Here is a 56,263-nt window from a genome sequence, read left to right on the forward strand (position 1 = left end):
AGGTTCCGGTTCATCCACTCGATCTGGTCGGCGTAGACGTTCGGCGTGGCCATCTCGACGGTGGCGGGCAGGTTGACGATGACCTTGCGTTCCGGGGTCGGCTGCCAGACCTCGTTGACCGCGTCGCAGACCTCGACGGCGTACTCCAGCTCGGTGCCGGTGAAGGACTCCGGGGAGTACTGGAAGTAGACGTCCACGTCGGAGGCCTCGGCCAGCTTCTTGCAGAGCTTGGCGCCCTCGACGGCGATGGCGGTGATGCCCTCGCGGTCCTGGCCGAAGACGACCCGCCGCTGGAGGGTGGAGGTCGAGTTGTACAGGTGGACGATGGCGCTCTTCGCGCCCTGGATCGCCTCGAAGGTCCGCTCGATCAGCTCGGGCCGGGCCTGGGTCAGGACCTGGATCACCACGTCCTCGGGAACGCGGCCCTCTTCAATGATCTTGCGGACGAAGTCGAAGTCGGTCTGCGAGGCGGCGGGGAAGCCGACCTCGATCTCCTTGTAGCCCATCCGTACCAGCAGCTCGAACATCTTGAGCTTGCGGTGGGAGTCCATCGGGTCGATCAAGGCCTGGTTGCCGTCACGCAGGTCCACCGCGCACCACCGGGGCGCCTTCTCGATGACCTTGTCCGGCCAGGTCCGGTCGGTCAGCTTGACCGGGGCGAAGGGCTCATAACGATGGAAGGGCATGGGACTGGGCTGCTGCGGATGCATGTGCACGTGCTCCTCGACGGGGAATCGGCTGGAAAACCATCACGGCCGACGCGCATGACTCGCTCCGCGACGAGGGAGCCGGCCTGTTACAGGCCCTCGCCGCGGCAGCTAAGAAGAAGCAGCCCGCGCAGCACGCATAGCACGTTATCAGACGGTTCTTAATATCCGAGTCAGGGTCTCATATCGCGGAACACAAAGTCTCTTGACGGGTCGTCCGCCCCGGCGATTACCTCGATGTATCAGCGGTGGGCGGCTACGCCGGAGGTGCCCCCGGATGAGATCGTGGCAGCGCGTCCTGTCCCAACTGCCCGGCCGCACCACCGATCCCCGCGGTCGGCTGGCGGAGATCAGGCGCAGGCAGCAGGTTCACCGTACGGCCCTGGCCGAGCTCGACCGGCTGGAACGGGAGTCACTCGCCCGCCTCGGCGACCCCGAGCCGGGGGCGGGACCGGGGCGGGCGGCGGGGCTCATCGGCGCGCGCCCGGACCTCGTCCTGGCCGTCCACCTGCTCGGCCCGCTGACCGTCACCGTGGCGGACCGGCCGGTGGAGTCGTGGCCGAACGGCCGGTGCCGCTCGTTGCTGGCCTACCTGCTCACCCACCGCAGACCGTGGCCGCAGCGGGAGAAGCTCATGGAGGTGTTCTGGCCGGGTTCCCCGCCCGAGGCCGCCAGGAACAGCCTCCAGGTCGCGGTGCACAACCTGCGCAGGGCGCTGCGGTCCGTCTCCGAGACTCCGCTGATCGTCCTGGCCGGCGGTTCCTACCGGCTCCGTGACGACGTCTCGATCTGGCTGGACACCGAGGAGCTCATCAGGCTGGTCTCGCAGGCCCGGCAGCTGGAGACCCGGGGTGAGCCGTACGCGGCGACGGTGCTCTACGAGGACGTGGCCGCGCTCTACCGCGGGGACTTCCTGGCCGACTTCCCCTACGACGACTGGCCCGCCCTCGCCCGGGAGCATCTGCGGCTGGCCTACCTCGACGCGCTCGACCGGCTGAGCGCGCTGTACTTCGCCTCCGCCCGGTACGCGGCCTGCGTGGCGGTGTGCCAGCAGATCATCGAGCTCGACCCCTGCCGGGAGGACGCGCACCGCCGCCTCATGCGGTGCCACTGCCGCCAGGGCCGTCCGCACCTGGCGCTGCTGCAGTTCCGGGTCTGCGCCCGGCTGCTGGAGACGGAGTTCGACATCGCCCCGAGCCGCGTCACCGTCGAGCTCCGCGACAGAATCCACCGTCGGGAGCCGGTTTGACCGGCGCTTATCCGCGCGCGCCCGGTTCGTTAAGCCCGGGAGGGGCGCGGCGTTAAGCGGCGGGGGTCATATCTGGTTCCGTCGCCTTCTCCACGAAGAGGAGAGCTCCATGCCCGGCCAGCCGATGTTGAACACGCCCAACACCCTGCTCGGTATCGACGCCACCGCGGTCGTCATCCAGGAGAACGGCATGCCGCCGGCCTCCGTCATCGAACGGAACCGGCCCTTCACGGTCGGCATGGAGTTCAGGATCGAGGGGTTCATCGCCGACTGGCTCACCCGGCTCACCCCGAGCCCGGCGTTCCAGGTCGTCTACCGGTTCGAGGGTCAGGGCCCCGCCGCCGACGGCGACCTGACCCGCACGGGCACTCTGACGGCGGGACAGAAGGTCTACGGCCTCGCCGGCACCGGCCTCCCGCTCCCCGGCGGCCTGCCGGTCCCCGGCCTCTACAGGGTCTCCGCGTATGTCACCTTCGGGCCCCCCACCAGTCCGCCGATGGCCGCCTTCGTCGAGGGCGCGCTGCTGCACGTCATCTGAGCGCGACCGGGAGGTGGGTCGGCGTGGACGACCTGACGAAGATCAGCGGGATCGGCCGGGCCATCGCGGCCCGCCTGACCGGAGCCGGAGTCTCCTCCTACGCGGACCTGGCCGCGCTCGGCTCCGGCGAGATCGTCGAACTGCTCGGCGACGTGGCGGGGATCACCGCGGCCCGCGTGGAAGGATGGCGGGCCCAGGCCGCCCAGCTGGCGGGGACGGACGAGCCGGAGCCCAGCCGGTACGAGAGCTTCATCGTGCGGGTGCTGCTGGAGGAGGGCGCTCCCCGGACGGCGACGGTCCAGCACGTGCAGACCGGCGGGTACGGGCGCTGGGGAAGCTGGGACCCCCGGCTTGTGCTGGACTTCATCACCGCGTGCCTGCCCGGCGGCCACCGGTTCTTCGACAGGGAGGACAGACAGGACGGGGCCGTTCCCCCTCCCCCGGCTCCGCCCGCCGCGGGTGATGCCCTGCGCAGAAGCGTCTCGGCCGCGACCGACGTCATGGGGGAACTGCTGGTGACTCCTCCGATCCCCGAAGAGAGCGGCTTCTCTCTCGCCCTGGCCGAACCCGCCGGGACGGGCGAGACCCGCGCCCCGACCGACGCCGTCCCGGAGCACGAGGGAGCGTCATCGGTCACGCGATTGCCCCGCCGGGCGAACCCGGCACTTCCCTCACCGGGTTCGATGGAGACCAGGCTTGTCGCGGCGCACCGGCCGTTCACGCTCCTGCTGCGCCTGGCGTTGACGGATCCTCCGGATCGGCTGGCGTACACGGCGATCGTGACGCTGCGCCCCGTTCCCCGTACCGGGGAGTCCACGGTGCTGCGCGGCGACGGATCGCTGGGCGGAGCCGATCCCGTCGTCTCCTTCGGCTCCCCGGGGCTGCCGCCGGGCATCTACCGGATCGACGCGGTGATCACCCTGCGCGGGGCCGGGGAGCCCGCGCAGGGCGCGGCGTCCGCCGTCATCGACGGCGGGCTGCTCCAGGTCGTGTGAGACCGGCACGGCGGGCTGCTCCAGGTCCTGTGAGACCGGGGCGACGGCTCGCTCCGGGTCGCGCGGGACCGGGGCGGCCCGGACTCATGCCGGCCAGGCGATGCCGTTGGCGTTGAGCCATTCGCGGTCGTCCTCGCCCGGCTCCTGGGCGACGTCGACACCCAGCATGGTGATCGGCCCCTTGGCGCCGAAATGCTGGACGCTCTCGTCCCCCTCCACCAGCACCAGCCGCTCGAAACTCGGTGGCCAGCGCAGCAGGATCCGCCGGGGGCAGATGCCGCATGCCCACTCCTCGGCGCCGTTGGCCCGGGTGGTGACGTGCACCAGTTCGTGAGGACCGCCCATGGTTGACCACTCTTCGTCATCGAACGAACACTTTCCGCTAACATCTATCTCTGCCCTGAAAAGAGGTACTTATTCGTAAAGACCCTCCTTACCTCCGCCGAGACCCGCCCCTCGGCCCTTCCGGCTCATCCCGGAACGGCGGCCGACGGCTCATCAGATAAAGTCCGAAATGAGGGAGATTAGGGGGACTTAATATGAAGGACCGCGACATCCTCGCCCATATCAACCGGCTCATCACCGAGGAACGTGATCTCCGCTCCTCCCTGGCCGCCGGCTCGATCTCCTCCCACGAGGAGAACCACCGGATCAGATACATCGAGGAGGCTCTCGACCAGGCGTGGGACCTGCTCAGGCAGCGCCGGGCACGCCGGGAGTTCGGTGAGGATCCCGGCGCGACCGCGCCCCGCCCGGTGGAGGAGGTCGAGGAGTACAGCCAGTAGGGCCGCGGAGGCCCTCCTGCGAACCGGTCACCCCCGTACGGCCCGCGGGTTCGCCGGACGCCCCGGGCAGCGGGGGTCGCTCGGCTTCGCCAGCGGGTCGGGGGCGAACCAGGCGAGCACACTGTGCTCGACGTACCAGCGGCGCAGCGCGACGCGGCTGCGCGGGATCTGCCCGAGATCGGGGCAGAGGAACTGCGAGGCCACCGCGCCGTTGGCGATGAACCGCACGGTGCCGTCCTGCTCCAGGAAGGTGGAGACCCGGTCGTCGGTCGCGATGACGTGACCGATCAGAACCTTTCCTGCGATCTCCTCGTCCGCGCCCTCACGGGAGATCTCCAGCCCGACGAGGGGCAGGATCGGCGCCTCCACCACGACGGCCGCGGTGAACACCGGTGCCAGCACGAGCACCGCGACCGCCACGGTGGACGTCAGCGCCGCGGCGGCCCGCTCCGGGACGGGGCCGGTCAGCAGGCAGGCCAGACCCGGCGGGAGGGTCAGCAGCACCGCGGTGACCACGTCCCCCTCGGCGAACGCCTGGCCGATGGCCGGGGCCAGCCAGAGGTAGAGCCCGGCCCCCGCGACCAGGGGGAGCCAGAGTGTGAACACGACGATCAGCTCCGGCCGTACGGCCCTGCGGTCACAGACGGTCAGCCCCAGCGTGGCCAGCGAGAGCGCGACCAGGGTGGGCAGGAACCGCAGTTGCCAGCTCACCGCCCCCACCAGGACGGAGAGCACCACGATCCAGTCGGAGATGCGGTCGCTCACCGCCGACAACCAGGACGAGCGGCCGGTGCTGACCCGGTAGAGCGCGCCCAGGACGCGACCGGCCAGCACCAGGGCGGGCAGCACCCACAGGGTGGTCAGCAGCACCGCGGTGAGCAGGCCGAGGGCGCTGACGTGCTGGACCAGCAGGAGCAGGGTCTGGGTGTCCTGGCGGCTGGCGTACCACAGCCGCACGACGAGCAGCGCCAGCGGGAAGGCCGGCAGCATCGCGAACATCCACTGCTGGTGGCCGCCCCGCCAGGCCCCGGCGGGTGAGGCCGCGTCCGTGTCGCCCATCCGGTCTTCCGCCCGTTCCTCCCGTCCTCCGATCACTCATCCGGCCTTGCGATGAGGAATCCCCCGCTCCCAGGGCCAGCGCCGCACGTCCGGCTCCGGGACGGGCGGCTGCACCCGGCTGGCGATCTGCTCCGCCGGGTTGTACTGCTGCATGGGAGCGACGAACTTGTCGTAGGCGTCCTCCCAGCGCCGGTCCTGCGGGTCGGTGACCGAGCGGTGGAGCGAGAGGTCGACGAGGGTGCGCAGCGCCTCGTTGGTCCCGACGTTGACGGCCCACTGCTCCGAGGCCTCCAGCCCGATGTCGTGGTGCTCGAGGTCGTCCGGCTCGTTCTGGACGAACCCCGCCATGAGCGCGGTGTCGGTCGTGACCGCCTCGTACTCCTTCCCCTTGAGCCCGGTGACGCACTCGCTGATCCGGTTCCTCAGGGTGACGTCGGCCCCGGCCTGCTTCGCCGGGTGCTCGGAGGTCGAGGCGCCGAGAGTGCAGACCTTCTTGCCCTTCAGCTGCGCCAGCGAGGTGACGGCGGGGTGCCCCTTACGCGTGATGACGGACTGCTGCGTCTCCAGGTAGGGCGCCGAGAACCCGATCGCGGCGTCCCTCAGCCGCTCCGGTGTCACGCTGAAGGTGGCCACCACCAGGTCGACCTTGACGTGCTGCCCGGCGGCGTTCCTGGCCACCATCCGGGCCCGGTCCTCGGTCTCGATGGACAGGAACTCCACCTCGCTCTCGCGGAATCCGAGGTCCGCGGCGATCATGAGGGCGATCTCGATGTCGAATCCCTCGTAGGTGCCGTCCGTCTTGCGGATCGCGATGCCGGGGGTGTCGTCCTTCACGCCGACCAGGAGCCTGTCCCGGCCGCTCAGGCCCGCCTGTTCCAGCAGTTCCGCCTCCGTGGGCGGTCCCGTCTCCACGACGCTCCAGATCGCGACGACCGCCGCCGCCAGGACGGCGGCGAGCCAGCCGGCGAGCCGGACGAGAGAGCTCCTGCCACCCGCGCCCGACCGGCTTGCGGGATCCGGCTGCTCCCCGGGACCCGCCTGACTCCCGGGACCCGTCTGACTCCCGGGACCCGTCTGACTCCCGACGCCCGGCCCGCTCCCGGAGACCGGCTCCCTCGGGGACTCCTCCGTCGCGTCCGGGGACTCCACCACCGTCAGGGGCGGCGCCGCGGACGTCTCATGACCCGGTCCGGAATCCGACTTCGCCTTCGGCTTCCTGATTCGCACGACGTCCTCCGGGTCCGAATTCCCTCGCCTCCGCGGAATTCTTGGGGCAGGGTACGCCAGAGGCCGGAAGCGGCGCGATCGTCAACGGCGACAGTCATCAAGAAGTGATCAAATCGCGCGGCCGGGCGGGTCCGCGGGGAGCGTCCGATCCGGAAACCGGCGCGACATCAGCGCGCAACGCGGGGGAAACGGCCGGTTCCTATGGTCCGGGAATGCGGCTCACACCCCACGAGCAGGAACGCCTGCTCATCCATGTCGCCGCCGGTGTCGCCCGCGACCGCAGGGCGCGCGGCCTCCGGCTCAACCATCCCGAGGCCACCGCGATCATCGCCTCCTTCCTGATGGAGGGAGCCAGGGACGGACGCACCGTGGCCGAGCTGATGGACGCGGGGCGCAAGGTGCTCTCGCGCGAGGACGTGATGGACGGCGTGCCCGAGATGCTGGAATCGGTGCAGATCGAGGCCACGTTCCCGGACGGCACCAAGCTCGTCACCGTCCACCGGCCGATCCCATGAGCGGCGAGGCGCCGATCCCCGGCGAGCCCCTGCACGAAGAGGAGCCGATCCCGGGCAAGCCCTTGCACGGCGAGGCGCCGATCCCCGGCGAGATCCTGTACGGCGAGGCCCCGATCCCGCTCAACCCCGGCCGGGAGCGCCGCACCCTCAGGGTCGTCAACACCGCCGACCGGCCGATCCAGGTCGGCTCGCACTACCACTTCGCCGCCGCCAACCCCGGCCTGGACTTCGACCGCGAGACCGCCTGGGGCATGCGGCTCGACGTCCCGGCCGGCACGGCGGTGCGCTTCGAGCCCGGCATCGAGCGGGACGTGACGCTCGTGCCGATCTCCGGGCGCCGCATCGTCCCCGGCCTCCGCCCCGAGTGGGCCGGACCTCTCGACGGGAGCCCCGATGTTCATTGAGCGGGCGCGTTACGCCGCGCTGTACGGCCCCACCACCGGCGACCGGATCCGGCTGGCCGACACCGACCTCCTGCTCACCGTGACCGAGGACCTGGCGATGGGCCCGGCCGGCGCGGGCGACGAGGCGGTGTTCGGCGGCGGCAAGGTCATCCGCGAGTCCATGGGCCAGGCCAGGACCACCCGGGCCGAGGGCGCCCCCGACCTGGTGATCACCGGTGCGGTGATCCTGGACCACTGGGGCGTGGTCAAGGCCGACGTCGGGATCAGGAACGGCAGGATCACCGCGATCGGCAAGGCGGGCAACCCCGACACCATGGACGGCGTCCACCCCGACCTGGTGATCGGCCCGTCCACCGAGATCGTCGCGGGCAACGGGAAGATCCTGACCGCGGGCGCGATCGACTCCCACGTGCACCTGATCTGCCCGCAGATCCTCGACGAGGCGCTGGCCGCCGGGGTGACGACGATCGTCGGCGGCGGCACCGGCCCGGCCGAGGGCACCAAGGCCACCACGGTCACCGGGACCTGGTACCTCGCCCGCATGCTGGAGTCCCTCGACTCCTACCCGGTCAACGTCGCACTGCTCGGCAAGGGCAACACGGTCAGCGCCGAGGGCCTGCTGGAGCAGTTGCGGGCCGGGGCCTCGGGCTTCAAACTGCACGAGGACTGGGGCACCACCCCGGCCGCCATCGACGCCTGCCTCTCGGTCGCCGACGCCACCGGGACCCAGGTGACCATCCACACCGACACCCTCAACGAGGCCGGGTTCGTGGAGTCGACGCTGCGGGCGATCGGCGACCGGATGATCCACGCCTACCACACCGAGGGCGCGGGCGGCGGCCACGCCCCGGACATCATCAAGGTGGCCGCCTACGGCAACGTCCTGCCCTCCTCGACCAACCCGACCCGCCCGCACACCGTCAACACGCTCGACGAGCACCTCGACATGCTGATGGTCTGCCACCATCTCAACCCGTCGATCCCCGAGGACCTGGCGTTCGCCGAGTCCCGGATCCGGCCCTCCACCATGGCCGCCGAGGACGTGCTGCACGACATGGGCGCGATCTCCATGATCGGCTCCGACTCGCAGGCGATGGGCCGGGTCGGCGAGACGATCATCCGTACCTGGCAGACCGCCCACGTGATGAAGCGCCGCAGGGGCGCGCTTCCCGGCGACGGCGGAAGCGACAACCTCCGGGCCCGGCGCTACGTCGCCAAGTACACGATCTGCCCGGCGGTGGCCCACGGCCTGGACGGCGAGATCGGCTCGGTCGAGCCCGGCAAGCTGGCCGACCTCGTCCTGTGGTCGCCGGCCTTCTTCGGGATCAAGCCCGACCTGGTGATCAAGGGAGGGGTGATCGCCTACGCCCAGATGGGGGACGCCAACGCCTCCATCCCCACCCCGCAGCCGGTCATGCCCCGCCCGATGTTCGGGGCCGCCCCGGTCACCGCCGCCGCCACCTCGGTGCACTTCGTCGCCCCGCTGGCCCTGGAGGACGGGCTGGCCGACCGCCTGGCCGTACGGCGCCGCCTGCTGCCGGTGGCCGACGTCCGCCGCCGGGGCAAGGAGAGCATGCCGCTCAACGACGCCCTGCCCCGGATCGACGTGGACCCCGACACCTTCGCCGTCCGCGTCGACGGCGAGCTGATCGAGCCCGCGCCCGCCGAGTCCCTGCCCATGGCCCAGCGCTACTTCCTGTTCTAGGACGTCCGCCGATGAGCGCCCCTTCCCTGAACGCCGCCCTGCTGCTGCTCGCCGACTCCCGGCTCCCGGCCGGAGGCCACGGCCACTCGGGAGGCGCCGAGGCGGCCATCGCCGCGGGGACCGTACGCGACCTCCCCACCCTGGCCGCGTTCCTGCGGGGCCGCCTGGCCACCTCCGGCCTGGTCTCCGCCTGCCTCGCCGCGGCCGCCTGCGCGCTGAGCGCGCCGGCCGCCGGATCCGGCACGGCGAGCGCCCCGGCCGGGGACGACGCCGGTGAGCGGGGGATGCCGAGTCCCGCGGCCCGGGGCCGGGCCGCGGCCGGCGTTGCCGGAGGACTCCTCGGCGGCTGGACGGAGCTGGACGCCGAGGCCGACGCGCGGACCGCCTCGCCCGCCCAGCGGGAGGCGAGCCGCGTCCAGGGACGGCTGCTGCTGCGGACCGCCCGGCGGATCTGGCCCTCGCCGGTCCTCGACGGGCTGGCGGAGGCCGTGCCGGAAGGCGCTCATCATCCGATTGCGCTCGGCGCGGCGGCGGGCGCGGCCGGGTGCGCTCCGGAGGAGGCGGCGCTGGCCGCCGCCTACACGTCGGTCACCGGCCCGGCGACGGCCGCCGTCCGCCTGCTCGGCCTCGATCCCGTCGCGGTCCACCGGCTCCTCGCCGACCTCGCCCCCGACCTGGAACGGACCGCCTCCACCGCCACCGCCGCCGTCACCCCCGGTCTGGAGCAAACCGTGTCCACCGTCATCGCCCCCGGCCTGGAACGGGCCGCCACCGCGCCGTCGGCCCACACCGCCGACTCCCCTCCCCCGTCCCCGGCCCCCACCGCCTCCGCGTGGGCGGAGCTTCCCGCCCACTCGGCGCCCGCGCTGGACCTGCTCGCCGAGCGGCACCTGCGCGCCGGACTCCGGCTGTTCGTCTCCTGACCCTCCCCTCCGGCCGCCACGCCTCGACTCCCGAAAGGACGGTGCCTCATGGGCGCCAGCCACGAGGACCACCACCACACCCCGGACCCGCACGGCCGCGCGCTGCGGCTGGGCATCGGCGGGCCCGTCGGCAGCGGCAAGACCGCGCTGACCGCCGCGCTCTGCCGCGCCCTCGGTCAGAGCCTGCGCCTGGCGGTGGTCACCAACGACATCTACACCACCGAGGACGCCGACTTCCTGCGGAGGGCGGGCGTGCTCGACCCGGAGCGGATCGCCGCCGTGCAGACCGGCTGCTGCCCGCACACCGCCATCCGCGACGACATCGCGGCCAACCTGGACGCGGTGGAGACCCTGGAGGAACGGTTCGGCCCGCTCGACCTGGTGATCGTGGAGAGCGGCGGCGACAACCTCACCGCCACCTTCAGCCGGGGCCTGGCCGACCGGCAGATCTTCGTTCTGGACGTGTCCGGCGGCGACAAGGTCCCCCGCAAGGGCGGTCCCGGCGTCACCACGGCCGACCTGCTCGTGATCAACAAGACCGACCTGGCCCCGATGGTCGGCGCCGATCTGACGGTCATGTCCCGCGACGCGGCGGCCGTACGGGAAGGCAGGCCCGTGCTGTTCACCTCGGTCCGGCAGGAGCCGGAGGCGCACGCGGTGGCCGAGTGGGTCACCGGAGTCGTCGAGGCATGGGCCCACGAGCACAGGCACGCCCACCCCCATGCCCACGCCCACGCCCACGCCCACGCCCACGCCCACGACGCCGACTCCCCCGAGTCCTCCGCGCACGACACCGGGTCCCCCGAACCCGGGCACGGTCGCGACCGCACCCCCGTCTGACGCCGTGACCCGCACCGCACCCGCCCGGCAGCCCGGCCCGGCCTCCGCACCACCGCCGGGTCCGGCGCCCGCCCCGCAAACCGCCCCGATCCTTCCGGGCCCCGTCCCGCAGGCCGGTCCTGCCGCTCCGGCGGCACGGCGGCGGTCGATGACCGCGCGGGCCGTGCTCGCCACCGCGCCCGGTCCCGGCGGGCGGACCGTGCTGGCCACGATGAGCTCCGCTCCGCCGATCACGCTGCGCCGTACCGGGCCGGGACAGGTGTACCTGGTCTCCACCGCCGCGGGACCGCTCGGCGGCGACGACCTGGCCCTCGACATCGACGTGGCGCCGGGCACCGTCCTCGACGTCCGCTCGGTCGCCAGCACCCTGGTCCTCCCCGGTCCGGGTCCCGGTTCCGCCCCGGAGGAGTCGTCCATGACCGTCACCGCGCGGGTCGGCGCGGGGGCGTCGCTGCGGTTCGCACCGGAGCCGACCGTGCTCGCGGCGGGCTGCCTGCACCGCATGACGGTACGGCTGGAGCTGGCCCCGGACGCCCGCGTGTTCTGGCGCGAGGAGATCGTCTTCGGCAGGTACGGCGAGGCGTCCGGCCGCTGCCGTTCCCGCTTCGACGCCGTGGCCGGCGGCCTCCCGCTGCTCCGCCAGGAGTTCACCGTGGGCGACCCGGCGATCGACGCCAGCCCCGCCGTGTACGGCGACGCCCGCTGCGTGGGCAGTACCTTGATCGCCGGTCCTCCCGGCGCAGCCGCCGGGCATCCGCAGACCCCCCGCACGGGCGGCGGCCGGACCTCGGACTCTCTGAGCGCCGGGGGTCGCCGAACCCGAGAGGCGATCCTCGGGGATGGCTGGGCCGCACTGCCGCTGGCCGGGCCGGGGATCCTGGTCTCCGCCCTCGCCCTGGACGCGGCCGAGCTCCGCCGCCGTCTGGAGCGGGGTGAGACGGAGGCGCTCTCGCTCTGACCGACCCCCCCGGCCCGAACTGACCGACCAGCCGGCCCGCTCGCGCAAACCGACCCCCCGGCCCGAACTGACCGACCAGCCGGCCCGCCCGCACTGGCCAACCGCCCCGGCCCCTTCCAGCGCCGATCAGCCGCCTGCCCTCCACTCCCGGCGATCATGTTGCCGGGGTGAGGAACGATCGGGGTGGATTGTGCGTGTGGCGCCTGTCCGCGGCCGGGCCGGGAAACTAGCCTGGGCCGATGGCCGATCCCACCCCCGCCCCCGCGCCCGCCTCCGCACCCGGCCGGGCCCTGCCGATCGCGCTGGTCGCCGCGGGCGCCCTGCTCGTGGTGGCCGCCTTCCTGCCCTGGGCCGGGTTCAAGGCCGACATCGTCTTCGTCGGCTCGGTGAGCGAGCGCATCCGAGGCGTGGACGACTGGTCGGGCGTGCTCGCGTTGATCTCCGGAGTGGTCGCGACGGCGCTCGGCGCCATGGCGGCCACGGGGGTCGCGGGCGCCGCCAACGGCCGGCGGCTCACCGCTCTCGCGACGCTGCCGGGCGCGATCACCGCGCTGATCCTGATGATCTTCCTGAGCGATCCCCAGGGCAGGGCCGAGAACGCCTCGATCGACATCGGGGGCCTGGTGAAGGTCCAGCCGACGGTCGAGTACGGCTGGTTCGTCGCGCTCGCGGCGGCGCTGGCGGTGGCCGCGCTGGGGATCACCGCCCTGGTCCGCCGCTGACCGCGTCCGTCACGCCCGCACAGTCACCCCCGCACGGTCCCGCGCAGTCGCGGCCGGGAGCGGCCGGAGCGCGGGCCCCGGCCCGGTCTCAGTCGTAGAAGCCGAGGCGGCGCAGCTGCTTGGGGTCGCGCTGCCAGTCCTTGGCGACGCTGATCCGCAGGTCGAGGTAGACGCGGGTGCCGAGCAGCGCCTCGATCTGCTGCCGGGCGCGGCTGCCGACCTCCTTCAGCCGCGTGCCCTTGTGGCCGATCACGATGGCCTTCTGCGAGGGACGCTCGACGAACATGTGCGCGTAGATGTCGAGCAGGTCGTCGCGGCCCTCCCGGGGCATCATCTCGTCGACGACGACCGCGATCGAGTGCGGCAGCTCGTCGCGGACGCCCTCCAGAGCGGCCTCGCGGATGAGCTCACCGACCAAGACCTGCTCGGGCTCGTCGGTGAGCCGCCCGCCCTCGTAGAGGGGAGGGCTCTCCGGGAGCCGCTCGATCAGCTGGTCGGCCAGCACGTCGAGCTGCTCCCCGGACTGCGCGGAGACCGGGACGATCTCCGCGAAGTCGGCCAGCCGGGAGACCGCGAGCAGCTGTTCGGCGATCTGCTCGCGGGTGGCCAGGTCGCACTTGGTCACCACGGCGACGACCGGGGTCTTCTTGACCGCCGCCAGCTTGTCCGCGATGAACCTGTCGCCCTTGCCGATGGGATCGTTGGCCGGGATGCAGAAGCCGATCACGTCGACCTCGGTGAGCGTGGACAGCACCAGGCTGTCCAGCCGCTCGCCGAGCAACGTGCGCGGGCGGTGCAGCCCGGGGGTATCCACGATGATGAGCTGGGCGTCCGTGCGGTGCACGATGCCTCGGATGACACGCCGCGTGGTCTGCGGCTTGGACGAGGTGATCGCCACCTTGGTGCCGACCAACGCGTTCATCAGCGTGGATTTGCCGACGTTGGGCCGGCCGACGAAGCAGGCGAAACCCGCACGGAAATCAGCAGCTGAGGAACTCACGTCCTCCATTGTCCCCGATGTCGCGCTCAACTCTGACGCAGCGTGCCGTCCGGGTCGGCCACCAGCAGGATCGAGCCGCCCAGGTCGCGCACGGCGAGGGTGTCCGCCTCACTCGGCCCGTCGCCCGCCGTGACCAGCGCCGCGGCCTCCAGGGACCTGGCGCCGCTGGACACCGCCATCGCCACCGCGACCTGCAGCGCCGACAGCGTCAGCGAGGGCAGTGCCACGTTGGTCGAGGAGTAGGTCCGGCCGGTCTCGTCGCGTACGGCGGCGCCTTCGGCGGCGCCGTTGCGGGCCCGGGCCGAGCGCGCCAGGATAATGATCTTGTTGTCCTCGGGGTCGAGGGTCGTCTCACTCACGGCACAAGGGTATTCAGGCTCTCCTCGTCCCCGTTCACCCGCCCGGCGAGGAGCCGCGCCGGCGGCCCGGCGCGTCCGGCGTCGAGGTCCGCCGCCCCGGCGCGCATCGGCGGGACGGGGATCCGCCGCACAGCCGGCTTTCCTCCCACCGGTGGAACGGCCGCTCCCGGAAAACCCAAAGGGCGCCCCCGCCCGCGTGACGCGGGCGAGGACACCCTTGGTCGGGCGGCCTGCGGTCCGGCTAGGAGACCGCCTCCGTCCTTCCCCCCGAGAGTGGTCCTTGCGCCGCGAACCCCTCCCGGCGCTCAGACCGCTCCCCGGCTCCGCGTAACCGGGGCCGCGGGAGAAGAGTCGCGCGGACCGCTTGCGGTCCGCTTGAGAACTACTTGATCGGGTTCCTCCGCACCGCCCGGCGCGCGGTTCAGTCGTGCTCGGCGGAGGCCGGGACCGCGTCCCGCTCGGCCGCGCCGGTCCGCCGGACGAGCACCGTGCCGATCCGGTTGCGCCGTCCCTCGAGGCTCTCGGCGGTCAGGCTGAGCCCCTCCACCACCGCCTCGGAGCCGGCGATCGGCACCCGGCCCAGCGCGTGCGCCAGCAGGCCGCCGACCGTCTCCACGTCGTCCACGTCCAGCTCGACGCCGAACATGTCCGCCAGGTCGCCCACCGGAAGCCGTGCCGTCACCCGGACCGCGCCGTCCTCCAGCTGCTCCACCGGGGGAGCCTCCTGGTCGTACTCGTCGGTGATCTCGCCGACGATCTCCTCGAGGATGTCCTCGATGGTGACCAGGCCGGCCGTCCCGCCGTACTCGTCGATGACGATGGCCAGGTGGATCTGGCGGGCCTGCATCTCCCGGAGCAGCTGGTCGATCGGCTTGCTCTCCGGCACGTAGGTGGCCGGGCGCATGATCGATTCGACCGGCTCGGCGCGGACGCCCTCCCCGGTGTCCTGCACCCTGCGGATCACGTCCTTGAGGTAGACGATCCCGATGACGTCGTCCTCGTTCTCGCCGACCACGGGGATGCGGGAGAAACCGCTGCGCAGGGCGAGCGAGAGCGCCTGGTTCAGCGTCTTGCCGCGCTCGATGAACACCATGTCCGTGCGGGGCACCATGACCTCGCGGGCGATGGTGTCGCCGAGCTCGAACACGGAGTGGATCATCTCCCGCTCGTCGGGCTCGATGACCCTGCGCTCCTCCGCCAGGTCGACCAGGTCGCGCAGCTCCGCCTCGGAGGTGAAGGGCCCCTCCCGGAACCCCCTGCCCGGCGTCACCGCGTTGCCGATCAGGATGAGCAGCTTGGGGAGCGGGCCGAAGATGCGGGTCAGGCCGTACACGACGGGAGCGCTCGCGAGCGCGATGGGCTCGGCGTGCTGGCGGCCGAGCGTCCGCGGGGAGACCCCGACGATCACGTAGCTGACCACGACCATGACCGCCGCCGCGGCGGTGTAGGCCCAGCCCTGGTCGCCGAACCAGTCGATGAACAGCAGTGTGGCGATCACCGTGGCGACCAGTTCGCAGGTCAGCCTGAGCAGCAGCAGGAGATTGAGGTAGCGCGGCGGGTCGGCGACGATCGCCTGCAGGCGCGCCGCCCCCCGGCGGTCCTCACGGGCGAACTCCTCCGCGCGCACCCGCGAGATGCGGGTCAGCGCGGTCTCCGCACTGGCGATCAGGCCGCCGACCACGACGAGGACGACGGCCGAGAACAACCACCCGTTGGCGAGACTCACCGCTGGGGGCGCACCTCCCGCCACGATTCGAGCAGCTCACCCTGGAGGCCGAACATCTCCTTGTGCTCCTCCGGCTCGGCGTGGTCGTATCCGAGCAGGTGCAGGATGCCGTGCGTGCACAGCAGCTCCAGCTCCGCCTCGGTTCCGTGCCCGGCCTCGGCCCCCTGCCTGGCGGCCACCTGCGGGCAGAGCACCACGTCCCCGAGGAGGGCCGGGTCGGCGGGGGCGTCGCCCTCCTGCCGGGCCCCGGCGCCGCCGCCCGGACGGAGCTCGTCCATCGGGAAGGCCAGGACGTCCGTCGGCCCCGGCTCGCCCATCCACCGCTCGTGCAGGTCGGCCATGGCGTCCTCGTCGACCACGAGGATCGACAGCTCGGCGAGCGGGTTGATGCCCATCCGCTCCAGCACGTGCCCGGCGAGCGTGACCAGGACGCCCTCGTCGACCTCGACGCCCGACTCGTTGTTGACTTCAACGCTCATGTGATCTCCTTGCCTGGCGGCGCGGAGCTCGCATGGACTCGCTCGCGGTGCCCACTGGCTCGTTCGCTTCGTTCTCTCACTTGTTCACGATCTTCCCCGGGGACGCTTGACCGCGCCCTTGATCGCCTGCGGCGCGCTCTGCCGGAGGGTCTCGTCATAGCGCCCGTAGGCGTCCACGATGTCGCTGACCAGCTTGTGGCGCACCACGTCGGCGCTGCTCAGCCGGGAGAAGTGGATGTCGGGGATGCCGTCGAGGATGCCCTGGACGACCCGCAGACCGCTCTGCGTTCCGCCGGGCAGGTCGACCTGGGTGACGTCGCCGGTTACGACGATCTTCGAGTTGAAGCCCAGCCGGGTCAGGAACATCTTCATCTGCTCGGGCGAGGTGTTCTGCGCCTCGTCCAGGATGATGAAGGCGTCGTTGAGCGTACGGCCGCGCATGTAGGCCAGGGGGGCCACCTCGATCGTCCCCGCGGCCATCAGCCGGGGGATCGAGTCGGGGTCGACCATGTCGTGCAGCGCGTCGTACAGCGGGCGCAGGTAGGGGTCGATCTTCTCGTAGAGCGTGCCGGGCAGGAAGCCCAGCCGCTCGCCCGCCTCGACCGCGGGGCGGGTGAGGATGATCCGGTTGACCTTCTTCTCCTGCAGCGCCCGCACGGCCTTGGCCATCGCCAGATAGGTCTTGCCGGTGCCGGCGGGGCCGATGCCGAAGACGATGGTGTGCCTGTCGATCGCGTCGACGTAGCGCTTCTGGTTCACCGTCTTGGGCCGGATGGTCCGGCCGCGCGAGGAGATGATGTCGAGGGAGAGCACCTCGGCGGGACGGTCGGACGTCATGCGCAGCATGGCGATGCTGCGCTCCACCGCGTCCGCCGTGAGCTCGGCGCCCCCGCGCACGAGCTCGGACATCTCCTCGAAGAGCCGCACCACGGTGCTGCTCTCCTCGGGGCTGCCGGTAATGGTGATCTCATTGCCCCGGACGTGGATGTCGGCGCGGAAGGCGCGCTCGATCACCCGCAACAGCTCGTCGCCCGAGCCGAGCAGGCTGAGCATCGAGTGGTCGTCCGGGATCACCACCTTCGCCTGGGTCCGGCTCGGTCCCTTGACCCGTGGCGGTGACGTTCTGCTGGAATCGGTTGGCTCGGACATGGGCGGGCCTTCGGCGGCCTGTTCGCCTCCAGACATCGACGACGGACTCGACGAGCGCCCCGCGGGGCGCTTCACCAGTCATCGTATCCGCGATGAAGATGATCGCGCTTTCGGGTTTTTCAGCCGGGCGGCCAGGTCAGGCCGCGTCCGCCGAGCACGTGCCCGTGCACGTGGAAGACCGTCTGGCCGGCCTGCGCCCCGGTGTTGAAGACCAGCCGGTAGCCGGAGTCGGCGACGCCCTCCTGCTCGGCGACCGCGTGCGCCGTCTTGATCACTTCGTCGGCCAGCCCGTCGTCGGCGGCCGCCAGCGCCGCCGCGTCCCGGTAGTGGCCCTTGGGGATGACCAGGACGTGGGTCGGCGCCTTGGGATCGATGTCACGGAAAGCCAGGGTGCGCTCGGTCTCGTGGACGACCTCCGCCGGGATCTCCTTGGCCACGATCCTGCAGAACAGACAGTCGGCTTCACTTACCATGGGGGCACCCTATCCCGGTGAGCGTCATAGATCGGTAACCAATCACCGACGGCGAAGGGAGATCCACGGCGATAGGGTATGTGTGCGAAACTTGCGACGGCAGGCAATTGCGAGTTTGCCCAATAGTCCGCCTGGCGAGGACACGACTGGGTCATGCCCCCTAATGAACCTGAACCGCACGAGCGTAAACCCCCCGCGGATGCCGAGCGTCCCATTGATGTGACCACCGAGACCCTCGTGGCCGACAGGTCGCTCGGGGCGGTGCCCGTCGGGTGGGATGCCGACATGGCCGTTACCGCGCTCTACAGCGCGCACTACCGGTCGCTCGTGCGCCTCGCCGTGCTGCTCGTCCGCGATGTCGCAACCGCGGAGGAAGTCGTGCAGGACGCGTTCGTCGCCCTCCATGGCGCCTGGCGCAGGCTGCGCGACCCCGACAAGGCACTCGCCTACCTGCGCCAATCGGTCGTCAACCGATCGCGTTCCGTGCTCCGGCACCGCGCGGTCGTCGAGAAGTACGCGCCCAAGGGCCTGCCCGACGCGCCGAGCGCCGAGAACGGCGCGATCGGCGAACTGGAGCGGTCCGCCGTCATCGAGGCGCTCCGCGGCCTTCCGGCGCGCCAGCGGGAGGCCTTGGTTCTGCGGTACTACGGGGACCTGTCCGAAGCGCAGATCGCCCACGCCATGGGCATCAGCAAAGGCGCGGTCAAGAGCCACACCGCACGTGGCATGGCCGCCCTCCGAACCATACTGGAGCAACTGTCATGACCGACGCCCCCGACGAGTACGGCGAGCTGCTCCGCCGTGTCCTCAGCGCGGAGGCGGACTCGGTCGTTCCCTCCCCCGACGGACTGGAGATCATCCGCGCTCGCGTAGAACGACGCGGGCTCCGCGGGCTGCTGTGGTGGCGCGCCGGAGCCTCCGTCGTGGGGGCGATCCTCGTCGCCGCCGCCATCGTGATGGTGGTCCCCGGACTCCGCGAGCAGGTGCAGGAGTTCGCCCAGCCCGCCGGGCAGGTCGGCCCCGTCGAGACGACGGCGCCCCCCGAGGCGGGCAGCACCTCCCGGCCGGCCCCGAGCGACAACGTGGTCGTCCCCCCCTCCACCGAGCCCAGCGCGCCACCGTCCGCCGACTCCACGGCGGTCGAGACGGCGCCGCCGAGTGCGAACCCGCAGCCGACCTCGACGGCCCCCGTCCCGACGCCCACTCCCTGCCTGACGGTGACCGCCGAGCCCACGAGGGTCGAGCCGAGCGATCCGCTCGACGAGTGCGAGGAGAGCGAGGCTCCGGCCCCGACCCCCTCGGAGTCGGTCGTGCCCTCGGGGACCCCCTGCCCGGTCGAGGAGTGCCCGCCCACGGACGAGCCGCTGCCGACCCCGACGGAGATCCCCACCCCGATCCCGACGAACAGCTGACCCGTCCTCCGGCGGCCGGGGCTCACCGGCGGCCGGAGGCTCACCGGCGGCTCACCTGTGACCGGGGCTCACCAGCGGCCGGTGCGGGCCTGAAGCACCGCCGCCGCGGCGATCCCGGCCGTGGAGGTCCGCAGGACCGTCGGCCCGAGCAGCGCCGGCACGGCCGCCGCCTCCCGGAAGGCGGCGAGCTCCTCCGCGGAGATCCCGCCCTCGGGGCCGACGACCACGACGATGTCACCCGCGCCGGGCGGCTCCAGCCCGGACAGCGGCGCGTCGGCCTCCTCGTGCAGCACGACGCCCAGCGCGGCGGCCGACAGCAGCGCGGCGACCCCGGCCGTGGTCGCGAGCTCGGCCACCTCGGGCAGGTGGAAGCGGCGTGCCTGCTTGCCCGCCTCCCGCGCGGTGGATCGCCAGCGGGCCAGGGACTTGGCGGCGCGCTCGCCCTTCCACTGGGTGACGCACCGGGAGGCGGCCCAGGGCACGATGACGTCGACCCCGGTCTCGGTCATCATCTCCACGGCCAGCTCGCCCCGGTCGCCCTTGGGCAGTCCCTGCACCACGACCAGCCGCGGCGCGGGCGCGGGCACCTCGTGGCGGCGCAGCACCCGCACCCGGAGGGAGTCCTTGCCGGCGTCCAGGACCTCGCACTCGGCCACGGCGCCGGCGCCGTCGGTCAGGTCGAGCCGCTCACCCGCGCGCAGCCGCCGTACGGCCGCCGCGTGGCGCCCCTCGGGACCGCCGAGCGTGAACTCCTCCCGCGCCAGGTCGGTCCGGTCGGCCAGGAAGACGGGGGCCGTCATCGGCCGTTGAAGGCGTCCCGCAGCCGCGAGAAGAAGCCCTGCTGTCCGGGGGCGAACTTGCCGGGCGGGCGCTCCTCGCCGCGCAGCTTGGCCAGCTCGCGCATGAGCTCCTCCTGGACCGGGTCGAGCTTGAGCGGCGTCTCGACGTTGACGTGGATGAGCAGGTCGCCGCGGCCGGTCTCGTTGAGGCGCTGGACGCCGCGGCCGTACAGCGGGATGGTCTGCCCCGACTGGGTGCCGGGCCGGATGTCGATCTCCTCGCCGCCGTCGAGCGTCTCCACGGTCAGGGAGGTGCCCAGCGCGGCCGCGGTCATCGGGATCTGCACCGTGCAGTGCAGGTCGTCGCCACGGCGCTCGAAGATCTCGTGCGGGCGCTCGACGATCTCCAGGAAGAGGTCTCCGGGCGGGCCGCCGCCGGGGCCGATCTCGCCCTCGCCGGCGAGCTGGATGTGGGTGCCGTCCTCCACGCCCGCCGGGATGCGGACCTTGATGGTGCGCCGGGTGCGGACCCGTCCGTCGCCCGAGCACTCCTGGCAGGGGTGGCGGATGATCGAGCCGAACCCGCCGCACTGGGGGCAGGGCCGGGAGGTCATGACCTGGCCCAGGAAGGAGCGGGTGACCTGGGAGACCTCGCCGCGGCCGTGACACACGTCGCAGGTGTCGGGGTGGGTGCCGGCGGCGGCCCCCGAACCGGTGCAGACGTCGCACACCACGGCGGTGTCGACCACCAGCTCGCGGGTGGTGCCGAACGCCGCCTCGCTCAGGTCCAGCTCGACCCGGATGGTGGCGTTGCGGCCCCGGCGGGCGCGGGTGCGGGGACCGCGCGCGGCCCCGGTGGCCGTGCCGAAGAAGGCGTCCATGATGTCGCTGAAGGGGAACCCGGCCCCGAAGCCCCCGGCGCCCGGTCCGCCCGCGGCGGCGAACGGGTCGGCGCCCATGTCGTACATCTGCCGCTTGCCGGGGTCGGAGAGGACCTCGTAGGCCTGGGTGATCTCCTTGAACCGCTCCTGTGTCTCAGGATCGGGGTTCACATCGGGGTGCAGCTCTCGCGCCAGCCGGCGATACGCCTTCTTGATCTCTTCCGCACTGGCGTCACGGCGCACCCCGAGGGTGCCGTAGTAGTCACTCTTAGCCACTTAGTTGACCTCTTAGGATGCAGCCAGGATCTGGCTGACGTAGCGTGCCACCGCGCGCACCGCGCCCATCGTGACCGGGTAGTCCATTCGTGTCGGGCCCAGCACACCCAGCCGGGCCAGTTGCCTGTCCCCTGAACCGTATCCGGCGGCCACGATGGACGTGCCCTGGAGTCCGGTGTAGGGGTTCTCCGTCCCGATCCGCACGGTCAGCGCGGACTGGTCGGTGGTCTCGCCGAGCAGGCGCATGAGCACGACCTGCTCCTCCAGCGCCTCCAGCACCTCGCGGAGCCCGACGCTGAGGTCGGCCCCCGCCAGGTTGGCGGTCCCGGCGAAGACGATCTTCTCATCATGCCGCTCCACCAGCGATTCGAGCAGCACCGACAGGACGGTGGCCGCCAGGGGCCGGTCCTCGGCGGGCAGCTTCTCGGGCAGGTCGGCGACCCGGTCCGGGGCGGCGGCGAGACCGCAGCCGTCCAGGCAGGCGTTGAGCATCGCGCGCAGGTGGGCGACGCGGCTCTCCTCGACCGCCTCGGCGGACTCGACCACGCGCTGCTCGACGCGGCCGGTGTTGGTGATGAGCACGAACATCAGCCGGCGGTCGGTCAGCGGGACCAGCTCGATGTGCCGGATCGTGGAGCTGGTGAGAGTGGGGTACTGGACCACCGCGACCTGCCGGGTGAGCTGCGCCAGCAGCCGCACCGTGCGGGTCACGACGTCGTCGATGTCCACCGCGCCGGCCAGGAAGGACTCGATGGCCCTGCGCTCCGCGCCCGACAGCGGTTTCACCTGCGACAGGCGGTCCACGAACAGGCGGTAGCCCTTGTCCGTGGGCACCCGGCCCGCGCTCGTGTGCGGCTGGGCGATGTAGCCCTGCTCCTCCAGCATCGCCATGTCGTTGCGGATGGTGGCCGGCGAGACCCCCAGGTTGTGACGCTCGGCGAGGGCCTTGGACCCCACCGGCTCGTTGGTGGACACGTAATCCTCGACGATGGCGCGAAGTACCGCGAGCTTGCGGTCGTCGACCAACGCGCTCACCTCCCTGCCCGGACCCTGCGTACCTGCCGGGAAAACACCAGGCTTGGCACTCTGTCTTCCCGAGTGCCAAGTGTACGGCTCTCGTCCACAAGGTGCGATAACACCGCCGCAGGAGGATCCAAGCCGCAGTTAAGCGAGTTGCTATCGGACGACAAGCGACAGAAGGCACACTTAGCAACATGTCCCACAATTTCGGAACCCCACCGGGTGGTGGCGCGCCCGGTTACGGCACCCCCCAGTCCTCGCAGCCGTACGGCGGCCAGCAGTACGGCAACCAGCAGCACCCCGCAGGCCCCGGCGCTCCCGGCGGCCCCTACGGCTACGCGCCGCCCGGCTACGGCGCCCCCCAGGGCCCGCCCCCGAAGATCAAGCCCGGGATCGGCTGGATCGTGGGCGCCTGGCTGGTCGCGGTGCTCGCCGTGGTCGTCGGCGTCGGCGGCTCCATCGGCAGCATCTTCAGCACGGTCACCGACGCGGCGCCGACCACCGCGGTGAACCCCGGCGAGGTCATGACCGTGAATCTGGCGGACCCGACGGCCGAGACCACGGAGCGGCCCGCCCTCTACGTCTCCGCCGCCGCGGGGACCGCGTTCGAGTGCCGCTTCCAGGAGGGCACCCCCCAGGGCGAGCTGGCGCGCCCGGCCGTGGAGACGGTCGTCGCCGGCACCGACGGGGTCACCTGGGAGATGGGCCTGCGGATCGACGCCAAGCAGGGCGGAGAGCACAAGATCGTCTGCGACGTCGCGGACGGCGCCACGGCCAAGTTCGGCATCGGCAAGGAGGTGGCCGCCGAATCGCTGGTCGGAAGCGCCCTCCTGCTCATCGGCGTACCGGCCGTCGGCATCCTGCTGGCCATCGTCGTGACGATCGTCGTGCTGGTGAAGCGGAGCGGCGCCCGCAAGCGCGCCGCCGCCGCGAGCGCCGGGGCCTGGGGCTCGCCCTACGGCGGGTGACCGTCCGGTTTGCTACCGTCCCCCTGTGATCTCCCGCGAGAGAGGGCAGGCGGCCGGTGATGTACGAGCGTGACGTGCTGGCCGGGAACTGGCGGCGCCCCCTCAAGGGGACGATCCCGCAGGTTCCCGCGGAGCTCGACCTGGTCGTGGAGGACGCCGCCGGCGGCTTCTGCGGCGCGGTGGTGGCCTGCGACAAGGAGGCCGTCACGCTGGAGGACCGCTTCGGGCGGCGGCGGGTGTTCCCGCTGGAGCCCGCCGCGTTCCTCCTGGAGGGCAAGGTCGTGACGCTGGTACGGCCCGCCGCCGCCCCCGGCGGCCCCCGGCGCAGCGCCTCGGGCTCCCTCGCGGTGGAGGGGCTGCGGGCCCGCGTCGCCCGGGAGAGCCGGATCTACGTCGAGGGCGTGCACGACGCCGCGCTCGTGGAGAAGATCTGGGGTCACGACCTGCGTGTCGAGGGCGTGGTGGTGGAATACCTGGAGGGCGTCGACCATCTGCCCGCGATCGTCGGGGAGTTCGGCCCCGCCCCCGGCCGCCGCCTGGGGGTGCTCGTCGACCACCTGGTCGACGGGTCGAAGGAGAGCCGGATCGCGGCTCTGGTCTCCTCGCCGCACGTGCTGGTGGCCGGCCATCCGTTCGTGGACGTCTGGCAGGCGGTCAAGCCCTCGGTGCTCGGGATCGCGGCCTGGCCGTCCGTGCCGCGCGGCGTGCCGTGGAAGGAAGGGGTCATCTCGGCCCTGGGCTGGAAACTGGAGCCCGCCGACGCCTGGCGCCGCATTCTCGGCGCCGTCAAAACATACGCAGACCTGGAACCGGAACTGCTCGCCCCGGTGGAGGAGCTGATCGACTTCGTGACGGCTCCCGGCGCGGACGACTGACCGGCAGACAGCCACCGGAGAAGTGATGAGCGAGAATTCCGAGGAGAACCGGTACCGCCGCGAGGACGACGACCGGACGCCCCACCCCGCCGAGGGTCCCGGCCACACCCAGCCCGGCCAGGGGTACCAGGGACACCCGCAGTCCGGCCAGGGGTACACCCAGCCGGGCCAGGGGTACACCCAGCCGGGCCAGGGATACTCCCAGCCCGGCCAGGGGTACCCGCCGCCCGGTCAGGCGTACCCGCCGCCGGCCGGCTCGCCGTACGGCACGGCAGGCCAGGGCGAGTACCCCGGCGCCCCGCCGCGCCCCTACTACCAGGCCGGCTACGACGCACCGGGCGGCCACGACTACGGATCCCCCGGCGGGTACGGCGCTCCCGGTGGCTACGGCGCACCGGGCGCCTACGGCGCGGGTTCCCCCGCTCCCTACGGCTACGACCCGTACGGCCCGGGCGTGCCCGGTCCCCGTCCCGGCAGCGACGACACGACCATGGCCATGATCTCCCACCTGCTGGGCCTGCTCACCGGTTTCGTCGGCCCCCTGGTGATCTATCTGGTGAAGAAGGACCAGTCCCGCTACGTGCGGGAGCAGGCGGCCGAGGCGCTCAACTTCCAGCTCGCCCTGATGATCGCCTACATCGTCTGCTTCGTGCTGGCGTTCGTGCTGATCGGCTTCGTGCTGATATTCGCGGTCTGGATCGGGTCGATCATCTTCATGATCCTCGCCGCCGTCGCGGCCAACCGGGGCGACCATTACCGCTACCCGATGAACATCCGCTTCGTCAGCTGACGGGCCGGCCGCGGCTCAGCTGACCAGGTCGCGCACCAGGGCGTCGGCCAGCAGGCGGCCGCGGAGCGTGAGCACCGCGCGGCCCCGCTTGAACGGCTCCGTCTCCAGCAGGCCGTCGGCCAGCGCCCGGGCGACCACCGCCGACCGGTCGAGCTCGGCCAGCGGGAAGCCGTCGGCCAGCCGGAGCTCCAGCATGATCCGCTCCACCGCGCGGTCCTCCGGCGTCAGCACCTCGCGCGCGTGCGCGGGCGAGACGCCCGAGGCCAGCCGCTGGGCGTAGGCCGCCGGGTGTTTGACGTTCCACCACCGGGTGCCGCCGACGTGGCTGTGCGCGCCGGGGCCGACGCCCCACCAGTCGCCGCCGGTCCAGTAGAGCAGGTTGTGCCGGCAGCGGCCGGCCTCCGCGGTCGCCCAGTTGGACACCTCGTACCAGCGGAACCCCGCCTCGGCGAGCATGGACTCGGCGATGAGGTAGCGGTCGGCCGCCACGTCGTCGTCGGGCATCGGCAGCTCGCCCCGGCGGATCCGGGCGGCCAGCCGGGTGCCCTCCTCCACGATCAGCGAGTACGCCGAGACGTGGTCGGGCCCGGCCTCGATCGCCGCCGCCAGCGAGGCCCGCCAGTCGTCGTCGTCCTCCCCCGGCGTGCTGTAGATCAGGTCGAGGTTGACGTGCGCGAACCCCGCCTCCCTGGCCTCCCGTACGGCCTGGCCCGCGCGGCCGGGCGTGTGGTGCCGGTCCAGCACCTTCAGCACGTGCTCGCGGGCGCTCTGCATGCCGAAGCTCATCCGGGTGAACCCGCCGCGCCGCAGCTCCTCCAGGTAGCCCGGGGTCACGGACTCGGGATTGGCCTCGGTGGTCACCTCGGCGCCCGGGGCGAGCCCGAACTCCTCGTCGATCGCGCGCAGGATCCGCACCAGGTCCCGGGCGGGCAGCAGGGTGGGGGTGCCGCCGCCGAAGAAGACGGTCTCGACCGGCAGCTCGGCGGCGCCGAGGACGGCGCGCGCCCGCCGCACCTCGTCCACGGCGGTGGCGGCGTAGTCCGCGTGCGAGGCGCCCGGCCCCAGCTCGGAGGCCGTGTAGGTGTTGAAGTCGCAGTAACCGCAGCGGGTCACGCAGAAGGGCACGTGGACGTAGAAGCCGAAGGGCCGCCCGCCCAGGCCGTCGAGCGCGCTCGCGGGCAGCTCGCCTGAGGGCGGTACGGGGTCGCCGTCGGGAAGTGTGGATGGCACCTCCCAAGTCTGCCGCCCCCGCCGCGATGCCCGGTACGGCCCCGCGTACCACCTGCCGGACCAACTTACTGAGGAGTTCTCCCCTCCCCCGGGGGCGATCGAGGCTACCGTTTCCGCTGATCTTCCGGTGTGCCCCCAGACATCCTGGAGAGTCCGATGAGCCAGACCGTCGCCTCCGACGCCGGCGACCGCACCGCGGCGCCCCCCTTGCCGAACGCCACCCGCTACCTGTGCGCCGGCTCCTACCTCGACAGCCGCTTCCGCACCCACGTCCTCAACGAGATCCTCGGTGACCGCTACCGCGCGGTCGCCCCCTCCTACGGGGGGACCGACCTGACGCCCGTGGTCGCGCATTCCCTGCGGGCCGAGCGGATGGCCCTGATCCGCGACGGGCTGACCACCGTGCTGATGATCGTGTTCCTCTTCACGGTCCCGTGGGTGGTCGTCTCGTGGATGTTCATCCTCCTGCCTCTCGCCCTGCTCACCCTCCCCCGGATCCGCCGGGGACCGCGGCTGGTCCGCGTGCTGCTGGTGATCTGGACGGTCGTGGGGGTGGCCGTCCCCCTCCTGACCGCTCTCGGCGCGAGCGTGATCGGAGGGCTGGCGTACGCCACCCGGTCGACCTTCGACCTGGAGGACGGCACGTTCGCGCAGGAGGGCGTCGCGCTCCCCGTGGTGGTGGCCCTGATCGGGGCCGGCGTCCTGCTGAACCTGCTGTTCGTGTTCGGCCCCGTGCTGATCCCGCTCGGCTACCGCGTCCAGCGGTACTTCGCCCTGGCGGTGGACCTCGCCCCGGGCTCCGACGGCGGGCGGGTCGAGGAGAGCCTGTGGCGCTCCGATCGGATGTCCTACGTGTCCCGCGCGCAGTGGGGCAACATCGCGCTCTACGGGGCCGAGAACCCCTTCGTCGGCGCGGGCCGGATCCACCGCTCCTGGTCGATCACGGTGGAGATGGACCGGACGGCGGACGGCGCCAACGCCCCCTCGCCCACGCCGCGCGAGCACGTGCAGATCGACCCGATCGATCTCCACTCCTTCGTCAGGCAGCGGCTGCTGGAGATGCGCGACGCCGTGCCGTCGGCGCCGGAGCGCGTGGCCCGCCTGCACATCAACGACCACCTGGCCGTACGGGGGACCTTCGCCCGGCTCGACTGGGAGCGCTCCGCGACCGCCCAGAACTGGGGCGGCCAGAGCCACCCGCTGATCGACGCCTCCAGCGGGCTGCCGCACTTCACCGCCTCGCCGGAGACCGTCGTGGCGGCCGCCCGCCACCCGCAGGGCGGTCTCAGGCACTACCAGCGGGTCACCATCGGCGCCGAGGCCCCCGAGGTCCGCTCGCCCGCCGGCCACCTGCTGGCGCCCGGCGAGGACCAGGAGCTCGTGGTCTCGGCGTTCATCCACCTCGCCGTCGAGGGCCGGATGCTCTACACGCAGTTCGTGGTCACCGTCCTGCCTCCGGTCCGCGACTACTTCCACATCGTGGACGAGCTGCCCGTCCTCACCAAGCCCGGCGTCGTCTGGCGCGCCCTCGTCCACGCCCCCGCGGAGCTCGCCGCGGACGCGATGTTCGCCCCCGGGAGGCTGGTGCGCACCGTCGTCCGGATGGCGCGGGCCAACCGGGCCTCGCGGAATCCGGCGCGTTATCCGGTCTATCCCTTCGGCGCGCGCCTGAGCGTGCGCGAGCTGGGCGCCGAGTTCCGGGAGGACCGGTTCACCCAGATCCTCGACGCCGACAAGTACTCCAAGCTGATCGAGCGGCGGCTGACGGAGGCCGTCCTCGACTATCTGGAGGCCAAGGACGTCGACACCAGCGGGTACCGCGCCCAGGCCGCGACCCTGACCAACTACGGCGCCCTGATCACCGGCGGCACTTTCAACGGCCCGGTCGCCGCCGGGTCCGGAGCGCACGCGACCCAGAACGGGAGTGGCAAATGACCGGGAGCAACAGCGGTTTCCAGATCACCGGGGGCGTCTTCAACGGCCCCATGGCCGCGGGGACCGGCGCCCGGGCCGTCCAGAACATCGGCGCGGACTCCGGCGGCGTGGATGTGGACCGGGCCGCCGAACTGCTCACCCTCGTGCGCGAGCTGGCGCAGCGGCACGCCGACGAGCTGGGCGACCCCCGGCCGGTGCTGAGGGACGCCGACGGGATCGAGACCGAGCTCCAGCAGGAGGAGCCCGATCGCGAGTACCTGTCCGACTCCCTGGGCAGGATCGCCCGCCGGGTCACCTCGGTCGCCGCGATCGCCGAGGCCGTCGCGGCGCTCACCAACCTGATCCTCTGACCTCGGGGCCTTCGGATTCCGTGGCCGGGCCGATGCGCACGATGCAGCACATTCCAGGAGGGTCGTTGACGCGCGGATCACCCCGACCTACGATCCGGGAAAACTTAAAGGAAAGTTTCCTATAAGTACCCCCCGAACGTGTGGAGAATCCCGTGAAGCGATTCCTCCGGCCGATGGTCGCGGCGGTCCTCGCCACCGGCCTCGCCGCCGCGGCCGCCCCGGCCACCGCCCACGCCGAGGCCCAGACCGGCCACGGCGACCGCTACAAGCGGGTCGGATACTTCATCCAGTGGGGCATCTACGGCCGCCAGTTCTTCGTCAAGGACGTCGACACCAGTGGCGCCGCCGCCAAGCTGACCCACATCAACTACGCCTTCAGCAACGTCAGCCAGGACGGTTCGTGCGTGTCCGCCGACCCCTGGGCCGACTGGCAGACGCCCATGGACGCCGCGCACAGCGTGGACGGCGTGGCCGACACCGCCGAGCAGCCGCTCAGGGGCAACCTGAACCAGCTCAAGGAGCTCAAGGCCAAGCACCCCGGCCTCAAGGTGCTGATCTCGCTCGGCGGGTGGACCGGCTCGAAGTACTTCTCCGACGCCGTCCTCACCCCCGAGAGCCGCAGCAAGCTGGCCGCCTCCTGCATCGACCTCTGGCTCAAGGGCAACCTGCCCGACCTGCCCGCCGGGACCGGCGCGGGCGTCTTCGACGGCATCGACCTCGACTGGGAGTGGCCCGGCTCCTCGGGCAACGACGGCAACGTGATCCGGCCCGAGGACAAGCAGAACTTCACGCTGTTCCTCGCCGAGCTCCGCCGCCAGATGAACGAGTACGACCCCAAGAGCGAGATCACCGCCTACCTCCCCGCCTCCGCCGCGAAGATCGACGCTGGCTTCGACGTCCGCGAGGTCTTCAAGAACCTCACCTTCGGCAACCTCCAGGGCTACGACCTGCAGGGCCCGTGGGAGAAGGTCACCGGCCACAACGGCAACCTGTTCACCGACCGGAAGGACCCGCACCAGTTCACCTACAGCGTGGACCAGACCGTCCGCGACTACCTGAAGCGCGGGGCCCCGGCCAAGAAGATCGTGGTCGGCGTGCCCGCCTACGGCCAGGGCTGGACGGGCGTGACCGGCGGCAGGAACGGCCTGTACGGCACCAGCACCGGCCCCGCCCAGGGCAAGTGGGCCGCCGGCACCGAGGACTACAAGGAGCTGGTGAACAAGCCCGGCAAGCGCTACCGCGACCTGCGCACCGGCGCGATGTGGCTCTACGACGGCAACGACTTCTGGTCCTACGACGACCCGGCGACCGTGACGCAGAAGGCGGCCTACATCCGCCTGAAGGGCCTGGGCGGCTCCATGATGTGGTCGCTCGACCAGGACGACGCCGAGGGCTCGCTCACCTCGGCGCTCTACCGGGTGCTGCGCTGACGCTCTAACGGGTCCCGCGACACGAAGGCCCGGTCCGGCGCACAGCCGGACCGGGCCTCACGCGTTCGGGGCGCCGGACGCGGCCCCGCGGCCGCCTCCCGCCCCGGTCACTTCTTGGGCTTGTCCGTGGAGGACTCGGTGGACAGCGCGGCGACGAAGGCCTCCTGGGGGACCTCCACCCGGCCGACCATCTTCATCCGCTTCTTGCCTTCCTTCTGCTTCTCCAGCAGCTTGCGCTTACGGGAGATGTCACCGCCGTAGCACTTGGCCAGGACGTCCTTGCGGATGGCGCGGATGTTCTCGCGGGCGATGACCCGGGCGCCGATGGCGGCCTGGATCGGCACCTCGAACTGCTGCCGGGGGATGAGCTCGCGGAGCTTCTTGGCCATCTCGACGCCGTAGCCGTACGCCTTGTCCTTGTGCACGATGGCGCTGAAGGCGTCGACCGCCTCGCCCTGGAGCAGGATGTCGACCTTGACCAGGTCGGCCTCCTGCTCGCCGAAGGGCTCGTAGTCGAGCGAGGCGTAGCCGCGCGTGCGGGACTTGAGCTGGTCGAAGAAGTCGAAGATGATCTCGCCGAGCGGCATGGTGTAGCGGATCTCGACGCGGTCCTCGGAGAGGTAGTCCATGCCCTGGAGGTTGCCGCGGCGGTTCTGGCAGAGCTCCATGATGGCGCCGATGAACTCCGAGGGGACCAGCACGGTCGACTTCACCACCGGTTCGAAGACCTGGTCCACCTTGCCGGTGGGGAACTCCGACGGGTTGGTGACCGTGACCTCCTTGCCGTCCTCCATGATGACCCGGTAGACCACGTTGGGCGCGGTGGAGATGAGCGAGAGGTTGAACTCCCGCTCCAGGCGCTCGCGGACGATCTCCATGTGGAGCAGGCCGAGGAAGCCGCAGCGGAAGCCGAAGCCCAGGGCCGCGGAGGTCTCCGGCTCGTAGACCAGGGCGGCGTCGTTGAGCTGGAGCTTGTCCAGGGCCTCGCGGAGCTCGGGGTAGTCGTCGCCGTCGATCGGGTACAGGCCCGAGAAGACCATCGGCTTGGGGTGCTCGTAGCCGCTGAGCGGCTCGGAGGCGGACCGCGCGACGGAGGTGACCGTGTCACCGACCCGCGACTGGCGCACGTCCTTCACACCGGTGATCAGGTAGCCCACCTCGCCGACGCCGAGCCCCTTGTCAGCGATCTTCGGCTCCGGCGAGATGACGCCGATCTCCAGCGTCTCGTGGGCCGCGCCGGTGGACATCATCAGGATGCGCTCGCGCTTGCCCAGGTGGCCGTCCATGACCCGGACGTAGGTGATCACGCCCCGGTAGGTGTCGTAGACCGAGTCGAAGATCAGCGCGCGGGCCGGGGCCGCGGCGTCGCCGACCGGCGCGGGCACGTTCGCCACCACGTGGTCCAGGAGCTCGCGGACGCCGACGCCGGTCTTGCCGGAGACCTTCAGCACGTCCTCCGGCTCGCAGCCGATGAGGTGGGCGAGCTCGGCGGCGTACTTCTCCGGCTGGGCGGCGGGGAGATCGATCTTGTTGAGCACCGGGATGATCGTCATGTCGGCGTTCATGGCCAGGTAGAGGTTGGCCAGAGTCTGCGCCTCGATCCCCTGCGCCGCGTCCACCAGCAGGATCGCGCCCTCGCACGCCTGGAGCGACCGGGACACCTCGTAGGTGAAGTCGACGTGCCCGGGAGTGTCGATCATGTTGAGGACGTAGTCGGTCTCGCCGACCTTCCACGGAAGCCGGACCGCCTGCGACTTGATCGTGATGCCGCGCTCACGCTCGATGTCCATGCGGTCGAGGTACTGAGCGCGCATGGAACGGTCGTCGACCACGCCGGTGATCTGCAGCATGCGGTCGGCAAGCGTCGACTTGCCGTGGTCGATGTGCGCGATGATGCAGAAATTGCGGATCACCGCGGGATCGGTCTGGCCAGGCTGAATGCGCACCGGGGTCCGTTTCGACGGGATTGATGTGATCAGGAGCTGGTAAATCCAGCCATCTTCCCATCAAGTTTAGCGAGAGGGTCGAGGCCTTCATCCCGCAGGGGAAAGCGCCGACCGCCCCCGACCTCCCGCTCCGCGAGCTCCGCCGTTTCCCGCGGGATCCGATTGTTTTCGCGCTCCCGCCGTTGACGGGCGGGACGAACCGCAGTGACATGTCCGGATGACGAAATGGATCACGGTGCGCCGCGTCCTGCGCGTCCTCGCGGCGGTGGCGGCCGTACTCGTCGCGCTGCCCGCGATGGTCGCGGCCTTCTTCTGGCTGGAGTCCACCGGGACGCCCGAGCCCTGGGCCAGGAGCACCGGCCACGACGCCCTGTGGCTGGGCCACGCCTGGGTGGACGGCCGCAGGACCGAGGCCGACGTGAAGGCGATGGCCGTACGGCTGCGCGAGACCGGGATCAAGGACGTCTACGTCCACGCCGGCCCCTTCGACTTCGACGGGAGCCTGCCGCCGTCGAAGCACCCCGGCGCCGGGGACTTCCTGAAGTGGTGGAAGGCCGAGCTGCCGGGAGTCCGCGTCTCCGCCTGGCTGGGGCAGAAGGTCGACTACGGGCTCGACCTGGGCGACCCCGCGACCCGGCAACGCGTTCTCGACGGCGTGCGGGGCATCATGGCCCTGGGGTTCGACGGCGTGCACTACAACTTCGAACCGATCACCAGCGGCGACGAGGGCTTCCTCGACCTTCTCACCAGGACCCGCCCGCTGCTCGGCGGCGGCGCGCTGTCCACCTCGACCCCGCAGATCGAGCCGCTGCCCTTCATGCGCCCGTTCGCCCACGCCGTCATCAGCCACGACAAGTACTGGCTGCGGGACTACTTCCGTGAGGTCGCGACCCTCGTCGACCAGGTGGCGATCATGACCTACGACTCGTTCCTGCCGCTCGGTTCGCTCTACCGCGGCCACGTCACCCGGCAGGCCGCGCTCGGCCTCGACCTCGCCCCCGACGGCAAGACCCTGCTGATAGGCGCCCCCGCCTACCACGACCACGGCGTCCCCTGGCTGGACGCCGCCGAGAGCGTCGCGGCGGCCGCCGAGGGCGCGCGGCTCGCGCTGTCCGATCACGAGGCGCGGCGCGAGAGGTTCGGCCTGGCGCTCTACGTGGACTTCGCGGCCACCGGGGAGGACTGGGCCGAATACCGCCGGTTCTGGCTCAGTCCCTGATCTCCGGCGGTCCCCGGCGCCCCGCCTCCCGGAACGGTCCCGCGTCCCGGCGTCTCGTTTTCCAGCATCTCGCCTCCCGGAACGTTCCCGCGTCCCGACAACCTGTGTCCCGGCGGCGATTCCAGCCTTCCATCCCGGCCGTCCGGCAGCGGCACCGAGATCGGCAAGGTAGACTGGAAAGGCATCCTTCTGCCCCGTCCGTCGATTTGAGCGACCACCTGGGCAGTTGGTAGCCTGTTCAACTGCGTGTGGCGCGCCCTCTCTGCCCGCGCGCCCCATCCGACGACATCACCGAGGCTTCTTCGTGGCGAACATCAAGTCCCAGGTCAAGCGCAACCGGCAGAACGAGAAGGCCCGGCTGCGCAACAAGGCTGTCAAGTCGTCCCTGAAGACGGCGATCCGCAAGTTCCGCGAGGCCGCCGAGCAGGGCAACGTTGACGAGGCCCTCGTGCTCCAGCGCGCTGCCGCCCGCCAGCTGGACAAGGCTGCCAGCAAGGGCGTCATCCACAAGAACCAGGCTGCCAACCGCAAGTCGGCGATCGCCAAGCGCGCCGCCGCCCTGTCGGTTTCCAAGTAGTCCCGGGTTCTCCACCGGCGCCGCACTCCTTCACGGGGTGCGGCGTTTCGGCGTTTCAGGCCGGCGAGGCCGCCCCCTCCGCTCCCCGGCCTCCGCCCTGCGCCCCGAGACCGCGCCCGCCGTCGAAGTCGCCCCCGGCCGGGCGTTGCGCACGGGCGTCCTCCTCTCCCTGGCCACTCCCTTGGCTCTGCCGTTCTGGCTGGGGGTGTCGACGCAGGTGCCCGAGGGGGAGTCGGCGGTGTTCGTCGCCGGATTCCTGGCGGGCGCGCTCGTCTACGCCCTGGCCTGGACCGGGCTGTCCGCCACCGGAGGACGCCTGCTCGGCCCCCGGGCCCTGCGCGCGGTCAACGCCGTCGCGGCCGCGGGACTGGCCTACTTCGCGGTACGGCTCACCCTCGACCTGCTGGTCTGACCGCGCCCCGCGCGCGTCCGCCCCGACCATGACCACGTCCGCCTCCCGCGCCCCCGCGCCCTCGCACTCTTGTCTCGGCCGCACCGGATCCGGCTACTCCAAGGCGCCGAGCAGGTCCCTGAGCAGATCCGCCAGCCGCTCACGGTCCCCCTCCGCCAGGACGGCCAGCGCCTCGTGCTGAGCCTCCAGCCCCGCGACGACGGCCTCCTCGATGGTCCGGAGCCCGGCTTCCGTGAGGCTGACCCGAAGGGCGCGGCGGTCGTCCGGATCGGGGGTGCGGGCGATGAGGCCCGCCCGTTCCAGCCGGTCCAGCCGCCCGGTCATCCCGCCGGAGGTCAGCATGAGGGTGGCGGTCATGGCCTTGGGCGACAGGGTGTAGGGCGCTCCGGCCCGGCGGAGGGTGGCCAGCACGTCGAACTCGCCGCGGCCGATGCCGTACCGCTGGTAGATCTCCGCGACGCGATCCGCCATCAGCCGGGCGATCCGGTAGATCCGCCCGAAGACCGCCATCGGCGACGCGTCCAGATCGGGCCGCTCCCGGTGCCACTGCGCCACGATCCGATCGACCGGGTCCTCTGTCATGCGCCCATCCTATCTTGACGCTAAATAACTTAGTGCTAAGTTACTTACTAACAAGCTTCACTGAGGAGAAGCCATGCCGTCTCCATGCGCATCACCCGCCACCGTCGACCCCGCCCGTCCCAGTGGCCCCCCTCCCCCTCCGGCACCCGGTGCCGTGGCTCCCGCATCCGGCCACGTCCCCGCCGCCTCCTCCACCGCAGCGGCCCGGGGCGCCGTCCCGCTGATCCTCGCCACGGCATTCGCCCCCGCGGTCTGGGGCAGCACCTACCTGGTGACCACCGAGCTGCTGCCACCGGACCGGCCGCTGTTCACCGCCCTGCTCCGGGCTCTCCCCGCGGGGCTGCTCCTCGTCGCCGTGACCCGCACCGTCCCCCGGGGCGGCTGGTGGTGGCGGGCGGCGGTTCTGGGCGGGTTGAACATCGGCATGTTCTTCCCCCTGCTCTTCCTGTCCGCCTACCGGCTCCCGGGCGGCGTCGCGGCGGTGCTCGGCGCCGTCCAGCCGCTCATCGTCGCCGGGCTCACCCGCGTCGCACTCCGGGAGAACGTCCCGATCCACCGCGTGCTCGCCGGAGTGGCCGCCGCGGTCGGCGTCTCCCTCGTGGTTCTGCGCGCCGAGGCCGCCCTCGACCTCCTGGGCGTCGTCGCCGGGCTCGTCGCGGCGGCGGGAATGTCAGCGGGGATCATCCTCACCCGCTCGTGGGGCAAGCCGGAGGGCGTCGGCGACCTGGCGCTCACCGGGTGGCAGCTCAGCGCGGGCGGCCTGATGATCGCTCCGGTCGCCTTCGCGCTGGAGGGCCCGCCCCCGCCCATGGACGCCGCGGCCGTCGGAGGCTACCTCTGGCTGGGGCTCGTCGGCACCGCCGCCGCCTACACGCTCTGGTTCCGCGGCATCGGCCGGCTGCCGGCGATCCAGGTCTCCCTGCTCGGCACCCTGAGCCCGCTCACCGCCGCCCTGCTCGGCTGGGCCGTCCTCGGCCAGTCCCTCAGCCCTCTCCAGACCGCCGGTTTCCTCCTCGCCATCGCGGCCACCTCCCTCGGGCAGTTCCCCGCGCCCCGCGCCTTTAGGTAGGACCGGCAGCAAGGCGTCCGCCCCGGACCGCGTCCCGGACGCCCAGCCCCCGGGATCCGGCGGACGCCCCGGCCCCGCCCCGCCGGACCGCCGACGGGGATCGGCCCGCGAGACCGGCCCGCAAGGTGATGCCGGGGCGGGGCGGCATCTCGGCCGAGACCCGCCGGGCCGCGGGGTAGCAGCCGGTCAGCCGGTTGCTGCTGGCCGGCACCACGCGTCCGACCCCCGTGCGCCGTGCCGCCTCCAGCACGTGGCGGGCGCCCATGACGTTGCCGTCCAGGAGGCCGGAGAGCGGCGCCTCGTCCGGCACTCCGGCCAGGTGCACGACCGTATCGGCGCCGTCGATGAGCGGCATCACTTCCTCCACCCCGGCCAGCCGGACGTGGTGCATCTCCTCGCGGCCCCCTCACTCCTCACGACGCCCTCCGCCGGTGACGCATCTCGGCGCGGCATCACGGGCTCACCGATGCCGACTCACTCTTGTCATGAAAGTTTCACCAACCATTGACATACGGAAAACGCTTTCCTACCGTGTCCATTGTTCGCGAACACGGACACCACTCACATGTGGACGGTGAGTACTCGCTGGGGGGAATCCGACACGCAGGCACACGGCCTGCCGGACCAGCAAGGAGCTCGACTGTGAGACACGCAAGCAGCACGAAGGCGGTGACCGCGGCCCTCACGGGCGCGACCGTCGTCGCGGCCATGGCGGCCATGGCGGTCGGCGTGTCGGCCGCCTCCGCCTCCGCCGCCCCCGCGCCGGGGGCATACACCCTCGTCAACGCCGCCAGCAACCTGTGCCTGACCGTTCCCGGCGCCTCGACCGGAGACGGCGTGCAGCTGACCCAGAACGGCTGCGGCGGGGCCGGGCAGACCTGGAACCTGACCGCCTCCGGCGGGGGATTCCGGCTCTCCGCGGCCCACAGCGGCAAGTGTGTCGGGATCATCGGCAACAGCACCTCGGCGGGCAAAGCCGCCATTCAGCAGGCCTGTATGGAAAGCGCTTTCCAAACATGGGGGCTGGAACTCGTCAGCGGTTCCACCTACCGGGTCGTCAACAGCGGCAGCGACAAGTGCCTCAACGTCAAGGACAGCTCGACCGCCGCCGGCGCGGGGGTGCAGCAGAACTCCTGCGACTCGGTGACCAGCAAGCGCTGGACGCTCAAGGCCGCCGGGTCCAATCCCACCCCGACCGTCACCCCGACCGTGACGCCCACGGTCACCCCCACCACGACGCCCCCGCCCGGAAACGCGAACGGCCTCGTCGGCTGGGCCGCCCAGGGCGGCGGCACCACCGGCGGCGGTAACGCGACACCGGTCACGGTCACCAGCGCCTCGGCTCTGACCAGCGCGCTCTCCGCGAGCGGCGCGTCGGTGATCCGGGTGTCCGGCACCATCTCCTGCTCCGGCATGCTCAAGGTGACCTCGAACAAGACCGTCATCGGCAACTCCGGCGCCACCATCGCGGGATGCGGGTTCAACATCACCCAGGCGTCCAACGTCATCGTCCGCAATCTGACCTTCCGCGGCTGGAACGACGACGGCATCCAGGTCCAGTACTCCACCCGGGTGTGGCTCGACCACAACTCCTTCAGCAACGGCTACGACGGCGCCCTGGACATCAAGCGCGCCAGCGACTACGTCACCGTCTCCTGGAACAAGTTCTCCGATCACGACAAGACCATGCTGCTCGGCCACAGCGACGACAACGGCGGCGAGGACCGCGGCAAGCTGCGCGTGACCTACCACCACAACTGGTTCGACGGCACCAACCAGCGCCACCCGCGGGTGCGGTTCGGCAACCCGGTGCACGTCTACAACAACTACTACGCCGGCATCGGCTCCTACGGCGTCGCCTCCACCCAGGAGGCCGGGGTCCTGGTCGAGGGCAACTACTTCGAGAACACCGAGGACCCCTTCCACCGCGGTGAGGGCTCCTCCGACCCGGGCAGCCTGGTCGCCCGCAACAACCACTTCGTGAACTCCGGCAGCGGCGACGCCGGTGGAAGCGTCGCCTCCATCCCCTACTCCTACAGCCTCGACACGGCCTCCAGCGTCAAGTCGATCGTGACCACCGGGGCCGGAGCGGGCCGGATCTCCCCCTGATCGTCTGAACCGTCGCGCTCCCGGACGATCGGACCCTCCAGGCGACCGGGCTCCCCGCGGAGCCCGGTCGCACCGTCCGGCCACCGTCCACGTCCGTTTCCCGGATCACCGGCCTCTCAGGTCGCAGGGGTCCGGGAAACAGGCGTCATCTGCCGGTACGGCTCGCGACGATGGTCTGGACCGTGCGTTCCAGCGCGTAGGCCGGATCGGCGCCGCCGCCCTTCACCTGCTCGTCGGCGGCGGCGACGGCCTGGAGGGCTCGGGCGATTCCGTCGGGACCCCAGCCCCTCAGCTGGTTCTGGACCCGGGTGACCTGCCAGGGGGGCATGCCCAGATGGCTGGCGAGCTGCCCGCCCCGCAGATTGCGCGGCGCTCCCCCCACCTTCGCCAGCGAGCGCAGGCTCCTGGCCAGCGCGCTCACCAGCAGCACCGGGGCCGTGCCCGTCGCCAGCGCCCAGCGGAGCTGCTCCAGGGCGTCGCCCAGCCGGCCCTCGACCGCCGAGTCGGCCACGGTGAACCCGCTGACCTCGGCCCGGCCCCGGTGGTAGCGGGCCACCGCCGCCTCATCGATGACCTTGCCCGGGGTGTCGAAGGCGAGCTGGCTGCACGCGGCGGCGAGTTCCCGCAGGTCACTGCCCACGGCGTCCAGCAGGGCGGAGGCCGCGTCACCGCTGACGGTCCGTCCGGCCCGTTTCAGCTCGGCCTTGACGAAGGCGAGCCGCTCGGCCGGCTTGGTCAGCTTGGTGACGGTGACCACGTTCGCCCCGGCCTTCTTCACCCCGTCGACCAGCGCCTTGCCCTTCACTCCCCCGGGATGGACCAGGACCAGTGTGGTCTCCTCGGCCGGATGCGCCGCGTAGGAGACGATCTCGGCGATGACCTCCTTGACGAGATCGTGAGCCGAGCGGATGACCACCACCGACCGGTCGCCGAACAGCGACGGCGAGGTCAGCCTGGTCAGCTCGCCCGGCTCCACCTTCCCGCCGATCAGATCGTGCGTCTCCGTCGACGGGTCCGCCGCCCGCGCTGCGGCGACCACCTCGCCGACCGCTCGGTCGGCCAGCAACTCCTCGTCGCCGATTACCAGGGTCACGGGTGCCGGGTCGCTTGCCGCCATGCCGAGCAGCATGCCACGTCCCGCCGACAGACCCCCAATCAGCCCGTCAAGTCGTCCGCAACTTTCCTGCAGGCGCCGTACGGCATCCTCGGAGTGAGTAGAGGAGGTGAGATCCACATGAAGACCATCATTCACCGCCACGCCTGCCCGCGCTGCGGCACCACCCTCGACGAGGGGCCCATCATGTACCGCTGCGCGCGCTGCAACCGTTCGGTCTACGCAGCCGACGTGGACACCGAGTTCCGCCAGCCGATCCCGGCCGCGGCCTGACCCTCTCCGGAAAGAAACGGGGAACCCCCGGGGAACCAACTCCAGGGGAGACAGGACAGACCACAACGGGGGACAGCGACGCCGGGGCACCGGAAGCGCACGGGGAGCAGCGACACAAGGCGCACCGGGAACGCACGGGGAGCAGCGACACAAGGCGCACCGGGAAGTAGCCGAGGATCTCGTGAACCTCATGGAGATGCCTCATGGTGACTCTCCATGGTGAACCTCGTGGGATCGTCATCGGCCCCGCACGACGACGGCCAGCCCTCCGTCTCGGGCTACAACGGCCAGGTCTCCCGACAGGTCGGTCCGGTAGGTCCGGACACCGAGCCGGTTCAGGCGGGCGAGGGTCGAGGGGGCGGGGTGACCGTAGGTGTTGTCCGCTCCGGCGCTGATGAGTGCGGCCCGGGCGCCCACGGCTGCGAAGAAGTCCGGATCGGATCTGGCTGAGCCGTGATGGGGGACCTTGAAGATCTCGGCGGGCGGGAATCCCCGGCGGAGCAGCTCCGCCTGGGCCTCGGTCTCGATGTCACCGCTGAGCAGCGCGGCTCCGGCCGCCCAGCGCACGTGCATCACGACACTGGCGTTGTTGACCACGGCGCCCTCTCCTCCCCCGCTCGCCGCCGGCGACCCCTCCGACGGGCCGATGACCGTCAGTTCGGAAGGGCCGAACCTCCAGCTCACCCCCGGTCGGGCCGTCCATTCGGCGACCTCGCGACGGGCGAGCTCCCCGCTCAACCTGGCGGCCTCTCCGGCGGCTCTCGCGCCGGGGCTGACCACCACGGCTCCCACCCGCCGTCCGCGGAAGACACCGTCCAGCCCCCCGACGTGGTCGGCGTGGGGGTGGGTGAGAACGACCAGCGGCACCTCCCGTACGTCCATGGACCGCAGGCAGCGGTCGATCAGGACCGGATCGGCACCGGTGTCCACCACCACCGCCCGACCCGGGCCCGCGGCCACCAGCAGCGCGTCGCCCTGACCGACGTCGCAGGCCACCAGCAGCCAGCCCGGAGGCGGCCAGCGGGCCACCACCGGAGTCGTCGAGAGGACGACCGCGGCGAACATCCCGGCCGTCGCGGCGACGACGATCCACCGAGATCTCCGATGACGCGCCACCGTCACGGCGGCCACCACAGCCACAGCCAGCAGGAGCAGCCCTGGAACGCCGCCCGGCCAGGGGATCACCGCCAGCGGAAGCCCGGCGGCGTGCCGGGCGACCTCGATGATCCACCCGCAGGCCAGGCCCGCTGGACGGACCAGCAGCTGGGCGATCGGCATCGACACCGGCGCGACCAGCGCGGCGGCGAAGCCGAGCAGGGTCGCGGGGGCGACCGCCGGACCGGCCAGGAGATTGGCGGGAACCGCCACCGGGGCGACCTGCCCGGACATGAGAACGAGAATCGGGGTGACGGCGACCTGGGCGGCGGCGGGAACGGCGATCACCTCGGCCGCCCAGCGAGGGCACCGGCCAGCCATCCGTCCGGATGCCCGACCCCGCCCTCCGGACATCCGGCCCAGCCACCCGGCCGCCCCTCCCGACGGCCTGCCCGTCTGCTCTTGCCCTCCGGACATCCGGTCCCGCCAGCGGGGAGCCAGAACGAGGATGCCCCCGGTGGCCCACACCGACAGGGCGAACCCGTAGGACCGGGCGAGGGCCGGGTCGAACAGGATCAGGCCGAGAACGCTCACCGACAGGGCTGCGACCCCGTCGCGGGAGCGTCCTGTGCCGAGCGCCACGGCGGCGACGGTGCCCATCAGCAGGGCGCGGAGCACGCTGGGCGAGGGGCGGGCGATGATCGCGAAAGCGAGCATGGCGAGCACCGCGAACACCGCCCTGGCCGCGAGCGGCAACCCGGCTCCGCGTGCCAGGAGCACGGCGGCTCCGGCCACGATGGCGAGATTGGCGCCGCTCACCGCCAGCAGGTGGCTGAGTCCGGCCTCCTTGAAGTCGGCGGCGACCTCCTCCTCCATCCGGGACACGTCACCGACGACCAGGCCGGGCAGCAGGCCGCGCCGGTCCGGGGGGAGCGCGTCCGCCGCCTCGCGCAACCCGGCACGGAGCGTTTCCGCCGCCCGCTGCACCCACGACGGCCCGCTCAGGACCCGTGGCGGCTCCCGGACCATGATCACCGCCGCCAGCAGCTCACCGGTCTCCGCCGGCCCGAACCGCCCCCGGATCTCGACGCGCTGGCTGGGCAGGAGCGACCGCCACTGCTCCCCCGAGGCGAACAGCACCACCGGGACCCGCGTGCGCACCCGGCCGGCGAACGTCTCGACCGCCTCGATCCGGGCGGGCACCACGAAGCTCACCCTCCGGAACTCACCGGTGCGCTGCTTCACCTCTCGAGGGTCGTCTGTCAGCACCGCCTCCACCGTCGCCGAGGCGTTTCTGCCCGCGAGGTCGGCCACGGGCCCGGTGCCGACGGCGTGCACCCGGAAGGCCACCGTCCCGGCGACCGCCGCCACGCACCCCAGAACCGCGACCGCCACGTTCTTCCAGGGCGGGGAGGGCCTCACCGGGTTCGTCACCGTCACCCGGAGCCGGCAGCGCCGGAGACCGGCGCCCCGCCGGGACGACCACCGGGATGGCGGCGCCATGACGAGGATCGCCCCGGCAGCCGTGATGACGCCTACGGCGGCACCGGTCGGCGCCGGGCAGCCCAGCAGGACGAGAGCCGTCATCCAGCAGGCGAGAGCCGGCAGGACGAGCTGGAGCCCATGCGGGTGCCGTACCGGATCGGGGGGCGCACCGGGTACGGCCGCAGGGCGTGCGTGATCGTGGCGTCTGTCACGGGCGGCCGATGGATCGGGGGACTTCCCGCCGGTATCGGTGAAGATGTCCGACCGGGTCATGAGGGTGTCCGGAGCCGGTATGAGGGTGTCCGGAGCCGGGCGGCGGTCATACGCGCACCTTGTCTTTGATCTCGGCGTATTTCCTGTCGCCGATCCCGCTGACCTCGCGCAGTTGCTCGACGCTCCGGAAACCCCCGTTGCCGTCGCGGTATTCGGTGATGCGGCGGGCCAGCACCTCGCCGACGCCCGGCAGCTGGTCCAGCTGCTCCGCGGTGGCGGTGTTGAGGTCGAGGACGACCTCGGCCGGCGCGGCGGGGTCGGCGGGCGTGATCGGTGCTCCTCCTCGCCCCGGGGCGCCGACGACGATCTGCTCGCCGTCGATGAGCCTGCGGGCGAGGTTGAGAGGACCGGGCAGGACCCCCTTGCGGATGCCGCCGGCGGCCTGGACCGCGTCGGTGACGCGCGAACCACCGGGCAGGGTGATCACGCCGGGACGCCGGACCTTGCCGGTGACGTGCACGGTGATCTCGGCCATCGCGGACGGCCGCGGGCGCGAGGTGACGGAGGCCGTATCGGTCAGAGCGGGACCGGAGATCGGCCGGGGTGGCGCGAGGGGCTCGGGCTCCGGCCGGGACCACCAGGCGTAGACGCATCCGGTGACCACCGCGGCCAGGGCGACGAGCAACAGAACCCGGAGTCTCGGACGCCCGGGGTCGAGTTCGGGGGCTCCCTTGGCGACCGCCGCGCGCAGAGCCTCGAAGGAGGGCGGCACCGGCAGGGACGGCGGCCGACCGGCCAGCGATGCGGCCCGGGGCGGTGGGCCGCTGAACCGAAGGTCGCTGTCCGGAGGGGCGGATGCGGCGGCGCGGGCAGCCGATCCGCCGGTTGGGAGACCTCCCCGCGAACGGACCGGCGCGTCACCCTGGATCGGCACACCACGCTGGACCGGCGCACCGCCATGGCCCGGCGCGTCACCCTGGATCGGCACACCACGCTGGACCGGCGCACCGCCATGGCCCGGGATGCCCTTAGGCCGGGGGACGACGCCCGGGGCGGTGAACGTGTCCGTGCGCGGCAGACGTTCGCCGGGCGGGGAAGGAGGGGCTCCGCTCACGTCTGCCGCGTCATGGGGGTCGTCCGTCCTCCCGTCTCTCGCCGGACCTCCGGCCTTCTGGCCGGAGAAGCCGCCACGACCATCGGGCCCGGTGGGGAGGGAGCCCGGCGTCATCAGGGCCCGGAGCCGGGACTCGGCCCGGTGCCGTTCGGTGACCTGGTCTGTGGTGCGCACCCCGGAACGTTACGGCGGGGGCCGCCGAGCGCCCTCTGAGCGAATCAGGTTCTGGGGATAACCGGCCGGACCCGGATCATGCCTGTGCATGACCGAGGCAGGGCGGCGGGGGAGGGGCCCGCCGGGCCCTACCCGGGCGCCGACGGCCGTCCCCGCGGGGCAGGGCCTCAGGGGGCGGCCGGTGAGACGGTCACCCCCAGCATTCCGGGACCCACGTGGGCGCCGATGACCGCGCCGACCTCGACGACGGTGATCCCGGTGAGCGCGGGGACGCGCTGGGCCAGCCGTTCGGCCAAGGTCTCGGCGCGGGAACGGGCGGCGATGTGCTGCACGGCGACCGCCGCCGGACCGGAGCCCGCCGCCTGGACGGCCAGTTCCTCAAGGCGGGCGATGGCCCGGGTGGCGGTGCGGACCTTCTCCAGCGGGGAGATCGTGCCCTCCGTGATGTGGAGCAACGGCTTGATCATCAGGGCGGATCCGACCAGGGAGGCCGCGGCGCCGATGCGCCCTCCCCTGCGCAGGTACTCCAGGGTGGCCACGTAGAAGAAGCTGCGGGTCCCGGCCATCCGGCGCCGGGCGGCGGCGGCCGCCTCGGCGAGGGACGCGCCCCCGGCGGCCGCCTCCGCCGCGGCCAGGACGGGGAATCCCAGGCCCATGGCGATCGACCTGCTGTCGATGACCTCCACCGGGATCGACGCCTCCCGCGCGCCCGATCGGGCCGCCTCGACCGTGCCCGACATCTCCCCGGACAGGTGGATGGAGACCACACCGGTCGCGCCCTCGGCCGCGGCCGCGTCGTAGGCCTCGGTGAAGCGCCGGGGCGCGGGTCTGGAGGTGGTGACCGGGCTCCACTTCTCGAGCGCCCCGGTCATCTCCGAGGCGCCGATCTGCACCACGTCGTCGAACGGCTTGCCGCCGACGATCACCTGAAGCGGCACCACGACGATCCCCAGCCGCGAGGCCTCCTCCTGCGGGAGGTACGCGGTGGAGTCGGTGACGACGACGACCGATGACGGCATGTCCAGAGATTATCCAGGGAGCTCACGCCGGGATCGGCGGCACGGCCGGGCGCGCGATCACTGCACGGGGACGCCGCCGCGCCAGACCCGGCGGGGCTTGAGACCGAAGGCCCAGGCGAAGGCCCCTTCGTGGTCGGCGTCCCACTGGACGATGTCGGCCAGGCGGCCGGGGGCCAGGACACCCCGGTCGGGGGCTCCCAGGACGGTGGCTCCGCCGAGGGTGGCGGCGCGCAGGGCGTCGCCGACGCTCATGCCGAAGGCCGCGACGGCGAGGCTGACGACCAGGGACATCGACGTGATGCCGCAGTGGCCGGGGTTGTGGTCGCTGCCCAGGGCCACGGTGACCCCCTGGGCGAGCATGCGGCGGACCGGCGGCAGGCTGCCGTTCTGCAGGGCGGTGCCCGGGCAGACCACGGCGGGGACGCCGTAGCGGGCCAGGATCGCGATGTCCTCGTCGGAGGTGTGGTGGAGCAGGTCGGCCGAGGCGCAGCCGAGCTCGGCGGCGAGCTGCACGGCCCCGCGGCGGCTGTAGGCGCCGGCGTGCACGCGGGGGAGCAGCCCGACGTTGCGGCCGGAGGCGAGGACCCAGCGGGCCTCCTCGGTGGTGAAGTGGCCCTCGTCGCAGTAGACGTCCACGCTGTCCGCGCCGGCCGCGGCCGCGTCGGCGCACCAGGCGCCCACGGCCTCGACGTAGTCGCGCTGGCGCCCGAAGTACTCGGGGGGAACGACGTGCGCGGCGAGGAACGTGACGTGCACGCGCGGCATCATCGGCTCTTTCTCGAGCTCGCGCAGGAGCCGCACGTCGGCGAGCTCGCCGTCGCGGGTGAGGTGGTAGCCGGTCTTGGCCTCGACCGTGGTGGTGCCGCTCAGGAGCCAGTCGCGCAGGCGCTCGCGGACGCCGTTGCACAGGGTCCACGGGTCGGTGCCGCGGGTCACCGTGACGGTCGAGCCGATGCCGCCACCCGCCGCCGTGATCGCGGAGGGAGTGGAGCCGCCCGAGCGCATGGCCATCTCGGCGTAGCGGTTGCCCGCGTAGACGGGGTGGGTGTGGGCGTCGATCAGGCCGGGGGTGACCAGGGCGCCGCCGAGGTTCTCGACGTGGTCCACATCGACGATGTCGTCCACCACTCCGGGGACGCTCTGCGGCAGGTCCGCGGCGCGTCCGACCCACGCGATGCGGTCGTTGTGCACGAGGATCGCGGCGTTGCTGCAGACGTCGTTACCGGTCCAGAGTCGGCCGATGTTGGTCAGCAGGCGGACCGTCATCGCATCACCGCCTTGTGCGCAGGGGAAGGCACCTGGATGGGAAGGGTCGCCGGACGCGACGAGGGAGTCCGGCCGGTGCCGGGCACTCTGCCCGCCGGATCCGCTCCTAGTCCGGACGACATCGGGAATCTCCTGCTCTCATCCGCTCCGTATGTGCGGCACGGTATCGCCAGCAGCATGATCCAGCGGTTTCAGTTCAGTTACGTTATTTCACAGGTTGGCCTGCTGTACAGGCTAATTGGGAAGAACGCCGCTTCGCCGCGGTCACGCCCGCTTCGCCCACTCTGTCCCCGCAACAAACACTGAGCACATCTTCGCAGTTCAGGCCACTTTTTTCCCACCTGTCCCACTGGGCGTCAAGCAGACCTACGGCATAACGTCCCGTTAGATTTGCCTCATGGTAGCAACCTAAACGTTGACCCACCACTGTCCTCTTTGGGGCGTTTTGCGGCTTTTTAAAGGATTTAACTTCTCACAGAGAATCCTCCAGAAGGCAAGCCCGTCCATTGAATGCGGCGAGGGGACCTACATAGGCTGGCAAATGCATCGCGTTGGCGGACGCCACCCCTCCGCGAGGGACGGGCCGACGGATACGCCTTCCCGGTGAGCGGCGGGCGGCAGCGGTGCGAGATGCTGTATCACCGAACCATGGGGCGGCCGGAGGCGACGCGGAGAACGACCGCCTGCAGACCCAGGGCCCGCACGCCCTCCCCCGGCCGGCGAGCGATCCCCATGACTTCATAAGGTAATCGTTCCCATACTTTAAGTCACATATAGCGGAATCAGACAACAATTCATAGCCTTTCGAGCGAGTTATCGAAGGCTGTCCCCCATAGGAGTGACCTTGACCGTCCCAGTGGACGCCGGCCGGCGTCGTATCGAAGAGCTTCTGGAGCAGCACGAGGGGCAGGTCCTCCGGCGCTGGTTCGAGATAGCCGGGGCCATGTCCGGTGGTCACGTGGACCGCGGAGGCGCGGCTGTCCCGTTCGGGGAGATCTACCAGGCGCTGCGACGCTCTCTCGGCGACTCCCATGACGGCAGCGACCTGCGAGGGCTGCTGGCCGACCTGTCCCGTTCCCGCGCCCGCCAGGGCTTCACGCCGAGCGAGACCGCCAACGTGGTGTTCGGTCTCAAGGAGGCCGTCTACGAGATCGCGGAGGCCGACGGGAGCCCCGAGGCGCTGCGGGGCTTCGTCTGGTTCTCCCGGATCGTCGACGACCACGGCCTCTTCACGTTCGAGACGTACGCCGCGGCGCGAGAGAGGATCATCTCCGACCAGGCCGAGCAGCTCCTGGAGCTCTCGACCCCGGTGGTGAAGCTGTGGGAGGGCATCGTCGCGGTGCCGCTGATCGGCACGCTCGACTCCGCCAGGACCCAGGTCGTGATGGAGAAGCTGCTGCAGATGCTGGTGGAGACCGGCTCCGAGCACGCGGTGATCGACATCACCGGCGTGCCGGCGGTGGACACCCAGGTCGCCCAACACCTGCTCAAGACCGTGGTGGCCGCGCGACTGATGGGCGCGGAGTGCGTGATCTCCGGCATCCGCCCGCAGATCGCCCACACCATCGTCACCCTCGGAATCGAGTTCGGCGACATCGTCACCAAGGCCTCGCTGGCCGACGCCCTGGCCCACGCTCTGCGCCAGAGCGGCGTCGAGTTCGTCAAGGGCCGCGGCAGGCGCGTCACCGTACGGACGGAGGAGAACTGATGGACCGCGTGCCCGTTCTCAAGCTCGGGGACCTCCTCATCGTCTCCATCCAGATCGACCTCCAGGACCAGAGCGTGCTCGCCCTCCAGGAAGATCTGGCCGACAAGGTGGTCGAGACCGGCGCGCGGGGCGTGATCATCGACATCACGGCCGTGGAGATCGTCGACTCCTTCATCGGCCGCATGTTGTCCACCATCGCCTCGATCACCCGCATGCTCGACGCGGAGACGATCGTCGTGGGCATGCGGCCGGCGGTCGCGATCACCCTCGTGGAGCTGGGTCTCTCTCTCGGCGGAGTACGGACGGCGCTCAACCTCGAGAAGGGCGTCGCCCTGCTGAACCACCTCGACGGGGCCCGCGCCGTGACCGCCCGATGACATCCCCCAGTGAGCTGCCGATCAGCGGGAACAGCGACGTGGTCCTGATCCGGCAGCAGGTTAGGACCGTCGCCGTGGAGGTAGGGCTCTCCCTCGTGGACCAGACCAAGATCGTGACTGCGGCCAGCGAGCTGGCGCGCAACGCCCTGGTCTACGCGGGAGGAGGGAGGGTCCGGATCGAGATCGTGCACAACAACGTGCGGGCGGGCCTGCGCCTGACGGTCAGCGACGACGGTCCCGGCATCCCGGACATCGACCAGGCCCTCGTCGACGGGTGGACCACGGGCAACGGCCTCGGCCTCGGCCTCAGCGGCTCCCGCCGCCTGGTGGACGAGTTCGACCTGAGGTCGGTTCCCGGCGAGGGAACGCTGATCACGGTGACGAAATGGGCGCGGTGATCCGTTCCCAGAACGACGTATGGACCAGAGCCGAGGACGCGAGCGTGATCGGCTCCCTCCGGCGCTCCGCCGTCACGCTCGCCGAAGCGCGCGGGTTCGGCGAGAAGGACATCGGCCGGATGGCCGTCGCGGTGAGCGAGGCCGCCTCGAACCTGGTCAAGCACGCCGTCGAGGGAGTCATGCTGATCCGGCCGCATCCGGAGCTGTCCGCCGCGATCGAGGTCGTCGCGGTCGACCGCGGGCCGGGCATGCGCGACGTCTCCCGAGCCCTGCGGGACGGGTACTCCACCACCGGCACGCTCGGCATCGGGCTGGGCGGCATCGCGCGCATGACCGACGCGTACGAAATCCACTCGATTCCCGGCACGGGCACGGTGGTGGCCATGTGCTTCACCCCCCGGGAGACCCGCCTCCCCCCTTTCCGGATCAGCGGTATGACCCGTCCGATCGGCGAGGAGAGCGTCTGCGGCGACGCCTACGCGGTCGTCAGGACCGATGCCGCCACCACCGTGATGGTGTGCGACGGTCTCGGCCACGGCGACGCGGCGGCCCACGCCTCGCGGGAGGCCGGGCGGGTGTTCCAGGAGGAGATGGAGCGGACGGCCCTGGCGGACACCGACCTCGCGCCGGTCGCCGTGGTGGAGCGGATCCACAGGGGGCTCAACCGCACCCGAGGCGGGGCGGTCGCCGTGGCGCGGCTGGAGCGGTCCTCGGGCACGGTCCGCTTCTCCGGGCTCGGCAACGTCTCGGCGTGGATCGTGCATCCGGAGGGCCGGCAGGGGATGATCTCGATGCCGGGCATCGCCGGGCATCAGGCGCCCCGCACCCTGCGGGAGTACGAATACGCCGTGCCGCCCTCCGGCATGCTGGTCCTCCACTCCGACGGGCTCTCCGAGCGCTGGGCCCCCTCCTCCTACCCGGGGTTGTTCGCCTACTCCCCCTCCGTCGTCGCCGCCACGCTGCTGCGCGACGCGGGGACGCGCAGGGACGACGCGTGCGTGGTCACGGTGAGGTCGGAAAGATGAGCGGAGATACGCCGGATATATCCGGCAACGGAAGGCTGGAGAGGCCGGAAGCGAGCAGAAGCATGGCCGGTGACACGGCAGGCACGGCCGGAGGCGGGAGACCGGACGCGGCCGGGGACGAGCTGACCCGGCTCGATCTCCGGAACGACCAGGGCGTGTTCGCCATGCGCAAGCTGGGCCGGGAGGTGGCCGAGACGGTCGGGCTGACCGGCCCGGACCAGATCCGGGTGGCCACGGCGCTGAGCGAGATCGGGCGGGAGATCCTCCTCCAGGGGATCCCCGCCTCGGCCGCCTTCCTGATCGACGAGGCCGGACTGACCGTCACGATCTCGTTCCCCGCCGCGGCCGGCTTCGTCCCCGGCGACGGGGTGACGCTGGCGGCCCGCCTCGTGGACACGATCGAGTGCGACCTGGCCGCGGGACGCATCAGCATGCTCAAGCGGCTCCCCGTCAGCCGCCCCAAGCCCTCCGTCGAAGAGATCCGCGCGAAGATCGCCGCGCTCACCCCCGCGACGGCCCTCGACGAGCTCCGCCAGCAGAACCGCGAGCTCGCCGCGACCCTGGAGGAGGTCATGCAGCTCAACACCGAGCTGCAGGAGACCAACCAGGGCGTGCTCGCCCTGTACAACCAGCTCTCGGCGGAGCTGGAGGAGACCAACCGCGGCGTCGTGGCGCTCTACGCGGAGCTGGACGAGAAGTCCGTGCAGATCAGGGAGGCCGGTGACGTCAAAAACCGGTTCTGGACCACGGTCAGCCACGAGCTGCGCACTCCGCTCAACTCGATCATCGGCCTCGTCCGCCTCCTGATCGGACCCGGCGGGGAGCCCCTGGGCCCGGAGCAGCTCCACCAGGTCCAGCTCATCGGCTCCTCCGCGGAGACGCTCCTGGCCCTGGTGAGCGAGCTGCTCGACATGGCCAAGGCCGAGTCGGGGCGGCTGGACCCCCAGTCCTCCGTGGTCGACCTGGTCGCGCTGGTCGAACGCCTCGGGATGATGTTGCGCCCCACCAGCGAGACCAACCGCGTGACGCTCTCGGTCCGGGTGTCGGAGGCGGCGTCCGAGGCGCTGGTCGACGAGGCGATGCTCACCAAGATCCTGCGTAACCTGCTCTCCAACGGCCTGAAGTTCACCGAGGACGGAGAGGTGCGGCTCGACGTGACCCGGGACGCCTCCACCCACGAGATGGTCTTCACCGTGACCGACACCGGGATCGGCATCCCCGAGGAACATCTGGAGCGCGTCTTCGAGGAGTTCTACCAGGTGCCGGGGCCGATCCAGGCGCGGGCGAAGGGCACCGGCCTCGGCCTGCCGTACGCCCGCAGGCTGGCCGAGGCGATGGGCGGCACGCTCCAGCTGTCCAGCGGGGCGGGCGCGGGCACCACGGCCGTGGTGCGGCTGCCGGACCGGCCCGACGGCGACACGATGGTGAACCGCGTGCTCATCGCGGACGACGACGACGATTTCCGCGCCACCGTCCGGCGCATGCTCACCGGCTTCGCCGCCCGCGTCGACGAGGCCCATGACGGACTGGAGGCCCTGGAGGCGATGTCCCAGGAGCTGCCGGACCTGGTCCTGGTCGACCTGCTGATGCCCCGGATGGACGGCGCGGCCCTGCTGGCGCGGATGGCCGAGGACCAGCGGTTGCGCGGGATCCCGGTGGTCATCGTCACCGTCGCGACCTCCCAGCAGTATCCCCAGACGGAGCACGCGGTGCTTTCCAAACACGACATGCGCCGGGACAATCTGCTGGAGGCGGTACGGCATGCGCTGGAGCGCCGCGGTGAATGAGCCATCCGTGAACGAGCGGTCCGCGACGGTGCTGGTCGTGGACGACACGCCGACCAAGCTCTACATCCTGTCCAGCTGGCTCCGGCGTGCCGGGCACCGGGTCGTGGAGGCGACGGGCGGGCTGGAGGCGCTGGCGAAGGTCGGAGAGCTCCAGCCGGACCTGGTCGTCCTGGACGTCCGGCTGCCCGACATCAGCGGGTACGAGGTCTGCGAGCAGATCAAGGCGGATCCCGCCACGTCCTCGATCCCGGTGGTCCAGATCTCCGGGGCCGCGATCACCTCCGCGGACCGCGCCGAGGGGCTCGACCGGGGCGCGGACGCCTACCTCGCCGAGCCCGTGGAGCCGGACGAGTTCGCCGCCACCATCGAGGCCACCCTGCGCTACTACCGCGCGCGGCGGCGGGCGGAGCGGATGAGCGCGCGGATGGTGGCCCTCACCGAGGTCACCCTGGAGATGAACGCGGCCGGCAGCTTCGACGAGCTCCTGGTCGTGGCGGTCGAGGGCGCCTCGCGGATCCTCGGCCGGTACGCGGGCGTGCTCGCGCTCCCGCCGGACGGCCTCACCCGGCGGTACACCGCCAGGCCCCCGCAGGGCGCCGCCACGGCCAAGGCCGCCTCACCGGACTCCCTGACCGCGCTGGCCGCGATGGCGCTGGGCAACACCGCGGGAACGGAGATGTTCACGCTCTCGGAGGACGGCTGGCGGAAGGTGATGCCCGACTCCGAGGCGGAAGGGGGCGTCTCCGCGGTCGCCTGCCGGACCAAGGCCGGCCGGCCGGTCGTGTGCATCGGCGTCGAGGCGCACCCGTCCCTCGACACGGACGAGCTCACCATCCTGCGCCAGCTCGGCCAGGCCCTCGCCCTGGCCGTGGACGCCCTGGGCGCCTACCTCGAAGAGCACACGATCGCGCTCACCCTGCAGCGCAGCCTCCTTCCTCCCCGGATCCCCCGGGTCCCGGGACTGGAGATCAGCTGGCGCTACCAGCCGGCCGTGGACAACGTCGAGGTCGGCGGGGACTTCTACGAGGTCCTGCAGCTGGGCGAGCGGGTCCTCATCGGCATCGGCGACGTGCAGGGACACTCCCTGCACGCCGCGACCGTGATGGCCGAGCTCCGTCACGCGCTGCGCGCGTCGCTCCTGGGCACGGTGGACCTGGGGGCCTCGATGTCGCTCCTCAACGACGTGCTGCGGCGCTACCACCCCGGGATGACCGCCACGGTCTGCCTGATCCTGCTCGACCCGGAGACCGGTGAGGCGGAGCTCGCCAACGCCGGGCACATCCCGCCGATCTTCATGGAGGCCGGCGAAGACGCCCGCTACCACCGGCTCGGCAACCTCCTGCTGGGCGTGAGCGAGGCGGACTACCGGGTGGACCGGCTGACGATCCCCGAGGGGGGATCGGTGCTGATGTTCACCGACGGCCTCATCGAGGACCGCTACACGCCCCTGAACCGGAGCCTGGAGATCACCCGGGATCTGGCCGAGACGGTGGACGACGACCTGGAGGTCTTCTGCGACCGCCTGATCGGGCACTTCGGCGCGCGCGAGGACGACGTGGCGCTCGTGGTCTTCCGCCGGATCAAGGAGCACTGCGCCCCGGACGCCTGAGCCGCCAACGCCCGGGCCTCCGGAACCGGAAAAGGCCCTGGGACCCGGAAAGGCCGCGGGAACCGGAAAGGCTGCGGGAACCGGAAAGGCTGCGGGAACCGGAAAGGCCGCCGGCCTCCCCTGCGGGAGGTCCGGCGGCCTTTCTCCGTCGATCGGGCGCGCGGCCCGCGGGTCAGACGGTCTCGACCGGCTTGGCGACCCGCTCCAGCTCCGCGTAGAGGCCCGCCCGGACCCTGGCGTGCAGGACCGTGCCGTCCCCGGTGTGCTCGACGCCGAGGACCTCGCCCTCCTGGTGGGCCCGGGAGACGAGATCGCCGCGGTCGTACGGCACCAGCACCCTGACCTCCCGGTCGAAGCGCGGCAGCTCCCGCTCGATCACGGCGCGCAGCTCGTCGATCCCGGCCCCGGTGCGGGCCGAGACGACCACGGAGTGCTTCTCCCGCGCGGTCAGCTGGGCCAGCACCACCGGGTCGGCGGCGTCGGCCTTGTTGACGACCACGATCTCGGGGATGTCGCGGGCGCCCTCGATGTCGGCGAAGACCTCCCGCACGGCGGCCAGCTGCGACTCCGGGTCGGGGTGCGAGCCGTCGACCACGTGCAGGATCAGGTCGGCGTCGCCGACCTCCTCCAGCGTGGAACGGAACGCCTCGACGAGCTGGTGCGGCAGGTGCCGGACGAATCCGACGGTGTCGGCCAGCGTGAACAGGCGGCCCTCGGGCGTGAAGGCCCGGCGGACGGTCGGGTCCAGCGTGGCGAAGAGGGCGTCCTCCACCAGCACTCCCGCGCCGGTCAGCCGGTTCAGCAGCGAGGACTTGCCCGCGTTGGTGTAACCGGCGATGGCCACGGCCGGGACCTCGCGCTCCGCGCGGCGGGCGCGCTTGGTCACCCGCGCGGTCGTCATCTCCGCGATCTGACGGCGCAGCTTGGCCATCCGCTCGCGGATCCGGCGCCGGTCCAGCTCGATCTTGGTCTCACCGGGACCGCGGCCGCCGATGCCGACGCCGCCCGCGGCCCGTCCGCCGACCTGGCGGGACAGGTTGCCGCCCCAGCCTCGCAGGCGCGGCAGCAGGTAGTTGAGCTGGGCCAGCTCGACCTGAGCCTTGCCCTCGCGGCTCTTGGCGTGCTGGGCGAAGATGTCGAGGATCAGCATGGTCCGGTCGATGACCTTGACCTTGACGACCTCCTCGAGCTGGCGCAGCTGGCCGGGGCTCAGCTCTCCGTCGCAGATCACGGTGTCGGCGCCGGTGGCGGCGACGATGTCGGACAGCTCCTGCGCCTTGCCGGAGCCGATGTAGGTCGCCGTGTCGGGCTGCTGACGGCGCTGGATCAGCCCCTCCAGCACCTGGGAACCGGCGGTCTCGGCGAGGAGCTTCAGCTCCAGGAGGGAGTTCTCGGCGTCGATCGCCGTACCGGAGGTCCAGACGCCGACGAGGACGACCCGCTCAAGCCGCAGCCGGCGGTATTCGACCTCGGTGACGTCCTCAAGCTCGGTGGAGAGCCCCGCCACCCGGCGGAGCGCCCGGCGCTCGGCCAGCTCCATCTCGCCGATCTCAGGCAGGTCGTCGAACTGGTCAAAGTCCAGCGGCTCACGAATGTCTATGTCGTCGCTCCGTTCAGAGTGTCGTTTCACAGGCGTCATCGTCTATAAGAACGCCTGGACGCCCCGGATGTCTTCCCACGATGGTGCCACGCGATGGTCGGCCCCTTCATCTGGTTATCTGTCAGCCGTGAGCGAATCCAGCAGGTCGCGGGCACGTTTTTCCCAGTGGGACAGGCCCAGGCGCCGGTGCGTCTCCACCGCCCGCCGGGCGTGCTCGACGGCCTGCCCGGCGCGGCCCAGCCGCGCGGCCAGCTCGGCGAGGACCAGGTGGCCCGAGCCCCACCCGCAGATGCCCATCCCGCCGATCACCAGCCGGTCCGCGTACGGCAGCAGCCTGCCGTACATCTCCTCCGGATCGGGGGTGCCGAGCCGGGCCGCCACGTGACCCCAGACGACCAGCATGAGGTCGGCCGTCCAGTCGTCACGCGCCTCGGCGCCCCAGCGCCCGATCAGCTCCCGGGCGAGGTCCGGGTCGCCGCAGTCCAGCGCGGCCAGGACGGCGACCGGGCGGAGCGGGACCATCCGCGGGTCCCGCGCGCGGGCCACGAGCCCGTCGAGGATCCCGGGGACCCGGCCCTGCTCGCGCGCGCAGGTGAACGCGGCGATCAGCCGGGGGAAGTCCGGGCTCCAGAGGCTGGATCCTTCCAGCAGGGAGGCGAAGCGGGCGGTCAGCGCCTCGGCGGCGGCCCAGTCCCCGTCGAGGATGCGGCGGGCGGTCTCGGCGATGCGGACCATGGCCTCCAGCTCCGGCCGGCCGGCCTCCTCCAGCAGGCGCTCGCAGCGGGCCAGGTCGCGGTCCCACTCGCCGAACTCCGCGAGCTCCGCCGCGCGGAGCAGGGAGGCCATCCGGAACACCCGGGCGATCAGCTCGGTGGCCCGGGGCAGGCCGGGCAGGGCCAGGATCTCCTCGGCGGCGGCCCGGCGCTCGGCCTCCCGCTCGGGCACCCAGGCCGCGATGAAGTAGTTGTTGAGCGTGGTCGCGGTCAGGACCGGGTCGCCGACCCGGCGGGCGAGCTCGACGCCCTCGCGTGCCAGGCGCTCCCCTTCCGTCCGGCGGGGGCCGTAGTACAGCTCGATGCCGAGCGTGCCGAGCAGCGCGGCGCGCTGGTGGTCCGGCAGGGGCCCGGCGAGCAGGTCCTCCAGGACGGCGACCATGCGCTCGTCCACGACCCCGTAGGGCCGCCAGTTCCAGACGCTCTGCCCGCCGAAGACGCTCACCGCGGCGATCAGGGCCTCGCGGTCCTCCGTCCGGAGGGCCAGCTCCACGGCCTTCTCCAGGTCGCGGCGGGCCCCCTCGGCGTCCCCCACGGTACGGCGGGCCCGCCCGAGCGAGGTCAGCACGGCGCAGCGGACGGAGGCGTCCGCGGCGGGCACCGCGGACAGGGCCAGCTCCCACAGGCTCACGGCCTCGTCGTGGGCGAGCTGGGCGGTGGCCCTCCCGGCGGCCTCCGAGGCGTACCTGACCGCCCTGTCCCGGCCGCCGACCCGGACCGCCTTGCCGAAGTGGTGCGCCAGGGCGGGGGCCCGGCAGGACTCGTCCACGAGGGGGAGCGTCTCCATCGCCTCCCCGACCCGCAGGTGCAGCCGGGCGGCCTCCAGCCGGCCGAGCCCGCCGTAGAGGGTGTCCCGGACGAGCGCGTGGGAGAAGCGGTAGTCCGCGCCGGACTCGACCAGCAGGCCGGTGGCCACCGCCGGCTCCAGCAGGGACACGACCCGCTCCTCGGGGGTCGCGGTGGCCGCGGCGAGCAGGTCCACGTCGATGTCGCGCCCGGCGACCGCGGCGACCCCGAGCAGGTCCTGGCTCTCCTCCGGCAGCCGGGCGACCCGGCGGCCGACGACGTCGCGGACGCCTGAGGGGACGCCCGAGAGGGCGGCGATCGGGCAGACGGCGGCGGGGAGCCCGGTGGGCGGGCCGCTCCCGTCCCGCGCGGGCGGTTCCCCGGCGGGACCGGCGGCCAGGCCGTTCTCGCTCTCCAGCAGGCGGAGCAGCTCCCCCAGATAGAACGGGTTCCCGCCGCTGCGCTCGTGGAACGCCCCGGCCAGGTCCGGATCGATCCGCCGCGTCCGCAGGTAGGCGGCCACCTCCTCGCCGGTGAACGGGCCCACCGCCATGCGCTCGGTGCGCGGCTCCCTGGCCAGCGCGCCGAGGGTGTCGCGGAGCTGCTCGGGGTGCTCGCCGGGTTCGGGGCGGAGGGTCGCGACGACGAGCACGGGGAGCCGTTCCAGCTCGCCGGCGGCGAAGGCGAGCAGCCGGAGCGAGGCGGCGTCGGCCCAGTGCAGGTCGTCGAGCACGACCAGCGACGGTCCCACCGCCGTCAGCGCGGCCAGGACCC

The 56,263-nt window shown here is 71.9% G+C and carries 55 protein-coding genes (2 of these 55 only partly in view); 31 read left to right on the plus strand and 24 right to left on the minus strand.

Annotated elements, in window-relative coordinates:
- On the minus strand, positions 1-710 hold the 5' end (the start) of the coding sequence (gene leuA / locus Plo01_RS19635; RefSeq protein ID WP_203892097.1) for a 2-isopropylmalate synthase. It extends 997 nt beyond the left edge of the window; only the first 710 of its 1,707 coding nucleotides appear in the window; its start codon is at positions 708-710; the stop codon falls past the left edge of the window.
- Positions 711-984: 274 nt separating this feature from the next.
- On the opposite strand from leuA, the gene Plo01_RS19640 reads away from it, so the two are divergent.
- The 3 genes from Plo01_RS19640 to Plo01_RS19650 all read left to right on the plus strand — a co-directional run bounded on the left by Plo01_RS19640 (position 985) and on the right by Plo01_RS19650 (position 3,489).
- Positions 985-1,956: an AfsR/SARP family transcriptional regulator gene (locus tag Plo01_RS19640; RefSeq protein WP_203892098.1), complete on the plus strand. Its 972-nt coding sequence runs from the start codon at positions 985-987 to the stop codon at positions 1,954-1,956.
- Positions 1,957-2,065: 109 nt separating this feature from the next.
- Positions 2,066-2,494: a hypothetical protein gene (locus tag Plo01_RS19645; RefSeq protein WP_203892099.1), complete on the plus strand. Its 429-nt coding sequence runs from the start codon at positions 2,066-2,068 to the stop codon at positions 2,492-2,494.
- A gap of 23 nt (positions 2,495-2,517) precedes the next feature.
- Positions 2,518-3,489, plus strand: a complete 972-nt coding sequence (locus Plo01_RS19650; protein WP_203892100.1) for a helix-hairpin-helix domain-containing protein — start codon at positions 2,518-2,520, stop codon at positions 3,487-3,489.
- An 84-nt stretch (positions 3,490-3,573) separates the two neighbouring features.
- Here the strand turns inward: Plo01_RS19650 and Plo01_RS19655 are convergent, their stop codons facing one another.
- Positions 3,574-3,834 (minus strand): hypothetical protein, encoded by a 261-nt coding sequence (locus Plo01_RS19655; RefSeq protein WP_203892101.1) that lies wholly within the window; start codon positions 3,832-3,834, stop codon positions 3,574-3,576.
- 194 nt (positions 3,835-4,028) lie between these two features.
- Here Plo01_RS19655 and Plo01_RS19660 point away from each other — a divergent pair, with 194 nt between their 5' ends.
- Positions 4,029-4,274 carry a DUF2630 family protein gene (locus Plo01_RS19660; RefSeq protein ID WP_203892102.1) on the plus strand — a complete coding sequence of 82 codons (246 nt, stop codon included), beginning with the start codon at positions 4,029-4,031 and terminating at the stop codon, positions 4,272-4,274.
- Positions 4,275-4,301: 27 nt separating this feature from the next.
- Here Plo01_RS19660 and Plo01_RS19665 read toward each other — a convergent pair whose 3' ends face one another.
- Together Plo01_RS19665 and Plo01_RS19670 are read right to left on the minus strand one after the other, a co-directional pair.
- On the minus strand, positions 4,302-5,333 hold the full coding sequence (locus Plo01_RS19665; protein WP_203892103.1) for a hypothetical protein: 1,032 nt from the start codon (positions 5,331-5,333) through the stop codon (positions 4,302-4,304).
- 36 nt (positions 5,334-5,369) lie between these two features.
- Positions 5,370-6,245, minus strand: a complete 876-nt coding sequence (locus Plo01_RS19670; protein WP_203892104.1) for a transporter substrate-binding domain-containing protein — start codon at positions 6,243-6,245, stop codon at positions 5,370-5,372.
- 527 nt (positions 6,246-6,772) lie between these two features.
- Here Plo01_RS19670 and Plo01_RS19675 point away from each other — a divergent pair.
- From Plo01_RS19675 to Plo01_RS19705, 7 genes are all read left to right on the plus strand, one after another.
- Positions 6,773-7,075, plus strand: coding sequence for an urease subunit gamma (locus Plo01_RS19675; RefSeq protein ID WP_203892105.1), 303 nt, complete (start codon positions 6,773-6,775; stop codon positions 7,073-7,075).
- Positions 7,072-7,479 (plus strand): urease subunit beta, encoded by a 408-nt coding sequence (locus tag Plo01_RS41330; RefSeq protein WP_203892106.1) that lies wholly within the window; start codon positions 7,072-7,074, stop codon positions 7,477-7,479. Before Plo01_RS19675 ends, Plo01_RS41330 begins: the two co-directional genes overlap by 4 nt.
- Complete coding sequence (locus Plo01_RS19685; RefSeq protein WP_203892107.1) at positions 7,469-9,184, plus strand: urease subunit alpha; 1,716 nt, start codon at positions 7,469-7,471, stop codon at positions 9,182-9,184. The genes Plo01_RS41330 and Plo01_RS19685 overlap by 11 nt, the downstream gene beginning before the upstream one ends.
- Before the next feature lie 11 nt (positions 9,185-9,195).
- Positions 9,196-10,107 carry an urease accessory protein UreF gene (locus Plo01_RS19690; protein WP_203892108.1) on the plus strand — a complete coding sequence of 304 codons (912 nt, stop codon included), beginning with the start codon at positions 9,196-9,198 and terminating at the stop codon, positions 10,105-10,107.
- Between the two features lie 48 nt (positions 10,108-10,155).
- Positions 10,156-10,947 carry an urease accessory protein UreG gene (ureG, locus tag Plo01_RS19695; RefSeq protein ID WP_203892109.1) on the plus strand — a complete coding sequence of 264 codons (792 nt, stop codon included), beginning with the start codon at positions 10,156-10,158 and terminating at the stop codon, positions 10,945-10,947.
- Positions 10,948-11,095: 148 nt separating this feature from the next.
- The gene (locus tag Plo01_RS19700) at positions 11,096-11,905 is read left to right on the plus strand and encodes an urease accessory protein UreD (RefSeq protein ID WP_203892110.1); all 810 of its coding nucleotides are present in this window, start codon (positions 11,096-11,098) and stop codon (positions 11,903-11,905) included.
- Between the two features lie 239 nt (positions 11,906-12,144).
- The gene (locus Plo01_RS19705) at positions 12,145-12,627 is read left to right on the plus strand and encodes a hypothetical protein (RefSeq protein WP_203892111.1); all 483 of its coding nucleotides are present in this window, start codon (positions 12,145-12,147) and stop codon (positions 12,625-12,627) included.
- Positions 12,628-12,715: 88 nt separating this feature from the next.
- Here the strand turns inward: Plo01_RS19705 and era are convergent, their stop codons facing one another.
- From era to Plo01_RS19735, 6 genes are all read right to left on the minus strand, one after another.
- Entirely contained in the window at positions 12,716-13,636 is a 921-nt protein-coding gene (gene era, locus Plo01_RS19710; RefSeq protein WP_203892112.1) for a GTPase Era, read from the minus strand.
- A gap of 17 nt (positions 13,637-13,653) precedes the next feature.
- Positions 13,654-13,986: a cytidine deaminase-like protein gene (locus Plo01_RS19715; protein ID WP_203892113.1), complete on the minus strand. Its 333-nt coding sequence runs from the start codon at positions 13,984-13,986 to the stop codon at positions 13,654-13,656.
- A 421-nt stretch (positions 13,987-14,407) separates the two neighbouring features.
- Positions 14,408-15,712 carry a hemolysin family protein gene (locus tag Plo01_RS19720; protein WP_203892114.1) on the minus strand — a complete coding sequence of 435 codons (1,305 nt, stop codon included), beginning with the start codon at positions 15,710-15,712 and terminating at the stop codon, positions 14,408-14,410.
- Complete coding sequence (ybeY, locus tag Plo01_RS19725) at positions 15,709-16,191, minus strand: rRNA maturation RNase YbeY (protein ID WP_203892115.1); 483 nt, start codon at positions 16,189-16,191, stop codon at positions 15,709-15,711. Before ybeY ends, Plo01_RS19720 begins: the two co-directional genes overlap by 4 nt.
- 84 nt (positions 16,192-16,275) lie before the next feature.
- A complete protein-coding gene (locus tag Plo01_RS19730; protein WP_203892116.1) occupies positions 16,276-17,340 on the minus strand; it encodes a PhoH family protein in 1,065 nt (354 codons plus the stop codon).
- Between the two features lie 119 nt (positions 17,341-17,459).
- The gene (locus tag Plo01_RS19735; RefSeq protein WP_203892117.1) at positions 17,460-17,813 is read right to left on the minus strand and encodes a histidine triad nucleotide-binding protein; all 354 of its coding nucleotides are present in this window, start codon (positions 17,811-17,813) and stop codon (positions 17,460-17,462) included.
- 285 nt (positions 17,814-18,098) lie between these two features.
- Here Plo01_RS19735 and Plo01_RS19740 point away from each other — a divergent pair, with 285 nt between their 5' ends.
- Positions 18,099-18,578, plus strand: a complete 480-nt coding sequence (locus tag Plo01_RS19740; protein WP_203892214.1) for a SigE family RNA polymerase sigma factor — start codon at positions 18,099-18,101, stop codon at positions 18,576-18,578.
- A complete protein-coding gene (locus Plo01_RS19745; RefSeq protein WP_203892118.1) occupies positions 18,575-19,225 on the plus strand; it encodes a hypothetical protein in 651 nt (216 codons plus the stop codon). Before Plo01_RS19740 ends, Plo01_RS19745 begins: the two co-directional genes overlap by 4 nt.
- A 68-nt stretch (positions 19,226-19,293) precedes the next feature.
- Here Plo01_RS19745 and Plo01_RS19750 read toward each other — a convergent pair whose 3' ends face one another.
- The 3 genes from Plo01_RS19750 to hrcA are packed head-to-tail and all read right to left on the minus strand — an operon-like array spanning position 19,294 to position 22,187.
- Positions 19,294-20,025 (minus strand): 16S rRNA (uracil(1498)-N(3))-methyltransferase, encoded by a 732-nt coding sequence (locus Plo01_RS19750; RefSeq protein WP_203892119.1) that lies wholly within the window; start codon positions 20,023-20,025, stop codon positions 19,294-19,296.
- Positions 20,022-21,161, minus strand: a complete 1,140-nt coding sequence (dnaJ, locus tag Plo01_RS19755; RefSeq protein WP_203892120.1) for a molecular chaperone DnaJ — start codon at positions 21,159-21,161, stop codon at positions 20,022-20,024. The genes Plo01_RS19750 and dnaJ overlap by 4 nt, the downstream gene beginning before the upstream one ends.
- A 12-nt stretch (positions 21,162-21,173) precedes the next feature.
- Entirely contained in the window at positions 21,174-22,187 is a 1,014-nt protein-coding gene (gene hrcA / locus Plo01_RS19760; protein ID WP_203892215.1) for a heat-inducible transcriptional repressor HrcA, read from the minus strand.
- 188 nt (positions 22,188-22,375) lie between these two features.
- On the opposite strand from hrcA, the gene Plo01_RS19765 reads away from it, so the two are divergent.
- From Plo01_RS19765 to Plo01_RS41030, 3 genes are read left to right on the plus strand one after another with little or no spacing between them, the layout of a single operon-like run.
- Positions 22,376-23,149 carry a hypothetical protein gene (locus tag Plo01_RS19765; RefSeq protein WP_203892121.1) on the plus strand — a complete coding sequence of 258 codons (774 nt, stop codon included), beginning with the start codon at positions 22,376-22,378 and terminating at the stop codon, positions 23,147-23,149.
- Positions 23,150-23,208: 59 nt separating this feature from the next.
- Positions 23,209-24,024 (plus strand): DUF3097 domain-containing protein, encoded by an 816-nt coding sequence (locus Plo01_RS19770; RefSeq protein WP_203892122.1) that lies wholly within the window; start codon positions 23,209-23,211, stop codon positions 24,022-24,024.
- A 25-nt stretch (positions 24,025-24,049) separates the two neighbouring features.
- Complete coding sequence (locus Plo01_RS41030) at positions 24,050-24,814, plus strand: DUF4870 domain-containing protein (protein WP_203892123.1); 765 nt, start codon at positions 24,050-24,052, stop codon at positions 24,812-24,814.
- A gap of 15 nt (positions 24,815-24,829) precedes the next feature.
- On the opposite strand, the gene hemW is transcribed toward Plo01_RS41030, so the two are convergent.
- A complete protein-coding gene (gene hemW, locus Plo01_RS19780; protein WP_203892124.1) occupies positions 24,830-26,044 on the minus strand; it encodes a radical SAM family heme chaperone HemW in 1,215 nt (404 codons plus the stop codon).
- Positions 26,045-26,200: 156 nt separating this feature from the next.
- On the opposite strand from hemW, the gene Plo01_RS19785 reads away from it, so the two are divergent.
- From Plo01_RS19785 to Plo01_RS19795, 3 genes are all read left to right on the plus strand, one after another.
- Complete coding sequence (locus Plo01_RS19785) at positions 26,201-27,979, plus strand: AbeC-like domain-containing protein (protein ID WP_203892125.1); 1,779 nt, start codon at positions 26,201-26,203, stop codon at positions 27,977-27,979.
- Entirely contained in the window at positions 27,976-28,329 is a 354-nt protein-coding gene (locus Plo01_RS19790) for a DUF5955 family protein (protein WP_203892126.1), read from the plus strand. Before Plo01_RS19785 ends, Plo01_RS19790 begins: the two co-directional genes overlap by 4 nt.
- A gap of 152 nt (positions 28,330-28,481) precedes the next feature.
- On the plus strand, positions 28,482-29,759 hold the full coding sequence (locus Plo01_RS19795; RefSeq protein WP_239316671.1) for a glycoside hydrolase family 18 protein: 1,278 nt from the start codon (positions 28,482-28,484) through the stop codon (positions 29,757-29,759).
- A gap of 107 nt (positions 29,760-29,866) precedes the next feature.
- Here Plo01_RS19795 and lepA read toward each other — a convergent pair whose 3' ends face one another.
- Entirely contained in the window at positions 29,867-31,705 is a 1,839-nt protein-coding gene (gene lepA / locus Plo01_RS19800) for a translation elongation factor 4 (protein WP_203892127.1), read from the minus strand.
- A 217-nt stretch (positions 31,706-31,922) separates the two neighbouring features.
- Here lepA and Plo01_RS19805 point away from each other — a divergent pair, with 217 nt between their 5' ends.
- The 3 genes from Plo01_RS19805 (at position 31,923) to Plo01_RS19815 (ending at position 33,913) form a co-directional block, all read left to right on the plus strand.
- Entirely contained in the window at positions 31,923-32,924 is a 1,002-nt protein-coding gene (locus tag Plo01_RS19805) for a glycoside hydrolase family 18 protein (protein WP_203892128.1), read from the plus strand.
- Positions 32,925-33,228: 304 nt separating this feature from the next.
- Positions 33,229-33,501, plus strand: coding sequence for a 30S ribosomal protein S20 (gene rpsT / locus Plo01_RS19810; protein WP_203892129.1), 273 nt, complete (start codon positions 33,229-33,231; stop codon positions 33,499-33,501).
- Between the two features lie 37 nt (positions 33,502-33,538).
- Entirely contained in the window at positions 33,539-33,913 is a 375-nt protein-coding gene (locus tag Plo01_RS19815) for a LysE family transporter (RefSeq protein WP_203892130.1), read from the plus strand.
- Between the two features lie 93 nt (positions 33,914-34,006).
- Here the strand turns inward: Plo01_RS19815 and Plo01_RS19820 are convergent, their stop codons facing one another.
- Complete coding sequence (locus Plo01_RS19820; RefSeq protein WP_203892131.1) at positions 34,007-34,495, minus strand: MarR family winged helix-turn-helix transcriptional regulator; 489 nt, start codon at positions 34,493-34,495, stop codon at positions 34,007-34,009.
- Between the two features lie 154 nt (positions 34,496-34,649).
- Between Plo01_RS19820 and Plo01_RS19825 the strand changes: the two genes are divergently transcribed.
- Entirely contained in the window at positions 34,650-35,564 is a 915-nt protein-coding gene (locus Plo01_RS19825) for an EamA family transporter (RefSeq protein ID WP_239316673.1), read from the plus strand.
- On the opposite strand, the gene Plo01_RS19830 is transcribed toward Plo01_RS19825, so the two are convergent.
- On the minus strand, positions 35,557-35,955 hold the full coding sequence (locus Plo01_RS19830; protein WP_203892133.1) for an NAD-dependent epimerase/dehydratase family protein: 399 nt from the start codon (positions 35,953-35,955) through the stop codon (positions 35,557-35,559). The two genes, Plo01_RS19825 and Plo01_RS19830, sit on opposite strands and share 8 nt — an antisense overlap.
- 251 nt (positions 35,956-36,206) lie before the next feature.
- Here Plo01_RS19830 and Plo01_RS19835 point away from each other — a divergent pair, with 251 nt between their 5' ends.
- Positions 36,207-37,673: a pectate lyase family protein gene (locus Plo01_RS19835; protein ID WP_239316675.1), complete on the plus strand. Its 1,467-nt coding sequence runs from the start codon at positions 36,207-36,209 to the stop codon at positions 37,671-37,673.
- A 145-nt stretch (positions 37,674-37,818) separates the two neighbouring features.
- Here the strand turns inward: Plo01_RS19835 and holA are convergent, their stop codons facing one another.
- The gene (gene holA / locus Plo01_RS19840; RefSeq protein WP_203892134.1) at positions 37,819-38,802 is read right to left on the minus strand and encodes a DNA polymerase III subunit delta; all 984 of its coding nucleotides are present in this window, start codon (positions 38,800-38,802) and stop codon (positions 37,819-37,821) included.
- A gap of 105 nt (positions 38,803-38,907) precedes the next feature.
- Between holA and Plo01_RS19845 the strand changes: the two genes are divergently transcribed.
- A complete protein-coding gene (locus tag Plo01_RS19845; RefSeq protein WP_203892135.1) occupies positions 38,908-39,060 on the plus strand; it encodes a hypothetical protein in 153 nt (50 codons plus the stop codon).
- A gap of 237 nt (positions 39,061-39,297) precedes the next feature.
- On the opposite strand, the gene Plo01_RS19850 is transcribed toward Plo01_RS19845, so the two are convergent.
- The 4 genes from Plo01_RS19850 to hutI form a co-directional block, all read right to left on the minus strand.
- Complete coding sequence (locus tag Plo01_RS19850) at positions 39,298-41,742, minus strand: ComEC/Rec2 family competence protein (protein WP_239316677.1); 2,445 nt, start codon at positions 41,740-41,742, stop codon at positions 39,298-39,300.
- A 217-nt stretch (positions 41,743-41,959) separates the two neighbouring features.
- Positions 41,960-42,625: a ComEA family DNA-binding protein gene (locus tag Plo01_RS40390; RefSeq protein ID WP_239316679.1), complete on the minus strand. Its 666-nt coding sequence runs from the start codon at positions 42,623-42,625 to the stop codon at positions 41,960-41,962.
- Between the two features lie 683 nt (positions 42,626-43,308).
- A complete protein-coding gene (locus tag Plo01_RS19860) occupies positions 43,309-44,160 on the minus strand; it encodes a DegV family protein (RefSeq protein ID WP_203892137.1) in 852 nt (283 codons plus the stop codon).
- A 57-nt stretch (positions 44,161-44,217) separates the two neighbouring features.
- Positions 44,218-45,426, minus strand: a complete 1,209-nt coding sequence (gene hutI, locus Plo01_RS19865; RefSeq protein WP_203892138.1) for an imidazolonepropionase — start codon at positions 45,424-45,426, stop codon at positions 44,218-44,220.
- An 838-nt stretch (positions 45,427-46,264) separates the two neighbouring features.
- Between hutI and Plo01_RS19870 the strand changes: the two genes are divergently transcribed.
- The 6 genes from Plo01_RS19870 (at position 46,265) to Plo01_RS19895 (ending at position 52,330) form a co-directional block, all read left to right on the plus strand.
- Positions 46,265-47,134 carry an STAS domain-containing protein gene (locus Plo01_RS19870; RefSeq protein WP_373871700.1) on the plus strand — a complete coding sequence of 290 codons (870 nt, stop codon included), beginning with the start codon at positions 46,265-46,267 and terminating at the stop codon, positions 47,132-47,134.
- Positions 47,134-47,511: an STAS domain-containing protein gene (locus Plo01_RS19875; RefSeq protein WP_203892139.1), complete on the plus strand. Its 378-nt coding sequence runs from the start codon at positions 47,134-47,136 to the stop codon at positions 47,509-47,511. The genes Plo01_RS19870 and Plo01_RS19875 overlap by 1 nt, the downstream gene beginning before the upstream one ends.
- The gene (locus Plo01_RS19880; protein WP_203892140.1) at positions 47,508-47,909 is read left to right on the plus strand and encodes an anti-sigma regulatory factor; all 402 of its coding nucleotides are present in this window, start codon (positions 47,508-47,510) and stop codon (positions 47,907-47,909) included. The genes Plo01_RS19875 and Plo01_RS19880 overlap by 4 nt, the downstream gene beginning before the upstream one ends.
- Positions 47,897-48,934: an ATP-binding protein gene (locus Plo01_RS19885; protein WP_203892141.1), complete on the plus strand. Its 1,038-nt coding sequence runs from the start codon at positions 47,897-47,899 to the stop codon at positions 48,932-48,934. The genes Plo01_RS19880 and Plo01_RS19885 overlap by 13 nt, the downstream gene beginning before the upstream one ends.
- Before the next feature lie 62 nt (positions 48,935-48,996).
- Positions 48,997-50,721: an ATP-binding response regulator gene (locus tag Plo01_RS19890; RefSeq protein ID WP_203892142.1), complete on the plus strand. Its 1,725-nt coding sequence runs from the start codon at positions 48,997-48,999 to the stop codon at positions 50,719-50,721.
- A 7-nt stretch (positions 50,722-50,728) separates the two neighbouring features.
- Positions 50,729-52,330 (plus strand): fused response regulator/phosphatase, encoded by a 1,602-nt coding sequence (locus tag Plo01_RS19895; protein ID WP_239316683.1) that lies wholly within the window; start codon positions 50,729-50,731, stop codon positions 52,328-52,330.
- Positions 52,331-52,502: 172 nt separating this feature from the next.
- On the opposite strand, the gene hflX is transcribed toward Plo01_RS19895, so the two are convergent.
- On the minus strand, positions 52,503-53,870 hold the full coding sequence (gene hflX / locus Plo01_RS19900) for a GTPase HflX (protein ID WP_239316707.1): 1,368 nt from the start codon (positions 53,868-53,870) through the stop codon (positions 52,503-52,505).
- A gap of 174 nt (positions 53,871-54,044) precedes the next feature.
- Positions 54,045-56,263, minus strand: partial view of an ATP-binding protein gene (locus Plo01_RS19905; protein WP_203892145.1) — the 3' portion only. It continues 1,369 nt past the right edge of the window; only the last 2,219 of its 3,588 coding nucleotides appear in the window; its start codon lies beyond the right edge, outside the window; it ends in the stop codon at positions 54,045-54,047.

It is taken from the genome of Planobispora longispora (genome assembly GCF_016863135.1).
GTDB lineage: Bacteria > Actinomycetota > Actinomycetes > Streptosporangiales > Streptosporangiaceae > Planobispora > Planobispora longispora.

Bases quoted from the DNA above. Each gene is read 5' to 3' on its own strand.
- Plo01_RS19655 (WP_203892101.1), bottom strand. From the start codon at position 3,834: ATGGGCGGTCCTCACGAACTGGTGCACGTCACCACCCGGGCCAACGGC.
- Plo01_RS19675 (WP_203892105.1), top strand. From the start codon at position 6,773: ATGCGGCTCACACCCCACGAGCAGGAACGCCTGCTCATCCATGTCGCC.
- Plo01_RS19745 (WP_203892118.1), top strand. From the start codon at position 18,575: ATGACCGACGCCCCCGACGAGTACGGCGAGCTGCTCCGCCGTGTCCTC.
- Plo01_RS19885 (WP_203892141.1), top strand. From the start codon at position 47,897: ATGGGCGCGGTGATCCGTTCCCAGAACGACGTATGGACCAGAGCCGAG.
- Plo01_RS19890 (WP_203892142.1), top strand. From the start codon at position 48,997: ATGGCCGGTGACACGGCAGGCACGGCCGGAGGCGGGAGACCGGACGCG.
- Plo01_RS19770 (WP_203892122.1), top strand. From the start codon at position 23,209: ATGTACGAGCGTGACGTGCTGGCCGGGAACTGGCGGCGCCCCCTCAAG.
- Plo01_RS41030 (WP_203892123.1), top strand. From the start codon at position 24,050: ATGAGCGAGAATTCCGAGGAGAACCGGTACCGCCGCGAGGACGACGAC.
- Plo01_RS19765 (WP_203892121.1), top strand. From the start codon at position 22,376: ATGTCCCACAATTTCGGAACCCCACCGGGTGGTGGCGCGCCCGGTTAC.
- Plo01_RS19830 (WP_203892133.1), bottom strand. From the start codon at position 35,955: ATGCACCACGTCCGGCTGGCCGGGGTGGAGGAAGTGATGCCGCTCATC.
- ureG (WP_203892109.1), top strand. From the start codon at position 10,156: ATGGGCGCCAGCCACGAGGACCACCACCACACCCCGGACCCGCACGGC.
- ybeY (WP_203892115.1), bottom strand. From the start codon at position 16,191: ATGAGCGTTGAAGTCAACAACGAGTCGGGCGTCGAGGTCGACGAGGGC.
- Plo01_RS19805 (WP_203892128.1), top strand. From the start codon at position 31,923: ATGACGAAATGGATCACGGTGCGCCGCGTCCTGCGCGTCCTCGCGGCG.
- holA (WP_203892134.1), bottom strand. From the start codon at position 38,802: ATGCTGCTCGGCATGGCGGCAAGCGACCCGGCACCCGTGACCCTGGTA.
- Plo01_RS19820 (WP_203892131.1), bottom strand. From the start codon at position 34,495: ATGACAGAGGACCCGGTCGATCGGATCGTGGCGCAGTGGCACCGGGAG.
- Plo01_RS19875 (WP_203892139.1), top strand. From the start codon at position 47,134: ATGGACCGCGTGCCCGTTCTCAAGCTCGGGGACCTCCTCATCGTCTCC.
- Plo01_RS19735 (WP_203892117.1), bottom strand. From the start codon at position 17,813: ATGGTAAGTGAAGCCGACTGTCTGTTCTGCAGGATCGTGGCCAAGGAG.
- Plo01_RS19685 (WP_203892107.1), top strand. From the start codon at position 7,469: ATGTTCATTGAGCGGGCGCGTTACGCCGCGCTGTACGGCCCCACCACC.
- hutI (WP_203892138.1), bottom strand. From the start codon at position 45,426: ATGACGGTCCGCCTGCTGACCAACATCGGCCGACTCTGGACCGGTAAC.
- hflX (WP_239316707.1), bottom strand. From the start codon at position 53,870: ATGGAGCTGGCCGAGCGCCGGGCGCTCCGCCGGGTGGCGGGGCTCTCC.
- Plo01_RS19785 (WP_203892125.1), top strand. From the start codon at position 26,201: ATGAGCCAGACCGTCGCCTCCGACGCCGGCGACCGCACCGCGGCGCCC.
- Plo01_RS19640 (WP_203892098.1), top strand. From the start codon at position 985: ATGAGATCGTGGCAGCGCGTCCTGTCCCAACTGCCCGGCCGCACCACC.
- Plo01_RS19850 (WP_239316677.1), bottom strand. From the start codon at position 41,742: ATGACGGCTCTCGTCCTGCTGGGCTGCCCGGCGCCGACCGGTGCCGCC.
- Plo01_RS19660 (WP_203892102.1), top strand. From the start codon at position 4,029: ATGAAGGACCGCGACATCCTCGCCCATATCAACCGGCTCATCACCGAG.
- Plo01_RS19665 (WP_203892103.1), bottom strand. From the start codon at position 5,333: ATGGGCGACACGGACGCGGCCTCACCCGCCGGGGCCTGGCGGGGCGGC.
- Plo01_RS19700 (WP_203892110.1), top strand. From the start codon at position 11,096: ATGACCGCGCGGGCCGTGCTCGCCACCGCGCCCGGTCCCGGCGGGCGG.
- Plo01_RS19705 (WP_203892111.1), top strand. From the start codon at position 12,145: ATGGCCGATCCCACCCCCGCCCCCGCGCCCGCCTCCGCACCCGGCCGG.
- Plo01_RS19645 (WP_203892099.1), top strand. From the start codon at position 2,066: ATGCCCGGCCAGCCGATGTTGAACACGCCCAACACCCTGCTCGGTATC.
- Plo01_RS19750 (WP_203892119.1), bottom strand. From the start codon at position 20,025: ATGACGGCCCCCGTCTTCCTGGCCGACCGGACCGACCTGGCGCGGGAG.
- Plo01_RS19740 (WP_203892214.1), top strand. From the start codon at position 18,099: ATGGCCGTTACCGCGCTCTACAGCGCGCACTACCGGTCGCTCGTGCGC.
- Plo01_RS19690 (WP_203892108.1), top strand. From the start codon at position 9,196: ATGAGCGCCCCTTCCCTGAACGCCGCCCTGCTGCTGCTCGCCGACTCC.
- Plo01_RS19845 (WP_203892135.1), top strand. From the start codon at position 38,908: ATGAAGACCATCATTCACCGCCACGCCTGCCCGCGCTGCGGCACCACC.
- Plo01_RS19860 (WP_203892137.1), bottom strand. From the start codon at position 44,160: ATGCCGTCATCGGTCGTCGTCGTCACCGACTCCACCGCGTACCTCCCG.
- Plo01_RS41330 (WP_203892106.1), top strand. From the start codon at position 7,072: ATGAGCGGCGAGGCGCCGATCCCCGGCGAGCCCCTGCACGAAGAGGAG.
- era (WP_203892112.1), bottom strand. From the start codon at position 13,636: ATGGAGGACGTGAGTTCCTCAGCTGCTGATTTCCGTGCGGGTTTCGCC.
- Plo01_RS19730 (WP_203892116.1), bottom strand. From the start codon at position 17,340: ATGTCCGAGCCAACCGATTCCAGCAGAACGTCACCGCCACGGGTCAAG.
- Plo01_RS19880 (WP_203892140.1), top strand. From the start codon at position 47,508: ATGACATCCCCCAGTGAGCTGCCGATCAGCGGGAACAGCGACGTGGTC.
- Plo01_RS19790 (WP_203892126.1), top strand. From the start codon at position 27,976: ATGACCGGGAGCAACAGCGGTTTCCAGATCACCGGGGGCGTCTTCAAC.